Here is a 55,285-nt window from a genome sequence, read left to right as displayed (position 1 = left end):
GCACCGGGTCCGTGTGCGCGGCCGGTGGCGGCGTCTGTGCCCTGAGCGGCGCGGCGGCCAGCAGCAGGAGCAGGAGCAGCGGATGGCGCTTGATCATCATCGTCACGCGGCGCGGGTGGCGAGCGCTCGCTCGATGCGGCTGTCCGGAATCAGCCAGACGAGCGCAACCACCACGTACAGCGCGCCCGCGATGGCCGGCTGCACGAACGCCATTGGAATCGCGATCAGGTAGAGAACGGGAGACAGCTTTCCCTTGAGGTCGCGCGCGGTGGCCCGCGCCAGCAGCGAATCGTGCCCCTCGCGCCGGATGATGACGCGCTGCAGCAGCCAGTACGCGATTGCCGCCATCAGCATCACGAATCCGTAGACGGCCGCGGGCGCGGAGGCGAAGTGGTTTTCGCCCATCCAGCCGGTGACAAAGGGGATCAGCGAGAGCCAGAACAGCAGGTGCAGGTTGGCCCACAGGATCGCGCCATCCACGTGCTCGGTGACGTGAAGCATGTGGTGATGGTTGTTCCAGTAGATGCCCACGTACACAAAGCTCAGCACGTAGCTCAGGAACACGGGGATGAGCGGGGTCAGCCCGGAGAGGCTGGCGTCGTGCGGCACCTTCAGCTGCAGCACCATGATGGTGAGGATGATGGCGAGAACTCCGTCGCTGAACGCTTCGAGCCGTCCGGTACCCATCGTGATCCGTGTGTCGGGTGTATCGGTTGGCGCCACGGGTGGCGCGGCGGCGGGGAACCGCGGGAGGAGCGGGCATCAGCCCGGCGGGCGCGCGATGATGATCATCTCTGGCGCAAACTGCGGGTTCCTATCCCCACGCACCAGAGAAGCGCGTCACGGTTTACGACATCAGCGGCGCTTTCGGGGCGGGGTGGCGAGGCTGGCCTGAAAGCGATCCAGCTTTTCCCACTCTTCACGCAGTTCCCGCGTCAGCAGGGCGAACGCCTCCTGCCCCGTGGTGCCCCTGAACGCGAGGTGTTCCAGGCAGGAAACGCTGAGCGCGTTGCGAAGATGCGCCTCGCCCGTCTGCCAGACACGCTGCGCCAAGTGCACGCAGCGCTTCAGCCGGGGCAGGTCCCGCTCGTTGATCGCGCGCTGCATCAGCCCCGCGAAATCGCCCATCTGCATGTGCAGCAGCCCATCGTTGTCCCGAACGTCTTCCTCGAGTTCGGGAAACTCGTGCAGCAGCACATCCACGAATTCAGGTCCCGTCAACCCTCCCTCCATCGTGGATCACCACTCGGCGCGTCAGGCTTCATTCCGATGTTCCTCGGGGCTGAGGTTAATCGCGGATCGCCGTTGCCGCCACTCGTGGCGCATTGCGGGGAACCACTCGGCCTCGTGTTCGTCGGCGGGCTGGCGGGCGGGGCTGGTGGCGTAAAAGGCATCCACTGCGTCCGCGAACTCCGCGACAGCGCGGGCCCACTCGCGCTCGCTCACCCGGGCCTCCGCGCCGTCCTCCCGCGTGAGCACCACGCCGCCTCCCTCGTGCCGCACCCACCAGTTCGCGCCAGAGAGGCAACCGACGTTCACCACCGCGCCGGACTCGTCATCCACAGCCATGAAGTGCCCGCAGTGCGGAATCAGGTGCTCGGCTCGTGGCGTCTGGGGAGTGTGATCATCCGCGAGCGTGCGCAGCAGGTGCAGCGCTCCCGTGGAGACGGCGAGATCCTTTTCCGCCGAGGTGATGAACGGCTCGCCGTCCACCGTGACCACCACGCCGGCGTGCGCGCACAGGTCGCCGGGGGAATCATCCACCAGCCAGTGCAGGCGGACGGGCTGAATGCGGATCGTGCTGAACCCGTTCATCGGATCGCGATTCGTCTTTGCGGAATCCAGCGTGCGGCCGGGCAGGGCGGGATCGGGGAGGGTGGCGCGGCTGCGTGGAAACCTCGCGGACAGGCGTGCCGCGCACAAGAAAAACCGCCGCGGGCAGGGTGCCCGCGGCGGTTCACGTTCATCCACCGATGCCGCTGGTTGTGTCAGCGGCGTCCGGTAAGGGTGCGGATGAAGTCCACTTCCGACTGCCGGTACGGCGTGCCGTCCGTGCGAAAGATGTCGTGGAACCACACCGGCGGCTCGGCGGCGTAGCGCTTTTCCCACGAATCCCACGGGTAGATGGTCTGCGACTTTCCGCTCACGAAGCCCCAGTTTACGGCGTCGATGCCCTGCTCCTTGAAGTACGGCATGATCGCCTCGAACGTGCTGCCGCGGGGGCGGGCCATGTACTCGGTGCACACGATCGGCCGGTTGTAGCGCTTGAGCGCGTTCACCACGCGCCGCACGCCTTCCAGGTTTTCGTAGCTGTGAAAGCTGATGATGTCGGAATTTTCCAGCATGTACGTGGTGATGGGCGCGGCCTGGCCCGGCTCTACCCAGTCGCCCTTCCACGGCGCGGCGGTCAGCGGCTGGCTGGGGTTGATCTCCCGCGCCCAGCCGAAAGTGCGCCGCAGCAGGGCCAGCACCATCTGGGGCTTGTTGTCCGGCTCAAACGCGCCCCACGAGCCGCCGTTCACGTTGTCGGGCTCGTTGAACAGATCCCACGCCAGCACGCGCGGGTCGTCGCGAAAGCGGCCGATGACGCCTTTTACGTAGGGCTCCATCTCGCCGTGGCGCATGGAATCCCGCACGATCTCCGCGCCCGGCGACTGCACCCATCCGGAATTGTGCAGCCCCGGCACCGGCGCGCGCTGCGGGCCCGCGTGCGGAAACGGATCCCACACGGCGTCGAACAGCACCAGCATGGGGCGGATCCGGTGGCGCTGCGCGATGGTGAGGAACTCGTCCACGCGCTTCAGAAAGCCTTCCGGGTCCTGGCGATACGGAAGGTCGTGCAGAAACACGCGCATGGTGGTGAAGCCGATGCCCTCCGCCAGTCCCAGCTCACGGTCGATGGTGGCCGGGTCCCACGTTTCTGCCTGCCACATCTCCAGCTGGTTGATCGCCGTCGCGGGCGCGTAGTTGCTGCCGGCCATCCACCCCGTCTGCCGCTCCCACGCCGCGGCGCGCTCCACGGACCATCGCCCGCCCGCCTGCTGCGCCGACGCCGTTCCCGCCACCAGCAGCGTCGCGGCGAGCGTGACCGCGCCGCGCAGAAACCGAAGGTGCTTCATTGGATTCCAGGAAAAGAAAGGTGAACCGCTCTCGCGCATGCGGCACCTCCGGCCGTGCCCGTTCCGCGGCCGGCGGATGGTAGGAAAGGTGGGGCGTGCGGCCCGTATCGCGCCAGCAACCAAACGCGACAAAAACCGTGTGACCGCCACCCCTCGCGATCAGCAGCCGTGGGCGAATCCCGCTCGCGGCGTCACGCCGGAGACCGTGCGCGCTGGGCGCGGGCGGGCCGGGCGGGCGTGTGCGAAGTTTTGTCGTGGAGGATCAGTGTAATGCGGAGCATGCGACGGGGCCAGCGGTCCGCGTGCGGCCGTGCTGCTGCCGCTTCGCGGACCGGCGTGGCGCATGATGTAGCGGTGCGGACGATTGGCCCGCGGCTGTCACTTCACGCCTGACGCGTCAAGTTCACCGGACGACAGGATCTCCTTGAGGTGCCGCCGTGCGACGTCGGCCTCCCACCAGAAGGAGACCGACGTCAGCAGGTACATGAACGCCAGCATCGCGATGGGAATGGCCACCCCACTCGCCGGTTCACCCCGCGAGGCGCGCGCAACCATCTGCCGGAGGGCGATCACCGTACCCGTGACCCACACGACCAGAAAGGCGAGCACGAACGGATGCAGGCTCATGGTTCCCGCCAGCCGCGAGCCTTGTTCGTGCACTTCCAGACGCGCGTGTATGCGAGGAACGAACGAGTTCTCGTGGGCGGTTGAACGATGGATGCGCACCTCCGTTCCGTTCACCTCGCCCAGGAACGGAAGCGGCCCGGCGTTGAACTGCAGGTACCGCTCGGGCCCGACGGATTCCCGGAGCCGCGCCTCGGCCTGCCCCACCGGCAGCGGCGAGTGGATCAACAGCTTGTCGTACGGCAGCAGGCGCATCGGAACGGTCGGGGAGAATGGACGCACCGCGCCGCAGACGTGTCCGTCGTCTGGCGCGAAAAGGATCAGCGCGCCGAGTCAGGCCGGCGGTGTTGAGGCGTGCAGGATTTCCGCGAGCCGGCGCCGTGCGATTCCCGCTTCCACCCAGAAGCCGACCGACATCATGGCGTACATGAACACGATCATGCCGACGGGAATGATCGCGAGCGGGTTCTTTTCCCGGATGAGGTTGGGCACCGCCAGGACCGCGATGACCAGCGCGGCGGCCAGCCAGACGGCCGAGAACGCGATGGTGAAGGGGTGCATGCTCATGGTTGCCGCCAGCCGTGAGCCCTGGGCGCGCGGTTCCAGGCGGCCGTGGATGCGGGGCAGATACGAGTTCTTGTAGCGGATCGCGCGGCGGATGCGCACGTCGGTGCCGTTCACCTCTCCCTCAAACGGAAAGGGCGGCCGGCCGAATCTCAGAAACCGCCTGGCCCCGGTCGCCGCACGCAGCCGCGCGTGGGCCTGGGCTAGCGGCAGGGGTGAGTCGATTACCACGTGGTCGAACGGAAGCAGTCCCATGGGGCGCAAAAAGAGAGGACGAAAGACCGCAACCCCGCGGCGCGATCCGGAATGTGACAGACGCAATCGATGAGCGCGAGGTTATCCCGCTGAAGCAGCGGCTGATATACCGCCCGGTATAGAAAGGTTGATGCCTCGCCGGAGAGCGTCCGGGAAGGACCGCGCCATGCGCACGCGATCCACCTCACGTGGCGCGAAACGGATCAGGATACGCGGCGGTAGTCGACGCGCATGAACTCGTTCCAGGCGCCGTTCTCGTCCTGAAAGCGCGAGGTCATCACGCGGTGGTCGTCACCGTCAAACATGATGGTGTCCAGGTACTTGGCCATCGCGCCATCCACCGTGTAGCTGGGCCCCTCGCTGTTGAGTTCCAGGAGCGATCCGGACGCGTTCACCTCGCCGTCGTACAGCCACTGGTGCGCCATCATGGACCCGATGTAGGCGCCGGACACACGGTTTCGGCCAGCGTCGTAGCCCAGCGTCATGAGCGTGGCGCCCATGCTGCCGTCGGGGTTGGCGCCTCGGCCCTCGCACGTAATCCACGGGCCGCCCAGGTGCCGGATGCTTTCCGTTCCGGTGAACTGTGCCGGCGGCTCGCCGGGCCCGCCGCTCGACTGGAATTCGTACGTCCACTCGCCCACCATCCGGGCCAGAAACGGGTGCAGCGCCTGCGTTTCCGTGCTCATGAGCGTATCCTCGCGCGTGAAAGGTGGACTGCGTCGGTGGATGAACAACCGTGCTCGCGAAGCGCGGCACGGGCGGAAAAAGCGTGGCGTGCCCGGCGGATAAAAAGTGTCAAGCCGCCTCGCATCAGCCCCGCGGCCGGCGAGGAAATCTTGACACTGTGCATCTCATGTAACAGAATTAGTTGCGTGAGATCGAGCCCCGATCGTCCGGAGCGCTCCACACGCGTTCACCTGACGGACCGGCGTGCAGTCGGGCGGCCAACGCACCAGCGCGGGCCCGGGCCCCAATGCGGTAACCATCAGCGGGAGTTGTTCTTGTCCGATTTTTCCGATCCCCGGATCGTCGCCGGCTACGCGGAGCGCCCCGTGCGGCAGGTGCCCGGCTTTCACGGCCTGCAGCGGATGGCCGGCCTGCTCATCGCCGAGCGCGTCCCCGACGATGCCCACGTCCTTGTGCTGGGCGCCGGCGGCGGGCTGGAACTCAAGGCCTTTGCCGAAATGCAGCCCGGGTGGCGCTTCTGCGGCGTGGACCCGTCGGCGGAAATGCTGGCGCTGGCCGGGCGCACGCTCGGTCCGCTCGCGCCTCGCGCCAGCCTTCACCACGGCTACATCGACAGCGCGCCCGCGGGCCCGTTCGACGCGGCGACGTGCATTCTGACCCTCCATTTTCTGCCAGAGGAGGAGCGCCGGCGCACGCTGGCCCAGGTGCATGAGCGGCTGCGGCCGGGCGCCCCGTTCGTCGTCGCCCATCACAGCGTTCCCCAGCGGGACGAAGCGGAAAAGGCGAAATGGCTCGCCCGGTACGCTGCGTTCGCCATCGCGTCCGGCGTGCCCATCTCCGACGCGAAAAGCGCGATCGCGGACATCAGCAAGCGGTTGCCGCTCCTTTCTCCGGAGCAGGACGAGGCCATGCTCCGTGAGGCCGGATTCAACGGCGTGGAGCTGTTCTACGCGGGGTTCACGTTCCGCGGATGGGTCGGCTACAAGGGGTGATCATCCGCGTCGCAGGTCACCGGTTCCGGGTGCCGCGCACGGTTGGAGCACGGTGGATGAACAACGTCCGATGATGACGCCGCGCCGTCAGCCCCCGGTTTCCACGGCGCCGGTCCAACGCGGAAAGCTGCCCAGCACGTCCAGCCGCGATGCGTGCCGGCGTGCCTCGGCCAGAGCAGCGGCTGTGTCGCCGCTGGCGGCATCGGCGTCGATCTCGATCAGAAAGCGGTAGCGCCACGGCTCGCCGGTGGGCCGCGATTCGAGCTTGCTCAGGTTGATTCCCCGCGCGGCGAACGGCGCCAGAATGCCCACCAGCGCGCCCGGCGCGTTCTGCGTCTCGGCCACGAGCGCCGACTTCATGGCACCGCCGTGGCGTGGAAGGGCTGCTCCGGTGTGGCCGTCCCTCGCCGCGACCACCAGAAAGCGCGTCTGGTTGTCTGGCCGGTCTTCCACGTCGGCGGCCAGCACGGCCAAGCCGTAGCGATCCGCCGCGCCGCGGCCGGCGATGGCGGCAAGCGTGGGGTCCGCCGCCGCCGCTACGTCCCGCGCCGAGCCCGCGGTGTCGTATGCCGCCACGGCCTGCACGCCGGGGCGCGAGGCCAGCCAGCGCGTGCACTGCGCCAGCGCGACCGGATGCGAGCGCACGCGCGTGATGCCGTCCAGCGAAGCGCCGGGAATTCCCAGCATGCAGTGGTGAATGGGCGTCACCACCTCGCCCACGATGACGAGGGGCCGCGTGGCGAGCACGTCGTACGCGGCCACCACGCTTCCCGCCAGCGTGTTCTCCACCGGCAGCAGGCCGAAATGCACCTCTCCCGCCAGCACCGACGCAGCCACGTCCGCGAACTCGCGGCAGGCCACCGGCTCCGCCGCCCGCCCGAAGAACACGCGCACCGCCCCGTCGCTGAACGCGCCCAGCTCTCCCTGGAACGCCACACGCGTCGTCATCGGCCCGCTTTCCGCCAGCGGTGGGCGCGCGGAGCAGAGTACGTCAGGACCGCGGGGGAGGTACGGAAGGTCATGTGGCGGCGGATCGGGAGGACGCTGGTACGGGCGATGATGCGGCGCGCGGATTCCATCCACCGCCGCGTGGCGACGGAGCTGGGCCGGCCGCACCCATTCTAATGACGGATCGATGGATGAGCGAGATCATCATCGGGCGGGCGCCCGGCATGACGGCGAGGTGGCGCGGCGCGCGGCGCAGGCGTAGTCTGTGGAGATGACGATTCACTCCGCTTCCGCCATTCCCGTCATCCAGACGGCGCGGCTTACACTGCGCGCCCACACGGTTGCCGACTTCGACGAGTGCGCGGCGATGTGGGCCGATCCGCTCGTAACCCGCCACATCGGCGGCCGTCCATCGTCCCCGGAAGAGGTGTGGGCGCGCCTGCTGCGCTACGCCGGGCTGTGGGCGCTGCTGGGCTACGGCTACTGGGCGGTGACGGAAAACGAGACGGGGCGCTACGCGGGCGACGTGGGCCTGGCGGACTTCCGGCGCGAGATCACGCCGCCGCTGGCCGCGCCGGAGGTGGGGTGGGCGTTTGTGCCGTGGTCGCACGGCCGCGGCTTTGCGACGGAGGCCGTGAGCGCCGCGCTGGCGTGGAGCGACGCGCATCTCACGGAACCGCGCACCGTCTGCCTGATCGATCCCGAGAACGCCGCTTCCGTGCGCGTGGCGGAAAAAGTGAGGTTTCGGCCATCCGGCCGCGCGCTGTACAAAGAGCGCGAGACGCTCGTGTTCCAGCGGCCGCGCGGCTGAGCAACGCTCGCCGTCCCCCGAATGCGGGTGGGCGCGCTGATCGCCATCAACAGAAAAGCCCCGGATGCCATGAGTGGTCCGGGGCTCTATGTATTGCTGTTTCGCGACAGCATCGCGCGCTCGCGGTGCGCCTGATGAAAAGATGCGACGCCCACACAAGCCGCCATCGGGCGGAAACGCCTCAACCCGGCGGCACGCGCTCCCAGCGCTCGGCCGGCAGGCGCTGCGGGTCTTCAAAGGCGCCGCCCGGCTCCATGGGGTCCCAGCGAAGGCGGAACGTGCCGGACTGCATCGGCGGCGCCTGAATGAGGAACGCGCTGGGCCCGCGGCGGCGGGAACTGTCCAGCACCATCCCGAAATCAAGGTGCATGGTGCGGGGGCCGCGGTACAGCGTCACGCGATTCAACATCAACCGGCATCCGGAGTTGCCGCGATGAAAGTACCGCGCGGTATCGCCGCGGGCGGGGCGCGGGCCGTACAGCTCGAACGGCACGCGCTCGCGTTTCTCGCCAGACGTTACCACCACGCTGTCCAGCAGGGCCGGATCAATGCGGCGGCCGGCGAGGTCACGCATTTCCACCAGCACGCGGACGGGCCAGCAACTCTGCGCGGCCGCGGCACTTGCCGATGCGAGCAGACCCAGTGAAGCGATGATCCACGCAAACCGCACTGTTCCTCCGGTACGAACGGGTGATGCGCGCCGGCCCCTCCGCCACGCGGGCCTGTGTACCACGCCCGCCGGCACGGAGGTCCAACCCTCCTATTCCGTCACAGCCGCGGCATCACCAACGGATGTCACGGGGCCGGACGAGGCGGATTGACAACCGGATTAACCGTAACTAAAGTTGTTGCGGTATAGCGAACCCAACGGACTGAATGGCAGCCACAACTCGATTTGCGATCGCGGTGCACGCGGCGACGGCACTGGCGCACCGTGCGCAGCGCGAGGGCACCGCGTGGGTGGGATCGCCCGCGCTGGCGGAGAGCATCGGCACCAATCCCGTCGTCGTGCGCAGGATCGTGATGTCGCTCGCGGGGGCGGGGCTGATTGAGTCGCAGCCGGGCCGCGGCGGCGGATCGCGGCTGGCGCGTCCGGCCAAGGCCATCACCCTGGCCGACATCTACCGCGCGGTGGAGGGGGGAAATTCGCCGGTGCTGGCCCACAATCCCAATCCGACCAATCCGGGGTGCGCGGTCAGCTGCTCCATGCACGACGCGCTCGCCCCGGTGTTCACCGAGGTGGACGCGGCGGTGGAATCGGCGCTGGACCGCACCACCCTGGCGGACGTGGTCGCACGCGTGCGGCCACCGCCCGCGCGAGTCTAGCGCGGGCGGCGCAGGTGCGAAGCCGTGTGTTCTAAAAAGTAACCAAAATGGTTACGGTTTGGGAGATGCCGAAGGGTTCGCGGGGCAGGAAACAACACACACCAGGAGGATACGACGATGGCGGGAAGACTGGATGGCAAGATCGCGCTGGTCACGGGCGGCAGCACGGGGATCGGGCTGGGGACGGCCAAGCGCTTCGCCGCGGAGGGGGCGCACGTGTACATCACGGGCCGGCGCCCGGCCGAGCTGCAGGCCGCCGCGGCGGAGATCGGCGGGAACGCGACCGCCGTTCAGGCGGATTCCGGCAGGCTGGACGACCTGGACCGGCTGTACGAGCAGATCCGCGCGGAGCGGGGCCGGCTGGACGTGCTGTTCGTGAACGCGGGCGGCGGATCGATGCTTCCGCTGGGCTCCATCACCGAAGAGCAGTACGAGGACACCTTCAACCGCAACGTGAAAGGCGTGCTGTTCACCGTGCAGAAGGCGTTGCCGCTGCTGGTGGACGGCGCCTCCGTCATCCTGACGTCGTCTACCGCGGGCAGTACGGGAACGCCGGCGTTCAGCGTGTACGGCGCGTCCAAGGCAGCGGTGCGCAGCTTTGTCCGCAGCTGGATTCTGGATGTAAAGCACCGCGGCATCCGCATCAACGCCATCAGCCCCGGTCCTATCGAAACGCCCGGACTGCTGGATCTGGCCGATACGCCGGAAGCCAGGCAGGGATTGCTCGATGCCATGGCGTCGCAGATTCCGCTCGGCCGCGTGGGGCGGCCGGACGAGGTCGCCGGAGCGGCGGTGTTCCTGGCCTCGGATGACGCCAGTTTCGTGAACGGCATCGAACTGTTCGTGGACGGCGGCCTGGCGCAGATCTGATCCGCCGCGGAATCCCGGTTCGGGACGGCGCCCGGGGCCACGCCCGGGGCGCCGTTTCTGTTTTCCCTCGCGTGATCGCCCGCCGGATGACGCCGCCCGCCGCGCAATCTCCCGGCGCGATCAGCCGCGAGCGGGAACGTAGGTGGCGATGATGGCGCCGGTGCTGGTCACCGTGCTGTCGGTGAGCCGCAGCGACCGGAGCGCGCCGTCATCCGCAAAGAGCCGTTTGCCGCCACCGACGACCACGGGATCGATGATCAGCCGGAACTCGTCCACCAGATCGTGCGCCATCAGCGTCTGCACCAGCCGCGTGCTGCCGATGACCAGCAGATCGCCCCCGTCCTCCCGCTTGAGTGCGGCCACCGAATCCGCCACATCCCCGCAAAGCAGCGTCGAGTTCCGCCACGCCAGCGGTTCCGAAAGCGTGGTGGAAGCCACGTACTTGGGACGCGTGTTCAGCGGCTCGGCCAGCATCTGCTCCTGCGGCGAGGCGTTGGGCCAGTGCGCGGCAAAGATGTCGTACGTGCGGCGCCCCAGCAGGTACCCGCCCGCCGCGCCAACGCTCGCCACCACCCACGCCTGAAACACCGCCTCGCCAAACGGCGCGTGCCATCCGCCATGCCGGAAGCCGCCACTGGCGTCCTCGCCCGCGCTCATCGGCGCCTGCACCACGCCGTCCAGCGTCATCCACTCGCTCACGATCACCCTGCGCATCTCATCCCCCCATCCGTGGTGGCGCGGCACCGCATCCGGCACCGCCATTCGTCGCCCGGCAGCCTTGTGCGCTGCATGGGGAAGTCGGAGACGGCCGCGCGTTCTCTACATCACCCCGGTGGACGGATTGATCGGAAGCCGCCACGGCCCGAACGAAGTGGCTCCCGAAGCGCGGTCCCTGGCAACCACTCCCGGCGCAGATCGTTGCACGAGCAACTCCGGCCGCGTGAATGTGCACGGCGAGCCGGTGCCGCTCCGGTCATCAATCATATATATTTTGTCGTAAGGTGATTGTGTTGTTCAACCCAGCGATGAGGAGATCGTGATGAGCAGAATCAACGGAATGGCCAGCCGCGCAGCGCGGGTTCTGGTTCCGGTGCTCGCCGCCGCCGCGATGGCCGCCTGCGGCGACGAGCAGAAGCTCACGGGCGTGGAGGGGCGCACAGCCCGTCCGCCCGCCGGAGCGCTGCAGGCGTTCGACTGCCAGGCCAGCAGGACGGACGGGGTCACCTGCCGGCCGGCCGGCGCCGGCGCGGGCGGCGCGTCGGCGGTGATCCTGGGCCAGGGAGGCAACGGAAGCACGGTTCGCGTCACCTCCAGCAACATCGTGTACGACTCCGTCAGCGAGATCTTTTCGTTCGACGTGACGGTAAAGAACGTCCTGAACGAGGCCATCGGCACGCCCGACGGCGTGGTGCCCGATCCGCAGGGCATCCAGGTGTTCTTCAACAGCGGGCCCACCGTCACCGGCGGCACGGGGACGGCCTCGGTCGCGAACGCGGATGGCACCGGCACCTTTACCGCCGCCAACCAGCCGTTCTTTGCCTACTACGAGATCCTGGAAAAAGACGAGGTCTCGGCGCCCAGAACGTGGCGGCTCAACTACCCGAACACGGCGACCAACGTCAGCTTCACCGTGCTGGTGGAAACCGACGTTCAGTACCTGCTGGTGATCAACGAGGTGCTGACCAACCCCGGCGGCACCATTGCCGACACCAACGGCGAGTGGTTCGAGGTCTACAACGCCGGAACGCTGGCGGTGAACCTTCAGAACCTGGTGATCGCCGATTCCGCCGCGGCGGGCAGGCGTCCGTACCACGTGATCGCATCGTCGGTGTCCGTGGCGCCCGGAGGATACGCGGTGCTGGGGATCTCGGCGGATACGCTCATCAACGGCGGCGTGAAGGTGGATTACGCGTACGGATCGGCGCTCTCGCTGGCCAACAGCCTGGATGCCATCAAGATCGCCCGCGTCTACGGCACCGACACGCTCACGGTGGACCGGGCGGCGTATCTGTCGGCGGCGATTTCCGCGCAGAACGGAATCAGCCGCGAGCTGATCAACCCCGCGCTCGACAACTCCAACATCGACGGCGCCAACTGGGCCGATGCGTCCGTTTCCGCCATCTACGGCCCCGGCGGCCGCGGCACGCCCAAGGCGCAGAACTCCGCCTTCGTGCCGTGATGGCGGGGCGCGGGGAATCCGCCGTTCCGGATTGAGGGCGGCGGACCACAGGGGCACCCACCCACGGGTGCCCCTCACCACAATCAGGAGGACCCATCATGCGCACACCTCAATTGTCCCTCTTCCGCCCGCTGCGGATGGCCGCGGCGCTGCTCGGGATATGCACCTTGGCCGGCTGCGGCGACGGGCAGCCGGTGGCCAGTGAGGCCCCGCGGGCCACCGCGCTCTCGCCACGTGTTCTGCAGGAGTTCGACTGCACGGCGAGTGTCACGGCGGGCGTGCGGTGCGCACCGGCCCGGGGCTCGGCGGGCGGAGCATCGGCGACAATCATCGGCAATTCCGGTGTGTTTGTGCAGCTCGCTTCGAGCAACGTGAGCTACGACACTCTCACCGAAATCCTTCAATTTGACGTGACGGTGAAGAACCTGATGAACGAAGCCCTCGGCTCGCCCAACGGCGTCGTCGCCGATCCGGACGGCATCCGCGTGTTCTTCCACTCAGGACCTACCCCCACCTCTGGGACCGGGGTGGTCAGCGTAGACAACCCCGACGGATACGGCGACTTCACGGCGATGAACCAGCCCTACTTTACGTACCACGAGATCCTCCTCAAGAACGCCGTATCATCCCCCAGGCCATGGCGGTTCCACATTCCGCGCGGGGTAACGGCCACCTTCGGTGTGTACGTGGAAACTGACGTGCAGTACCTGCTGGTGATCAACGAGGTGCTTGCCAACCCTGGCGGCGCCATTACCGACAGCAACGGCGAGTGGTTCGAGATCTACAACGCGGGTTCCTTAGCGGTGAACCTGCAGAATCTGGTGATTGCCGATTCCGCGACTGCGGGTCGGCGACCGTATCACCGGATTCCCTCATCGTTCTGGGTCCGTGCCGGCGGGTACGCGGTTCTGGGTGGTTCGGCGGATACGCTGCTCAACGGTGGTGTGCCGGTGGATTACGCGTACGGTTCCGCGCTCGCGCTGGCCAACAGCCTCGACGCCATCAAGATCGCCCGCGTCTATGGCACCGACACGCTCACGGTGGATCGCGCCGCGTATCTGTCCGCGGCCATCTCCGCGCAGAACGGGATCAGCCGCGAGCTGAAGAATCCCCTGCTCGACAACTCCAACATCGACGGCGCCAACTGGGCGGATGCAGCGATTTCGGCCGTGTACGGCCCCGGCGGCCGCGGCACGCCCAAGGCGCAGAATTCCGCCTTCGTGCCGTAAGCGGATGATGGCGGCGCCGGCGATCCGATTCGATGCCGGTGAGCAGTGGATCGAAAAAGAGCAGGGGCACCCGTCGCGGGTGCCCCTGCTCTCTTATGGCGTCCATGCTTTCGATGACCGGATCAGCGCAGCCAGATGGGCATCCCCGCGGCGGCATTCCAGCCGAAACGCCGGGATCGGTGCCGGGGTGCACTCATGGCGAGCCCCGCGCATCGACGCGGATGGTGCAACCGGACCGCCGCGCCGTGGTTCATGGGCCGCACTTGGGGCAGCGGGCGACAAGCTTGCCGTCCGCGGGCATTTCGCGCGCGACCCAGGCGCGCAGGGCGGACTTGGTTTCGGCGCAGACCTGGCGCGCGCCCTTGGCCTTGAGGCGGCCGGGATGCTCGTCGCGGTCGATCTCGCGGCAGTTGGCGCGGTGCATGAGCGGCGCCGAACGCGTGCGCACGGCCAGCACGAAGCCGTCCGGGTGCGTGTTGAGCCACCAGCCGTACGCCGCGTCGTCCTCGAACTCCGCGGTCCCGCTGAACGTATCGCCCGAATCCGTCATTCGTCTCCGTTGTGCGCCGGCAGAGGAGCGCTGTGATCCCAAATGAGGCGGCGAATGCCAGTTCCGGTCAGCAGCTTGTAACCCAAGCTAAACCCGTGGCCGCGCCCCGCCAAGCAGGACCTGCACCGGACGGACTCCATCCCGGTTCATCAGCCTTTCGGCATCCTTGCCTCCCTCGTGGCTCCGGGGCGCGTGAATGACCCGATGCAGGCGGTCTTTATACGATAACTCACTTGTATTCCAACCTCGCTGCCACCATTTTCAGCCACAGTTGGTCCAATCTGCACCCGTCCTCCACTGGACAGCTTCCCACGCCTGCCGTGTCTCTCCCCACCCGCTCCACCGAGCCCCGCCCCAATGCTCCCACGAAGCGCCTGCTGCTTCCGCTCGCCGCCTTGGCAGTGGTGGTCTGCGGCGGCGTGGCATGCAACGATTCACGGCAGGCGGTGGCGCGCCCACCTGTCATGGAGGAACTCGTCCGCGCCATGCCGGCACGCGTGTTCACGCCGCGTCTCTCCATCCCCACGGCGTACCGGCCCTGCATGCCGGATAAGGTGCACGCGGGGGACATCCCACGCGAACGCTGCGGCGAGGCCGGGGACACGCGCCTGAACCTCCGGAAGCTGGCCGCGGCGGGCGACAGCTTTGATCCGGATTCCGCACGGGCGTCCGGGGTGTCCGGGCTGGTGTGGAGAAACAGCGATGAAGGTGCGCTGGATGACGCAATCCAGGCTCTGGAACGCGCGCTGCGGCTGTCCTCTGATTCCGTTCCGCTGCTGGTTGACCTTTCGGCCGCGCACATGCTGCGGGCGGAGCACAGCCAGAACGCGTTCGACCTTCTGGTGAGCCTGGAGCGCGCGCTGGAAGCCATGTCGCTGGATTCCACCGATGTGGATGCGGCTTTCAACGCGGCACTGGCCATCGAGCGGATCGGCCTCCAGACCGAGGCTGTGAAAGCCTGGGAGGCATACCTGTCCCTGGATTCCGCGTCCCCGTGGGCTGCGGATGCGCGCCGCAGCCTTCGCGTGCTGCGCGCCATCCCACCGCCGCTCCCCGATCCCGTGGCCGGGGCGAGCGCCGCGCAGTTGCGCGCGTTTGTGGCGCGCGATCGGCAGCGCGCGCGGGAGTTCGGCTTTGCAGATGTGTTGGGCGCGTGGGGCGGCGCGGTGCTGCGGGGCGACACCGCCGCAACCACCGCCGCTGCCCAGCTTGCGCTGGCCGAGGGTCTTGCGGCCGCGTTGGACCGCCCGGACGGGCTGGTAGATCACTCGCTGGCAGATGCAGTCGAAGCCATCCACGAAGCCGCGGGAGATACCAGCGCCACGGCAGCACTGGCCCGCGCGCACAAGGCGTTTTTTGCGGGAGTGGAGCACCACCGTAAAGGAGAAATCGAGCAAGCGGGGGCTGCCTTCAAGCTCGTGGTGGACGCTACCCCCCCGTCCCGCGTGCTGAAGCAGTACGCCGAAGCTCATTACGCGGCAATGGCGCAGTTCTTCGAGCGTGACAGACTTGCTAAGCCGCTGCTGGAAAGGGCGCTTGCACACGTGGATACGGCGCAGTACCCGTCACTGGCGGCACGCACCCTGTGGTTTGTGGCCAATCTGAAGCAGAAGCAGATTGATTATGCTCCTGCCCCGGAGCAGTATCTCAAGTCCTCCAGCATGTTCGCGCAACTGGGAGAGACGGAAAACCAGGCCACTACGCTTGGAAATGCAGGCGAGGTCGAGCATGCTCGGGGAGACAGGCTGGTGGCGTACCGGCAGTTGCACCGGGCCGTTACCTTGCTGCGGGGGCACCGCAAGTCCATTCGGTTGCCCAACCTGCTCACGGCGCTCTCGGGGGTCGCCTTGGATGACGGGTTGACGCGGGCAGCATTCGTATTGCAGGAAGAAGGTGCGGGCGTCGCACTGGGACTGAAAACAACTCCATACGCGATGGTCGAGGCACTCACGGCACGGGCGCGGATGCGCATGGAGAACGGCGACGAAACAGGTGCGCGGCGAGATATCGATTCCGCCAAGGTGTTCGCCGCGCAGATCACCGATAGCAGTGTGGTGGAGTGGACCGAGAATCTGGTTCGGTTCGGCCGCCTGGTAGTCGAGCACCCGCCGCTCGGTGCCGTCTACGATTCAGCCGCCGAATTCTTTCGAGGTGAGCCGACCTGGCTTGTACCGACTCTCATTCTCCGATCCGAAGCCCGACACGCGGCACTCGACGACGAAGGCGCTCTGAAGGATCTGGACTTGGCGATGACCTACGTTCGTGATGCGGGGAGCACCGAAGCCGCGTGGCTGCGGGCCGCCGTGCTGGACAAGCAACGGGAGCACGTGGACCGGATGGTGATGCTCGCGGTCAGGCGTGGCTCGCCGAAGGAAGCGCTGGCGGCTCTGGAACGCGGGCGTGTGTCCCTCTTCGCTGCGCGCGGCGCAGCGGCCGGACCTCCGCGATCCCGCCGGGGCGAAACAGCCGTAGAGATCGCGCTCATCGGTGACACGCTCCTGACGTGGACGGTAAGGGGGGATTCAGTCAGCATGGTGTGTGACACGGTGAGCCGGGGCGATCTGCTGCGGCAGATTGAGCGCGTGGGCATCGCCCTGGAGGCATCGGCGTCGGCGGCCACGGTGAACGCGCGGCTGAGCAGTCTCTATGATCTGCTGCTGCGTCCGGTGGCCGGGCACCTAGGAGGGTCGGAAGCGCCGGTGGTGTTCCTGGTGGACGGCGAGATCGCCGCCATTCCGTTTGCCGCCCTGCGCGACTCGGCGAGCGGCCGCTATCTGATTCAGGACCACCCGATTCGCTATGCCGCCACCCTGGCGGACGCTGCCGCTCCGCCGCTGGCGTGGCAGGCGGGTGGACGCGCGCTGCTGGTGGGCAATCCCACGTTCAACGCGCGCTTCTATCCCAGGCTGAACCCCTTGCCCTCAGCGGGCCTGGAGGCAGACTCGCTGGGAGGGGTGTATCCCGACCACACGATCCTCAAGGACTCCCGGGCCACAGTAGAGGCGTTCATGGCGGAGGCGAGACGCGCCCGGATCATCCATTACGCGGGGCACTCCCTGTTTGACGACACACGGCCCGAGCGCTCCTACCTGCTGCTGGCGGGCGCCGATACCACCGGGCGGCTGAGGGCGGTTGAAGTGGAGAAGATGGATCTGCACGGCGTGCGCCTGGTGGTGCTTTCGGCCTGCCGGACGCTGCGGGCACGCCAGGGACGGTCTGGCGGGTTTGCGGGGCTGTCGCGCTCGCTTCTGGTTGCGGGTGCCGGGGGCGTGGTGGGAGCCATGTGGGAGGTGGATGACGGGCTCACGCTGCCGGTGATGGTGGCTTTTCACGAAGTCTACGCCAAGTCCGGAGATCCCGCGGCCGCGCTCCGCGCCGCGCAGGTGGAGATGATCACATCCCCGGACGTGGACCAGACCTCACCCGCCGTCTGGGCCGCCTTCCGCTACGCCGGTCCCTGACGGCAATCCGCTCGGCGAAACAGAAACGGGCCGCTCCACTGAAGCGGCCCGTTTCTGCATTTCAGGGAGCCTTGGCGATCTCTATCATCAAGGCTTTCAGAGAATCCTCGAGAGCCCCCCAGTCGCGGGTGCCCTCCGCAGCCAACGCGGTACGAACGCTGTCCAGGGCAGCCTTTGCCTGCTCGTCGTGCGCGACCAGCGGTTCCAGTGCGCGTGGCGGCGTGCGGGTGGCACGGGCGCGGAAAAACTCTTCATTCCGGCCATGCGCGGCCAGGGTGGCGGCTTCTACCCAGGCCCCCGCCTTCAGCGGATCGCGCCCGAGATCCTCTTCGAGCCGCGCCGTCCCTTCCTTCACCAGCGGCAGGAGCGCTTCGGGAGCGTCCGTCGCACGAGCCTCGATGCGGCCGAACGGACCCGTTCCTAGGGGAAGGGCGAGGTATCGAGAGTTGATCTGTCCGGCGAGCGTCCTGGTATTTTCCACGTCGCGCCCGCGTACGGCTACGGACAGATCCACCAGCATCGCGCCGGCACTCGCGGCATCTCCTGCTCCCCCGAGTTCATCCCCGAAGCCGCGATTCTCATCCCATCCCCGGTTCTTCAGCCATCCAGCAGGAAGCCCGGCCCCTTCCGGCCCGAGCGCCGCGGCGAATTCTACCGGGCTCGCCGAGGCCGGATTCCGGCCGCGGACAAACAGTCCGCTCGCCAGCGCCAGCATCAGAACGGCCGCCCCGGCCATGGAGCGCCGCCGCCACCCTCCCCTGCGTGGGGGGAGGGGATAGCCGCGGTCCGGCCGCGCCTCGGGCGCGTCCGGTTCAGCGGCATCGTCCGGGTCGCCCCGCACCACTTTGGCGCGGGTCGGCACGGAGAACACCCGGGGCGGCGTGGCCTCCGGGGGACGCTGCTCAGGGGCGGCAGGGTCCTGCCCGGTCGCCGCCACAGGGTGCTGCAGGACGCCGGCTTCGCGCGCCAGTTCATCCTCAGCTTCTATCTCGCGCAGCATGGCCGCTGTCTCGGCGAAAACATGGTAGGCCTCACCAGAGATCGCCAACTGTGCCAGCAACTCATCGCGCTCACGATCACTCAGTTGCCCGTCGAGCAGCGCAGAAAGCCGCTCGGCGTCGTTTACGGGCTCCTTCACCGGCCACCTCCCGTCATGGATGCGTTCTCATCCTGTTGGACGGCCGCGCACGTAAAAAGTCCCCAAGCGGGCGTCACGCTCCATCTCCTTCCGGCAGAATCTCGCGTACGCTCTCCTTATCGATGCCTTGAGCCTCCAACTCCGAACGAAGCTGTTTGCGCACGCGGTCCAGTCGACGGTAGAGGGGCTTCTGCTCCAACTTCAGCGTGCGGGCAATGGCGGCGATCGTGAAATCATCCACGTAATGCATCCGGGCGATCACCGCGTCGATCGGATCGAGAGCCGCCATGGCGTGCTGCAGCGCCGTGAGTACACGGACGCGCTGAGCGGCGGTTTCCGCGGCGGCGACATGCTCGTCCGCCTGCTCCGAAGCCGCCGCGCTGCCCAGCGCCATGTCAGACGAGTCATGTTCCGGACGCAATGGCTCCCGGATCCGCAACTCTTTGAACAGGTGAGCCAGTTCGGTGTCCGTTTTTTCAGTGCGTCCCGCAGTGCGCAGGAGTTGACCCGCCTGGGCGATCGTATACCCGTCGCGGTACACCAGCCGTTCCAGCTCAGGGGCGGGCGGTCCCAGTCGCTGCGCGGCCGCGGAAAGCCGCCAGCGGCCTCCGTGCAGCCTCTGGTACTCCACCGATTGGTAGTTGACCACCGTTGTCAGATACGTCGTCAACTTCGCCGTACCCCTGAAATCGCGGATTACGGCGTAATCGTCGTCCATCAGCCTCACCCTGATCCAAGCGGCGAAATCGTCGGCATCGTCGCCGCGTAACCCGGCGCGGCGGCTGGCCATATCGATGAGGCGGTCGATGTAGCCCAGATTGTCCAGAAACAGCTTCTCAGCTTCCAGCCGGTCAGGAGGCATCCGCGGCGGAGTGCATGGGGGAGCGCCAAATGGAATGGAGCAACAAAGATATCGGCGCGGCGCGCCCGCATCAACAAGGCCGCTTCTGGGCGGCCCAATCAACCTTTCACGACACAGGTGAGAAAAGTCTGTGGTGAGGCCGACGAACTGGAAGCGGGACAGACAGAACCGCGGCGGGACAGCGTTCCCGGCCTTCATCCACCGTTACACCACGCAGGGGAGACCCATGGCATTCACGCTTCGCATCACCTTCTCCGGGCTGTGCCTGTTCGTTCCCGAGCCCACCGCCGGGCCGGCCACCGGACGCATGCACGTCCTGCTCCCCGGCATGGGCGGGCATGCCCACCACGGAGCCGACCGGCACGTGCCGGTGCTGTCGTACGACGCGGGCTACCTGGTTCCCGGCGGGCCTTCGCTGGACGTGCCCGCGCTGGCCCTGCTGGAGGGAGGGGCGATGACGGTGGTGGACGGGGACGGCGCCAGTCTGGCGGTGTGCAATCAGGTGGTGGACCTGGGCGAGGTGACCGGCCGCGGGGTGGACCCCGACCATCTGGGCCCCGACAACCGCAAGAAGCTGGTGTCGCGCGTAACGCTGGGCGCGGGCGCCATGACCCGCGTTGCGCCGGGCGCGTGCTGGGAGTGGCGCCCGGGCGAGTTTCGCCCCATCGCGCACCGGGCCGAGTGGGAGATCCCCAACATGCCGGGCGACAGCGTGACCTTTACGACTGTTCCGCTGAGCGGCGGCGGCACGGCCCGCGACCTGGGAACGCTGTACGCCCGCGACGGCCGCATCAACGTGGACCTGTTTCACGAACCCCAGGACGAACTGCCTCCCTCCCCGGCGCCGCTGGACCACGGCAAGATGCCCATGCCGGGCGATCCGGCCGCGCACTTCACCGCCTACTACGGCCTGTTCGGCGCGCCGGTGCCGGTGGTGCTGCCCCGCTACTGGGGACCGCTGTCCGAAGCTCCCCAGCTTCCCGGCGGATGCCCGGCGCTTCCGCCCGAGCAGGGGATGCGCGTGTTCAGCTGCATCATCGGGACGGCGAGCCTGTAGCCCCGCCGTCCTCCGGACACCGACTTCAAGGGAGAAAGATTCATCATGTCCCGAGCCATGTCCATCCACATCGGCGTGAACCGGCCGTGCCACCGCCAGGCGGGCGGCCGCCCCCTTCAGTACAGCGAGATCACCGCGTGGCGAATGGCGGAGCTCGCCAACCAGGCCGGGTACGATTCGCTGCAGGTGCTGCAGGGGCAGGCGGCCACCCGGTCCGCGGTTCTGCAGGCGCTGTCCGGCGCCGCCGGGGTGATGTCTCAGGGTGACACGCTCCTGGTGACCTTTTCCGGCCACGGGGTCCCCCTGCCGGACCAGGACGGAGACGAGCGCGACGGCCTGGACGAGTCGTGGTGCCTGGCCGACAGCACGCTCCGGGACGATGAACTGGCCGAGCACTGGCGCCTGTTCGAGCGCGGCGTGCGCATCGCGGTGGTGGCGGAAAGCTGCTACAGCGGGGGCTCGGGGAGGGATGACAAGGACTACGTCTGCGTGCCGCCGCGGCCGGGCGGGGGACAGCGCTTCCGGGGGACGAGGGGGGCGGGGATGGACGATCAGGAGGCCGGCAACCCCTGCATCGTCGAGGCGGCCAGCGACGACGACGATATCCGCGCCAGCGTTCTGCTGCTGGCGGCGTCGGGGGAAAAACAGAGTGCGCACGACGGCGTTTTCACCCGCTACCTGCTGGATGTATGGCAGGACGGTACGTTCCGGGGCAGCTACTGCAATCTCTTTCGCGAAGTGCACCGGCGGGTCACGGCGGAGTACTCATCCCAGCATCCGCAGTTGAAGATGCTGGGCGCGCCCGATCCGGAGTTTTCCATGGCGCCCGCCTTTCACCGCGACGGCACCACACGGGGCGCCCGCTACCGCGGCGCGATCCGGATGGTCGGCTGACTGACCGTTTTCACTCGATCACACGATGCGGGGCGCGGATCCATCGCGCCCCGCCTTGTCGTTCTGGGGCCCGCGGCTGAGCCTGCCGCCGCGCGCCGTCCAGTCACCGCGGCGTGTTCGCGGTGGATGCCGCGATCAGGAGTGCTCCGCGCATGCGTGCTCCACGCGCGTGGTCAGGCGGTCGAGCGCGTCGAACGGGAACGGCGCGTCCCAGTGCGAGCGGTAGCCCTCCGCCCGCGCGCGGCCGGCCAGGTCCCGCAGCCCGCGCCAGAGCGGCAGCACCATCTCCAGCGGCGTGCCCCACTGCTTCACCGTCACCTCGCCCTTTTCGCCGGGCCGGCGCCCCCACCGGTACGTCACCACCTCAAAGATGACAGCGGATGGATCGAACGATCGGAAGCGCCAGTCGTGCTCGACGGGTTCTTCGCAGATGCGCGCCACGTACTCGCCCGGCCCGCTGAGCACGCCGTGCAGGGCCGCCACCAGTTCGCTCACGAAGTCGTACGGCATGTACGACACGTCGAACGGAAACGGGCCGTCATCCAGCTCCAGCGTGACGGGAAGCCAGCCGTGGTGAGCCCTGCCGAATGTGACCTTCATCGCGCGGCACCGGAATGGAGGGTGGCGATCAACCTCCGCGGCGCGGCGGTGAGAACCGCTCGCGTTCCGCGGACCATCCAACCTGAAGCCGGCCCTGTGCGCCCGCAACGTCGGATAGAATCAGCGTGCACCCAGCCGCGTTCGCCGGGATCACACCGATGGAGCACGATAGAGCCAGCGGTTCTGATGATGGGTTGCGGCGGGACGCCGCCTGGAGGGATGGACTGGAGCGCGCCGGCGCCCGGGCGGACGCCGGCGCGCAACCCGCTCAGCAGCGGATGCAGATGTTGTTCACGAACGTGGCGTACCCCGGCTCAGACGGCTGGTAGCACTCCGCGCGCGTGCAGCGGCAGGTATTCTGGCCAATGCAGGTTCCCGCCGCGGAAATCTGCGCGCCCTGCACGGTGCCGCGCTCCGCGGATTCCGCGTCGGTCACGAAGCTGTCGATCCGCAGTTCATCGAGCTTCAGGCTCAGCTTCTTCATGGGGTTCCCCGTGGGTGCAAGGATGCGGGCGCGCATCATCATCGACGCACAGCCCAAATGTCTTCTATCGTCGTGAAAGGGATGCAAGGAGCGTGCGACGGTACCCACACCGGCGGCGCGATGATCGCGATCACAGGCCTGTGAGCCGGGTTGGAGGGCGTGCGCGGGGACTCGGGTCCGTCATCCACCCAACCCGCGACGTCCCGCTTGGTGCGACGGGTGCCGGCTAGAGCTGCACGGCGATCTTGGCGAGGGCCGCGATCCACAGAACCGCAAGCAGAACAACGCCGCCGCGCCGGCTTTCGCTGCATCCCCACCACAGGCGCCACACCAGGATCGTGGCGGCCGCCGCGAGCGCCAGCACCTGCACAGCCGCGGAAAGGCTCGTGTGCGGAAGCGCCGCCCTGATGGCGAACAGCACGCCGAAGAAGATGGCGAAGCGCACCGGCGGCGGCAGGCGCGACCGCGCGCAACTGGGGCCTGAAATGAAGTACGGGGCGGCGTCGGGAGCGGACGGCATCGGTCGGTCGAGAAGGGGAGGCGGATCACCCGCGGGCGCCGGGCGATCCGCCTCCTCTTACGGACTTCGCGGCGGAAAGGTTCGGTCAGGCGCAGCGGACGCAGGGGCCGCCGTTGTAGGCGGTTCCCCATCCCTGTTCGGTGTACGCGTAGCACTCCCACGGAATGCACGTGGCCTCGTAGACGCGCGTGATCACCATCTCGGCGTGCACGGTTCCGCCGCGTGCCGCCGGCGCATCGGTGCTGAACGTTTCGATCCGCAGGTCGTCGATCTTCAGGCTCAGCTTCTTCATCGATCCTCCAGAGTGCGTGGTGTCGGGCACGCGCACCGGACGGTGACGCGTGCCTCAATCCTCCCCGCCGTGGACGGACCTCGTTCGTCTGCCGCCACGGCGAGAACTACGCGGGTGGTCAGCGGGTCCACACCGCCCAGTCACTTCCCGACGCGGCGAGCGTCCAGCCTGTGCCGGGCGACCAGCTTCCCGGGCCGATCTTCATGGCCACGTTGTTGTTGATGATGGCCGCGTACCGCGTGGCGTCCGCCACCTGCACGGCGATGGTGCTGGTCGCGGTGATCCCCTTCTGCTTCCGGATCCCGATGAGCGTGCGGATCTTGTTCTGCAGGTCCGTTCCCCAGTCGAAATAGTGGGGCCAGTACACCGTGGGCGTGCCGGGGTGGGTGAGGATGTACGCGTATCCCTGCTCCACCTTGGCGCTGGGGAACGGCCAGTGGTTCTGCCCGCCGTCCGGCGAGGGCCCGGTGTCGTGGTTGTCCACGAAGGTCACGCTCATGGCCGGCCACCAGCCGATGGCGCCGGGAACGCACCCCATCCGCCAGTACTCGGTACGGTCCACGGCCAGCTGCAGTTGCCACTTGGTCGTGAAGTCGAACGCGGCGGAGCGGTCGCCCGTCGCGTTGATCCAGTCCATCAGTTTCTGGCGATGGTAGTTGATGCTGGAGCACGAGGCGTAGTAGTCGCCCGTGATGTCCGGCCACAGCTCGCCCACGGAAAAGTACGGCGTGGTCGCCGTGTTGTAGGCGCCCACGTACGACGCGGAAAAGCCCTTCACGTAGTCGTAGCGCCACCCGTCGAAACCCGCGTTGCTGGCGTTCTTCATCCAGGTGAGCCAGCTGGTGATTTCCGTCTGCACCGAGGCGTTGGTGTGGTCCAGGTCGCGGGCGGCCGCGTAGCCGTCACCCGTGTCAAAGGCGCCGGTGCCCAGGCCCCACTCATCGTTCTGCGTCACCGCCTGCGCGTTGCTGGCGAACGCGGGGCTGGTGAAGTCCGCCCAGTTGGTGGTGCCCACGCGGTGGTTGACGACGATGTCGCCGATGACCTTGATGTTGCGGTTGTGCAGGGCGGAGATGGCGGAGCGCAGCTGCGCGCCCGTGCCGTATTTGGACGCATCCAGGTTGCGCCACTCGTTGGGCAGGTACCCCGCCGAGTCCGCCGCGCGCGACGCGGGCGGAAGCCACACCATGGTGAACCCGGCCGTCTGAATGTCGGGTGCCTTGCTCGCGACGATGTTCCACCAGTCCCACCGGTGCGAGTTCCAGTGAAAGCCCTGCAGCAGCACGTCGCTGCCGGTGCCGGCGAACTGTGCGGCCCGTGGCGCGGCGGGTGTGGCCGGAGCCAGCGGCGTGGGCGCGTCCAGCCGGGTGGTGTCGCACCCCGCGGAGAGGGCGGCCCCCAGGGAAAGCGCGACGTACAGGAAGCGGAGCTTCAGAAGTTTCCTGCTCATGGTGGTTCACCGCAGGCTGAAGGGCGAGCGGATCGGTCCCGGAGCGGGGGCTCCGGGCGATCACGGACAGCGTACCTCGCCGCAGATTGCGCGCCGCTCCTAATCAGCCGTACTGATTGGATTTGCGAAAACGGCAGTTCCACCCGCGCACCAGAACGGGGCGCACGGTTGCACACATCTGGTCACATCATTGTGCTTGAACGGCCGTTGCCGAGGTACATTAGCCGCCTCACATCGCACAACATGAACAGCATGCGGTGGCAAAAAAACAGGCCGGGCACCCTGCGGTGCCCGGCCTGTCTGCGCCCGATCAGCCGCCGCACTCGCAGATGATCTGGTGGCCGGTGGCGCAGGTCTGCTCGCGCGTGCAGAGCGCCGTGCCGCCGCCCCCGCATCCGCCGCCGCACGAATTGGCGCAGGTGTCGGGACAGGTGTAGTCGCACGACCCGATGTCGTACGAACACTCGCAGATGATCTGGTTGCCGGTGGTAACGTGGGCCATGACGGTGCCGCGAAGGGGTGCATCCGGCGCGGTCTCGAACGAGTCGACGGCCAGGTCGTCCAGCTTGAGCTTCTTCATGAGAGTTCTCCGGAGATGGAAGTCGGATGCGGCCGGCGGACGCGCCTGGCCGGGGGATCTTCCCTCGAAGTCCACAGGCAGGATTTTCAGGTGAATCTTCCGCGGATGCACAACGTTGTGCGCCGGGAAGATGGGAGTTCAGGCTCCCGGTATGCGGACGGTTGAGGGAACCCGCCACGCAGCAGATTTTGTGCCGTTTATCGGCCTGAAATGTACGATTCTGTGACAATATGATTCCGCCGTGGTGGAGCCGGGTCAACGCCGCGCTGCGCCTTGTCGTCCGGGCTGGCGATCCTTGCCGCTCCGCTTGTCAGCCGCGCTCCGCGCCGTGCCTGGCGGCACCTGCCTGCGCGGGAAGGGATCGAAAGAAAGAACGAATCTCACCCCAGGATGCATGGATTTCACCCCACGGCCCTTGGAGGCGGAGAGAAAGGGATTAGCGTCATCAGACCAGCGGTATTCTTCTCTCCTCAACACGGAGCCGGACCCATGAAGAAGCTTGCCCTCAAGCTCAACGATCTGCAGGTGGAGTCGTTTGAAACGAACCTCGTGGAGGCGGAGCGCGGCACCGTGGAGGCGCACGCGACTGACGGGGTGTGCAGCGGCCTGCAGTGCACCGGAATGCTCAAGACCTGCGCGTTCACCTGCGAAGCGTCCTGCGAAACGCACGTCTGCTCCTGCTGACCAGCCGCGTACCTCCCGGCCGGAGCCGGCGGTCTGCTTCGCGGAGATGATGTGCAAGGGCGGGCGCCGGTCGGCGCCCGCCCTTTTCTGCGTGGCCGTCCGTTCGGCGGCCGCCTCTCATCCACCGGCCTGGCGGCTCTCCCACCCGCGCATCTCGGCGCCCCAGAGCGTGTCCGGCTCGCACGCCCGGGGATCGGCCGCGAACAGAAAATCTCGGAACTCCCGCTGCAGACCGGCGGGGACCGCCGCGTCCCAGTACGCGCCCGGCCCGCCGATGCGCTGCGCTTCCGCGATCAGGTTCCGGAAGCGGAGCAGCGTTTCCGCCAGGACGGGCACGTTGCGGTTGATGTACATCTCCGCCATCCCGTCATCGTGGTTCAGGCAGGCCACCGCGCCGTCCGGCATCACGACGATGGGGTCTCCCGATCCGTTGCCGCCGATGACCGTGTACTTCGCGTATTCGGCCGGCAGTCCCCACATCTCGGGCAGGGTCCGCGCATCCTCCGGCGGCGGGCCGAACGACAGAAATGGCGCCGCGTCCTCGGGAAGCCCCGCTTCGGCCAGGAAGCGCCGGTTCTCCTCGCTGACGGCTGCGTCCCGCAGGTGATCTTCCGGAAAGGCGACCAGCGGAATCAGATCATCACCCCAGGCAAGCTCGAATTCGGCGGGCGTCAGCATCGTTCCCGGTGTGAATGGATCGGCGTCGTTGATCTGCTCGCGGACCCGGGCAGGTCGCAGGCCACAGCGCCGCGGCCTGTCTGCGCCCCGCAACGCCTCATCGCGGTTCGATGATCGGGAGCGCTCGGAGGATGGAGAAACGGGAGTTGCCAGTCCGACAGATGTGCTGCACCAGCAGACTGCGTCCGCGCCTCATCCATCCACCACCGCCGTGTTCGTTCGGACGTGAACCCGCTCACCGGGAGGGGTTCGCGGCCGCGACGGACGGCGGATCGGCGGGCGCTCCATCAACCGGGAGACCCTTCATGCGCGAAAAGATCAGAGTGCTTTTCCTGGCCGCCGACCCGTTCCGGGACGGCGCGCAGCTGGAACTCGAGCAGGAGATGCGCGCGATCCGCCGCGCGCTGCAGCGGGGAAGCGCGCACGACACGCTGGAACTGGAGTCCAACTTCGCCACGCGGACGGGCGACCTGCAGCTGGCCCTGCTGACGTACCGGCCCCACATCGTCCACTTCTCCGGGCACGGCGGCAAGGACGGCGTCATCTACCTGAGCGGTGCGGAAGGCAACCCGGCCGCGGTGGGCAAGGCGGCGCTGGCCAGGCTTTTTTCCCTGCTGGACAGCGGGGTACGGGTGGTGGTGCTGAACGCCTGCCACACGCACTCGGTCGTGGAGGCGCTGCGGGACATGGTGGATTTTGCCATCGGGACCAACCGCGCCATCAGCGACGTGGCCGCCATCGATTTCTCGCGCGCGTTCTACACGGCGCTGGCGTCCGGTGCGGGCGTGCAGCAGGCGTTTGATCTGGGCGTGAACCAGCTGGAGCTGGATGGCAGCTACGACGCGGACGTGCCGGTGCTGCTCAAACAGTTCGGCGCGGACCACAGGCCGCTGCTCGCGACGTCCGCGACGAGCGACGAGAGCGCGCTCAAGACGCGGCAGCACTTGGAATCGGACAAGATCACGGGTACGGACGTGGAGATGGTCGGGCACGACCACAACGGCGCGGGCCGCCCCGCTGGCGGAGAGGTGGACCAGAGAGTTTCCGGAAAAGAGATCAACGGCGGCGCCATCCGGATGATCGGCGTGCGTACAACCCGCTGAGGCACGCCGTTTTCCATGGGAGGCGGATCCGTCGGGGAGCCGGCGCTCTGGCGCCGGTTTCCGTGGAACGCCCGGCGAATGAGCCGCGGCGATCAATACGGCTCCGTTTCGGCCCTCAGCCGTGGATCGCGGCGGAGGGCCGTAACGTGGGAGGATGTCGCTGAGACTGATTGCGGTGGATGGGCCCTTGCTGGCGCACGCTGCCGTGGGCCGCGCTCACGAGGCTTCCGGACCGCAGGGGTAGCGGATCGCCGTAACCGCTCCCGCCTGGTTGGTGGATGGACCGTTGTCCCACTCCTCCATGGCACGGCCACGAAGCGTGTCGCCGTCCAGCCGCCGCGACAGGATCAGTTCGGATCCGCTGAAATTGGTGTGGAATACGACGTGGATGCTGTCCGTCAGAGAGTCCGCGGCCCAGTACTGCGTCCCGCGGTGGCTGCGCGGATCGGCATCATCCCGCCCGTCCCGATCCAGCTTCGCGAGTCTCCACGCGGAATCACCGCGAACAGGGTAGGGCGTCGGATCGAGCCGAACCTTTGGAGGCGCGAAGTACAGGCTTTCCGACGCGGGGCGGCCGCGCTCGTCATACAGCGAGTAACAGCCGGTCATGTCGCCCGGGAGTACAACGGCCCGGTGCCCACCGGGGGCCCCGTACGTCGCACCACCGAGCCCCGCGAGCAGGGTGGCCAGCCCGATGACTCCAATCCGCCGCGATCCGATCACCATGCCTCTCGGTTCAAAATTCCAGTTGCTGACGGAGCGTTCACGCCCAACGGCATCCGCTTCACGACGCCAACTGACAAGACGCCTCCAGGTGACGTTTTATTACAGTGTTGCACTCACGGCGTCCAATGGCGCCGGCCAAACTACCTCACCCAGCCGGTCAGCCGGAGAAAGCAACACCACGGCTTTCGCCGCCAGCAACTGGGCCGATTTCGTTCTGCCAGCCTGAAGCCATCGACGGATCGCCAGTCCGACGTCGGTGCCTACGGATACGTCCAGTGATCGCCCTAGAAGATCAACCCGACGTCCCAGAAATCCTGGTTGGTCAACGGAGGTCCCGAATTTGGGAACGCCGAAGTCAGCCGTTTTATTCCGTTTAGCGTACCAGTCCCGCACTGGATTCCGCGCGAAGAATGTGTACACGTCGAAGTCGTTGATGCCGGCTTCTCCGTGGAGATAGTGACTGGCTGCTCCTTGGCAAAGAGCTGTTCCTAACACCCGGTTCTGATACTGGCCAGCCCATTCCGGGTGGCGGTCGAAGAAGTCGCTCAAATCATCAGCGGCGATTTGCGCGAGCCGTTGAAGGTCCGCCTGGGTAATTTGATGAAAAGAACGGCCTTCTGGTCCAACGTTGCTCATCTTTCCCTCACTTCGCCAAAGCCAGCAGCTCGGGCGTGGACACGGGCTTTCGGCCGTCGCAGAAGTCGGAGATCTGGTGGCGGCAGCTGAAGCCGCTGGCGACCACGTAGTCCGCCGGCGCACTGCTCCGCACCGCCGGAAAAAGCACGCGCTCCCCGCATGCCTTGCTGACGTCCTAGTGCCCATAGGGCAGATCAGCAGAACTCTGCAGAATTATGACACTTATCGGGTAAATCAAAGGTCATGCGTAACTACTCCTTCGGGAAGCCGTCCGATGTAGCTACCCAAACAGCCGTGAGCAAAGCGCACCATAGGCCCCACGTAGTCAGCTAGGCGGCGCATCACGTCAGCTATCTCGTCTGTGCTTACACCCATATACTGGATGAGATAGAGGGTTCTCAACTCGTCGGCGAAGACGCCTCTAGTGCTGGCGGGATTAAGGTCTGCACGAAAGCGCAAGCCGCTTTCAAGGTCGGCCATTTGGCTCAGTACCTCATCCCAGCGTTGGCTGCCCGGTTTGGGGTAATGGAAGAACTCATCACGGATAGGCTTCGCAATCCGCTCAACAAAGGAGCCTGCGAATGGTTCGAAAGCAGGACGAATGAGAGCCAGCATCGACTGGTCCGAAGCGTCCATCGTGTCGATAAACTTCTTGATCTCGGAATCTTCTAAACCTCCCGAAAGAAGCTTTGCCCCTTCTCGAAATTGTGCGCATGTAAGCCAAAAGTAGAATAGTCCTTCCGGCGAATCGGGCCCCTCTGCGAACTCCCGTTGCATCGCATCAAAGGATTGCAGGATGTCGTTGGCCATGAGCGTGAGACCAGCAATCCACTTTCCAAGTGCTGATCCAGCTGGAAACGCATCCCCTATCCTGAATCGTATCCACCGAATCTCGGAATTCATCTTCAACTGCTGCTAAGGGACGAAGAGCCGGACGTTCATTTTTGTAGCGCCTCTTCACTTCGCCAGTGCCAGCAGCTCCGGCGTGGACACGGACTTTCGGCCGTCGCAGAAGTCGGCGATCTGGTGGCGGCAGCTGAAGCCGCTGGCGACCACGTAGTCCGCCGGCGCGCTGTTGCGCACCGCCGGAAAGAGCACGCGCTCCCCGCATGCCTTGCTGACGTCGTAGTGCCCTTCCTCGTACCCGAAGCTGCCGGCCATTCCGCAGCATCCGCTGTCCAGAATCTCGAACTCCAGCCCCTCCACCTTGCTCAGCACCGCGCGCGTGGGCTCCATCCCCACCAGCGACTTCTGATGGCAGTGGCCGTGCACGACGGCGCGCCCCTCCAGCCGCCCGGGCTTCCAGTCCGGCAGCGCGGCCAGAAACTCTTCCAGCGTCACCGACGCCGCGGCCAGCGCCTTGGTGCGGCCGTCGCGCACCAGGTCGGGAAGCTCGTCGCGCAGGGTGAGGATGCAGCTGGGCTCCACGCCCACGATCCACGCTCCGTTTTCCACCTCCGGAACCAGCGTGTTCAGCAGATCCGTCTGCAGATCGCGCGCGTGGTCCAGCAGCCCCTTGCTGATGGCCGCGCGCCCGCAGCACACCTGCCGCTGCGGCAGCTTCACTTGGAACCCGGCGCGCTCCAGCACCGTCACCGTCGCCTTGAGCGGCTCCGTGCCAAAGAACCCGTTGAAGGTGTCATCCAGCAGAATGACGGTCGGCTTTCCGTCTGCCGGCGCCGCCGGTCGGCGCTTGAACCAGCGGCGGAACGGCTCCGGCGCGAAGGACGGCATCTCGCGGCGCGGGTCGATGCCGCCCATCCGCTTGATCATCCCGCTCATCATGCGGTTGCCGAAGTTGGCGAAACCGGGCGCGATGGAGGCCGCCTTCGCCACGTCGTGGATGCGGCCGAAGAACTGCGCCTTGCGGTCCACACCGTGCTCGCGGTGGTGCTGCGCCAGGAACTCGCTCTTGTAGCGCGCCATGTCCACGCCGACGGGGCATTCCGTCTTGCACGCCTTGCACGCCAGGCACAGGTCCAGCGCCTCCAGCACTTCCTTGCTGCGCATTCCCGGAAGGCTGCCCTGCATGGCCTCGCGCAGCAGGTTGGCGCGGCCGCGGGTGCTGTGCTGCTCCTCCAGCGTCACCATGAACGACGGGCACATCGTCCCCGCGTCCACCTTGCGGCACACGCCCATCCCGTTGCACTTCTCCACCGCCACCGCGAAGTCGCCGCCATCGTTCGTGTAGTCGAACCACGTCTGCGGCGGATGGGCGCGATAGTCGTCGCCGAAGCGCAGGTTCTCGCTCATCCGCTGCACCGGGGGGACGATCTTGCCCGGGTTCATGCGGCCTTCCGGATCGAACGCGCGCTTCACCTGCCGGTGCAGGTCCATGATCTCCGGCCCGAACATGATGGGCAGGAACTCCGACCGCGACAGCCCGTCGCCGTGCTCGCCGCTGAGCGATCCGCCGAACTCCACCACCAGTTCCGCCACCTCGTGCGCGATGCGCTGCATGCGCTCCACGTCTTCGCCGCGCTTCAGATTGAGATCGACACGGATGTGCAGGCAGCCCTGCCCCGCGTGCCCGAAGAAGCCGAGGGACGTTCCGTTGCGGCTGACGATCTCCTCGAAGCGCCGCGTGTAGGCGCCCAGCTTTTCCGGCGCGATGCCGGTGTCTTCCACGAACTCCTGCGGCTTGATGTCGCGGTGCGCCGTCGTTCGATACAGAAGCCCGGTCGCGGCCTGCCGCAGCGCCCACGCCGCCGTCTGGTCTCGCGCGGACAGAAAGACGCCCGCCGTGGGATTCCCCGGCAGCCCCGGCGCGCGCCGCGCAAAGTCGTGGGCGCGCTCGGCCACCTCGTCCGCCGTCTGCCCGCTGAACTCGCAGAACAGCACGCCCAGCGCGTCCGGCGAGGCGAGCGCGGCCGTGGCGCGAAAGTCCAGCAGTTCGCGCGCGCCCTGCATCACCCGCGAATCCACGATCTCCAGCGCCGTCAGCCCGGGCTCGTCCAGGATGAACGGCGTGGCGTCCATGGAGGTGAAGCGCTCGCGAAAGCTCAGCAGCACCAGACCGCGGTGCGGCGGCACGGGAACGAGCCCCAGCTCCGCCTGCACCACCGTCGCCAGAGTTCCTTCCGAGCCGACGATCATGTGCGCCAGGTTGACGTCGGGCGCCTCGAGCATGGCGTCGAAGTTGTAGCCCGATACGCGGCGCGGCACCTTGGGATAGCGCGACAGGATGCGCTCCCGCTCCGGCTCCAGGATGCCCAGGACGCGGCGGGCCAGCTCGCCCTCCGTTCCCGCCATGGTCGGCACCGCGTCGCGCGCGACGGAGCCGAAGTGGGCGGCCGCGCCGTCGTGCAGCACGCAGTCCAGCGTGTGCACGTGGTCGCCCGTCTTGCCGTAGACCAGCGAGCGAGCGCCGCACGAATTGTTGCCGATCATTCCGCCCAGGCAGCACTGGCGGATGGTGGCCGGGTCCGGCCCGAACGTGAGCCCGTGCGGCGCCGCGGCGCGGTTCAGCCGGTCCAGGCGCACGCCGGGCTGCACCACGGCGCGGCGCCGGTCCGGGTCGATGTCGATCACCCGGTTCATGTACTTGCCGAAGTCCAGCACCAGCGCGGGGCCCACCGTCTGCCCCGCGAGCGCCGTCCCGCCGCCGCGGGGCAGGACGGGAACGCCGTTTTCCGCCGCCAGCCGCACCGCCGCCATCACGTCCTCCGCGTCGCGGGGGATGACGACGCCCACGGGAAGGAGCTGATAAAGCGAGGCGTCGGTGCTGTACAGCAGGCGCGACTTGGCGTCGAAGCGGGTTTCGCCGCGGATGCGGTCCTTGAGGGCGCGCTCCAGGCGGGCTCCCTTTACGTCGGGCTGGATGACGAGCATCGGGATTCGGCTGCGTTCGATCGGACGGGGACGGGGGCGTACCGGAAAGTACCGCGCCGGGGTGCTGCGGGATACGTGCCGGGGAAGTGAGGAGAAGTGCGTGAGTGCGGGGTGCTGGGTGCGTGAGTGCGAGGGAAACGGATGTGGGTGGATGGATGAGGTGCGGGAGGCGGGATTCGCGGGCGGCCCCCACCCGGGCTCGTACTACTCGCCCACCCTCCCCCAAAAAAGACTGGGGGAGGGTGGGGGCGGGGCGGAAAACTCGGTGCGTGCTGCGGAGCCGAGTGTGGCGGCAGCCTGTCGGGAGCGAATGAATCCGCCGCTCCAACAGCGCAAAGCCCCGACACGACGCCCACAGGCGCCGTTCGGGGCTTCAACTCCATCGGGACCCGCGACAAGGCCGCCGGCCCAGCCCGCGCAGGCGGGCTTCGTGTTGTGCGAGGCGCGGTTTCAACCGCCGGGCGGAACTCCGCCGGCCCGCACCGCACTCCGCCCCCGCGCTGAGGTCTCCCTTCCCCCAAGAGGTTTTGGGGGGAAGGGCCGAGATGGGGCCCTCATACTTTCCGCCCGCACTGAATCGCCCGCTCCACACGGCACTGGGGTGTGCTCCCTCTCCCACATCTGTTCGTGGGAGAGGGTCGTCGTGCGCAGCACGCGGGGTGAGGGCTCAGTTCTGCGATGGACGCGAGATGTGCAGGTCCGGTGCGCCGCGGCTGGGGGTGCGCGGGCGCGCCATTTCCACCGCCGCGTGCTCGCCCTCCTTCCACGCGTGCAGATGCTCGTCCGACAGCGAATCCAGCAGCCGGTCCAGCAGGATCATGGAATCGAACACCCCGTCAAGCCGCCGCTTCTGCTCCGGATCCGCCGTGGCGTCCATGGTCAGCAGCGCCGCCACCTGCCGGTGAATGCCGTCCGCCAGCATCGCCCGCGCCGCGGCCAGTGTGCTGCGCCGCACCTGCCGCTGCCGCGCGCGCACCACCCAGAAGATCACCCCGTGCAGAAGCCCCACGGCCACGGCCGTGCACGCCGCCACCTTCCACCACGCCCCCACCCCGCTCAGCAGCGCCGGCACCAGCAGAATCACCGCCAGCCCCGCCACGCTCAGCCACAGCTCCAGGTACTCCAGAAGGTGCTTCTTCACAGGCGCATCCGGTCACGAAAGGGTCAACGCGATCCTCGTCACCAATCTATCCTTTTGGGCCGGGACACAGTAAGGCGCAGAACGCGCGGGTAACGTGCGAAGATTGGACACGCATAGCTCAATCCGTGCGGACCGTGGATGATGACGATCGGCATCCCCGTCCTCCGCGCCCCTCCGCCACCCCCGCGTCCTCCGCGCGAAACGGTGTTCATCCGCCTCCCCGTACGACGGAGCGGCGGCGCCGCGGGGGTCCGTTGACGGGTGCCGCCGATCCGGACGCACGGTTATCTTCGGGGCTTCGCACAGCCCGGAAAATTCCCATGAGCACGCTGGCTTCCGCTACGACCCTCGACGCGCCGCGGCGCACGCCTCCGGCACACGGACGCCGGCGCCGCGCGCTTCTGTTCGCCCACGAACTGCGCGCGCTCATGCGTGTGGCCGGCCCGCTGATCGTAAGCCAGCTGGGCGGCATCGCCATGAACACCACCGACACCATCATGGTGGGGCCGCTGGGCGCCGACGCGCTGGCCGCGGCGGGGCTGGGCAACGCCATCTTCATCGCCGCCATGATGCTGGCCATGGGCACGCTGATGGGGATGTCGCCGCTCATCAGCCAAGCGTTCGGCGCGGGCGACCACGCGGAGTGCCGGCGCGTCCTCGTCCAGGGGCTGTGGCTGGCCGTGCTCCTGGCCGTGCCCATGACGATCTACTGCATGTTCGGCGGGCAGATGGCGCGCGCGCTGGACCAGCCGGCGGCGGTCACCCGCGACGCGGCCGGCTACCTGTTCGCGCTGGGCTGCGGCGTTCCGCCCATGCTGCTCTTTGTCGCCTTCCGCCAGTACCTGGACGGCATGGGCGACACCAAGCCGGCCATGGCGCTCACCTTCATCGGCGTCGCCGTCAACATCGCGGGCAACATCGGGCTCATCTACGGCTTCACCATCCCGCTGCTCGGCATCCGCGTCCCCGCCGGCGGGCTGATCGGCTCCGGGTGGTCCACGACCATCGTCCGCTGGGCCATGCTCGTGGCGGTGGCCATCTACGTCGCCCGCCGCCGCGACCTGCGCCCGTTCGCCGGCGTGCCGCTCGGGCCGTCCCTCCACCGGCTGAAGGCGATGCTGCGGATCGGCGCGCCCATCGGGGTGCAGCTGGGGGCGGAGATCGGCGTGTTCGCCTACGCCGTCGTCCTCATGGGATGGATCAGCGCGCTTTCCCAGGCGGCGCACCAGGTGGCCATCAACATCGCCTCGGTGACCTTCATGGTGGCCATGGGGACCAGCCTGGCCGGCAGCATCCGCGTGGGCCAGCACGTGGGCGCGGGGAGCCGCCGCGGCGTGCACCGCGCCGTGCTCACCACCTACACGCTGGTCATCCTCTTCATGGCGCTGTGCGCGGTCGCCTTTCTGAGCGTGCCGCGGTGGATGATGGGGCTGTACACCACGGACCCGCGCATCGTGGAGATCGGCGCCGGGCTGCTGGTGATGGCCGCCGCATTCCAGGTGTTCGACGGCATGCAGGTGGCCGGCCTGTGTGCCCTGCGCGGCGCCAGCGACACCCGCGTCCCCATGTGGATGACGGTGCTGGGATACTGGGCCATCGGCGCGCCCGCCGCCTGGCTGCTGGGGCTGCACACCCCGCTGGGCGCCCGCGGCGTGTGGGCCGGCCTGGTGCTGGGCCTGGCATCCGTGGCGATCATGCTCGCCTGGCGCGTGCGCCGGGTGATGTGGGCCGGGCCGCTGATCCACCGCGCCCCGGCGGCCTGAATCCTCCCGCTTCCCCGCGCCGTACGGGGGAGCAAACGGATGGCGCCCCGGCGCCGTCCGTCCCATGTTTGTACGGCCCCGCGCGCCTCCATCCGCGGGGCCTCCGCACTCCCACCGCGGTCTTCCCGATGTTCCCCTCCCGCGCGTTCAAACCTTTTCCGCCCGCCTTCCATCCTATGCATGTTGGAAGCGCGAGGAACCCCTGCCCACGTCGTCATGATGGCCCCCATGCTGGCTGACAACCCTCCCGCGGCCGATGTGCCCGCCGTGGCGGACCTCACGGTCCGCCGCGCCCAGGAGGGCGATGCCGCGGCGTTCGAGCAGCTGTACCGTGACAACGTGGGCCGCGTCCACGCCCTGTGCCTTCGCCTGAGCGGCGACAGCAACCGGGCGGAGGAGCTTACGCAGGACGTGTTCGTCCGGGCGTGGGAGCGGCTGGGGTCCTTTCAGGGCAAGAGCGCCTTCAGCACCTGGCTGCACCGCCTGGCGGTGAACGTGGTGCTGGGCGAGCGGCGGAGCGAAGGGGTGCGCGTGCACCGCATCTTCGGCACCGACACGCCCGAAGCGTACGAGTCGCCCACCCGCGCGCCGGACCCCGGCGTGGCGATGGACCTGGAGCGCGCCATTGCGCTCCTTCCCCCGGGCGCCCGGTCGGTTTTTGTCCTTCACGACGTGGAGGGCTACAAGCACGAGGAAATCGCGAACATGCACGGGTCGGCCGTGGGTACGTGCAAGGCGCAGCTGCACCGCGCCCGACGGCTGCTGCGGGAGGCACTGGGACGATGACACACGAACGTACGCTGGAACTGCTGGACGACTACGTGGGCGGCGAACTGGCCGCCCCCGACGAGCGCGACGTGCGCCGCCACCTGATGCAGTGCGACGACTGCCGCGCCGAAGAGCGCGCGCTGCTGGCGCTGCTGGACGAGGCCGCCGCGCTCCCCACCGCCATCGAGCCCGCGCGGGACCTGTGGTCGCAGATCGCGCCGCGGCTGCAGCCGCGCGACACGGTTTCCGTCCCCGCCGAGGTGCCGGTGATCGGGCCGCGCCACACGCGGCGGGTGCCCTGGTGGATGCAGGCTGCGGCCGCGGTGCTGCTGGTGACCACCTCGTCGCTGGTCACCGTGAGCGTCATGGGCGGCCGCGGGACGACCGATCCCGTCGCCGTCGCCCCCGCCGCGGGCACGCCGGTGGAGAAAGCGCCGGTGACGGCGACGCAGCCGGCCCGGCAGGACGCGGCGCTGGCCTCGTTCCGCCCCGCGGAGCAGGAGTACCAGGTGGCCATCGGCGATCTGCAAAAGCTTCTGCAGACGCAGCGGGGGCGCATGTCTCCCCGCACGGCCGCCACGGTGGAGGCCAACCTGCGCGTGATCGACAAGGCCATTCAGGAATCGAGCGCGGCCCTGGCCGCGGACCCCAACAGCCGGGAGCTCGCACGGATGCTCTCGACCGCCTACGACGCCAAGCTGGACGTGCTGCGCCGCGCGGTGCAGTTGTAGCCGCACGCGTCCATCGAAAGATAAAGACCAATGAACTCGCACATTCGGCTTCTGACGGCCGCGGGGGCGGCCGTGCTCCTGGGCTGGGCCGCCCCGGCGCAGGCGCAGCGGCAGGTGAACGCCCGCCAGTCCACCAGCGGCACGGGAACGACGGAAATCAGCACCAACGGCGGCTCGCTGCGCGTCATCGGGTGGAACCGCAACGAGATCCAGGTGACGGGCACGCTGGCCCGCGAAGGCGACCGCCTGCAGCTGGACGGCGGCGACGTGACCGTGGTGGGAAGCCGCGGGCGCGCGGGGCCGGCCACCCTGGAGGTGCGCGTCCCCGCCGGGCGGTCGGTGCAGGTGCAGGCCGGCGGCGGCGCGGTCACCGTCACGGGGGTGGAGGGGAACGTGGAGGCCGACAACCAGAACGGCCCCGTTTCCATCAACGGCAGCCCGCGCAACGTGGAGGTCAGCACCACCAACGGGCCGGTCACCATCAACTGCACCACCCGCGACGTGAGCGTGCACTCCATGAACGGCCCCATCACCGTTGCCGGAAGCGCCAGCGGGCACATCGAGGCCGACGCGCTCAACGGGGGCGTCACCATCAGCGCCGCCTCGCCGCGCATGGAGGTGAACACGCTCAACGGCCCGGTGCGCATCACCAGCGCCAACGGCCAGGTGGAGGTCAACACCGTCAGCGCGCCTATCACCGTGGCGGGCCGGCGCATCACCGGGAGCATGCAGACGGTGTCCGGCCCGGTGGTCGTGGAGGGGCCGCTGTCGGGCGACCTGAGCGTGGATTCGCACAGCGGCAGCGTGGAGCTGCGCCTCCCGGGCGGCACCGACGCGGACCTCACCGTCACCACGTGGAACGGCCGCTTCACCTCCGCCTTTGGCGAAGGCCGGCGCGACGGCGGAGAGCGCCGGCTGCGCATCGGGTCGGGCGGCACCGACATCACCATCACCACCTTCAGCGGACCGGTGCGGCTCATCCGCCGCTAGCCCTCCGCGCACCTTTCGACCCCGCCGTACCCCTCCATGCTCGCAGCACTCCTCCTGATCGGGGCCACCGTCCTGGCCCCGGCCGATACCACGCGCAAGACGATCGCCGCCCACCGCCTCGCCCCCGGCGAGTCGGTGGCGGTGGACGGCCGCCTGAACGACGCCGTGTGGGCGGCCGTTCCGGTGGCCGGCGACTTTGTGCAGCAGAACCCGGACTGGGGGCAGCCGGCCAGCCAGCGCACGGAAGCCCGCATCGCCTACGACGACCACGCGGTGTACGTGGCCGTGCGGGCGTGGGACACGCGGCCCGACAGCATCGCCAGCCTGCTGGCCCGGCGAGACGCCAGCGGCGTCTACACCGACTGGGTGCAGATCATCTTCGACAGCTACAACGACAAGCGCTCCGGCTACCGCTTCGGCGTCAATCCGCGCGGCGTGAAGAAGGACGTGTTCCACTTCAACGACGGCAACGAGGACCTGAGCTGGGACGCCGTGTGGGACGCGGAGGTGTCGGTGGATGCGGAGGGATGGAGCGCGGAGTTCCGCATCCCCCTGTCGCAGCTGCGGTTCCGCGCGTCGGAGATGGGGCAGACGTGGGGCCTCAACATTCTGCGCGACCTGGCGCGGCGGCAGGAGCGCTCGTACTGGTCGCCCATGTCGCCGGACGCGCCGGGGTACACCTCACGCTTCGGCACGCTCACGGGGCTCACCGGGCTGCGCGCGCCGCGGCGGCTGGAGGTGCTTCCCTACACGGTGGCCAGCGTGACGCGCGCCCCCGCCGCCGGGCATGACGGCGATCCCTTCTTCCGGGGGACGGACCCGTTCGCCAGCGTGGGCGCGGACGTCAAATACGGCTTGTCGTCGGACCTGACGCTGACGGCCACCATCAACCCGGACTTCGGGCAGGTGGAGGCGGACCCGTCGGAGGTGAACCTGAGCGCGTTTGAAAGCTACTTCAGCGACAAGCGCCCGTTCTTCGTGGAGGGCGTGGACATCTTTCAGTTCGGCGTGGGGCTGGGGGACGACAACAGCGAGGGGCTGTTCTACTCCCGCCGCATCGGGCGGGCGCCGCAGCGGCGGATGGGGACGTCGGAGGGGCGGCCGTACGTGGATTCGCCGCAGCAGACGACGATCCTGGGCGCCGCCAAGCTGACGGGAAAGGTGGCGCGCGACTGGAACATCGGCGTGCTGAACGCCATCACCGGGCAGGAGCGCACCCGCTTCTTCGATGCACAGACGGGGGACATCCGCTCCATCGCCAGCGAGCCGCTCACCAGCTACGGCATGGCCCGCGTGCGCCGCGACTTTCACGACGGCCGCAGCGCGGTGGGCGCGGTGCTCACCGCCACCAATCGCGCGCTGGACGACGACGGCCTCCTGTTTCTCCCCAGTTCCGCGTACACGGGCGGGCTGGACTTCCGCAGCCGGTTCGCGGGCGGGGACTGGGAAGTGGCCGGCTGGGCGCTGGGCAGCCTGGTGAAGGGCGACACGCTGGCCATCCAGCGGCTTCAGCTGGCCCCGCAGCGCTACTACCAGCGTGAGGACGCCGGACACCTGCGGTACGACGCCACGCGCGAGTCGCTCAACGGGCGGGGCGCGGGGCTGCAGGTGGGGCGCATTGGCGGATCGCGGTACCGGGGCGGTGTGCTGGGGCTGTACCGCTCGCCGGGGTTCGAGATCAACGAACTGGGCTACCAGCGCTCCGCGGACCAGGTGGAGCTGGCCGGCTACGGGCGCTGGTTCCAGAACACCCCGCAGGGTGGCTTCCGCTCGTGGAACCTGGGATGGAACGCGTACTCGGGGTGGACCACGGGGCGCGAGCGGACGGGCACCGGCGGCAACGTGAACGGCAACTTTCAGCTGTCGAATCTGTGGAGCGGCTACGGCGGCGCGGAGATCGGGCTGGGCGGGCTGGAGACGCGGGAACTGCGTGGCGGGCCGGCGCTGGTGGATGACGGGTTCTGGAGCACCTGGTTCGGCCTCAGCAGCGACACGCGGCGCCGCGTGTCGTTCGGGCTGGACGGCGGCTACGGCGGCAACGCGGGAAGCAACGGCCGCAACGCCAGCTTCAGCCCGTACGTGGACGTGCGCCCGTCCAGCCGCATGCAGCTTTCGCTGAGCCCCGGCGTTTCGTGGAGCCGCGACGGGCTGCAGTACGTGACGGTGCTGGGCGAGGGGGATGACAGCGAGTACCTGTTCGCGCGGCTGGACCAGACCACGGTGTCCATCACCACGCGGCTCAGCTACACCTTTACGCCGGACCTGTCGCTGCAGTTCTACGCGCAGCCCTTTGTGAGCGCGGGCGACTACCGCGACTTCATGACGGTGGCCGATCCGCGCGCGAGCCGCTTTGAGGACCGCTACCAGCCGGCGGACGAGCCGTTCAGCCCGGACTTCAACTTCAAGCAGATGCGCACCAACGCGGTGGTGCGGTGGGAGTACCGGCCGGGGAGCACGCTGTTCGTGGTGTGGAGCCAGGGGCGCGAGAACTTTGGTGACAACGGCGACTTCCGCTTTGGCCGCGACTTCAACCGGCTGTTCGGGTTCGACAACGACGTGCCCGTTCCCGCCACCAACGTGCTCATGCTGAAGCTGAACTACTGGCTGAATCTCTGAAAGAAAAGAGCCTCACACAGAGCCGCAGAGACGCAGAGAAAGAACAACGGATGGGATTGTTTTTCTCTCTGTGTCTCTGTGCCTCTGTGTGAGATGATCGGTTGCCGTTTCTCCTGAAGAAAATCGCCCCGCTCCCGAGCTTCGGGAGAGGGGCGATTACTGTCTGGTGGTGATGAGGATCAGGACCAGCCGGTGCCGCGCTGATAGTCGTCGCTCACCTGGCGCAGCAGGCGCTCGACGGCGTCGCGGCTCTGCGGAAAGAAGAGGGTGTCGGAGAGCGAGTTGAGCGCGGATCGCACGTCGCGGAACTGCTCGGCGGCGCGCAGCAGCACGTCGCCCATCCCGTGGCGCATGGCCAGATCGCTTCCCGCCGCCAGCCGAAAGCCGGTGGATCCCAGTTCATCGTAGTACGAGATGGGCGGGGCGCCGCGCCGCTGCACCCGGTGCGCGATATGGTCGGGAAACACGCCGCTCAGCCAGAGGGCAAAGTTGCCCAGGTGCACCCGCAGCAGAAACTCCCGCTCGCCGCGCGCCTGCTCCAGCGCGGCGACGATGTCCGCCAGGTAGTGAAACGGTTCGCCCGCGCCGCCATCCACCCGGTGCGCCTTTCCCGCCGTGGCGAACTCCAGCAGGATGGCCGCGGTGTAGTCCGCCAGCTGCCGGTCGTGGATCTCGCGCTGCATGAGCGCGTGGCGAACGAGGACGTAGAACACCAGCGGCGCAGGCGCGGTGCTCACCCGCGGGCCGCGCGCCAAACCGCGCAGCACGGCCGCGTCGTCCAGCAGCGCGTCCAGGCCGCCCCGGCGCAGCAGCGCCTCGCCGCCCGGCCCGGCGATGGCGGTCAGGAGTTCCGCCTCGCGCCTGCCGAACGATGCTCGAACATTGGGCTTGATCATGGCTCGTCTCCATCCAGACGGTTTGACTTCACCCTGGGTCATACCGGAGATCCCCGCCCGCGTGTTCCATCCCGCCGGGCGGCGCACGAAGGCGGAAAGCTGCATGCGCGGTGCCCGGCCGGGTGCACGGCGAAGCGTCCGGGGCGGGTCCCGTGATTGCATCGCACCGCCTGATCCGTCTCCTTTGTATCCTTTTGGGTGGAACGATGGACACCAATCTTCCCGAATCATGGCGCCGGCACCTCGCCGCTGAACTCGATGCGCCCTGGTTCCGGCAGCTGAGCGAGTTCGTGGATGCGGAGCGCGCGGCCGGCCCCGTGTATCCGCCCGCGGGCGAGGAGTTCACCGCCCTGCGCCTGACGCCGTACGACAAGGTCAGGGTGCTGATCCTGGGGCAGGACCCGTATCACGGACCGGGGCAGGCGCACGGGCTGGCGTTCTCGGTGCGCCCCGGCGTTCGTCCGCCGCCATCGCTGGCCAACATCTTCAAGGAATTGAAGTCGGAGATAGGATGCACGCCGCCGGGCCACGGCTCGCTGGAGCACTGGGCAAAGCAGGGCGTGCTGCTGCTGAACGCCGTGCTCACCGTGCGCGACGGCGAGCCCAACTCGCACAAGGGCAGGGGGTGGGAGCGCTTCACGGACGCGGTGATCCGCGCCGTGGCGGCAAAGACGGATCCGGTGGTGTTCGTGCTGTGGGGCGGGTACGCGGCCAAGAAGGAGGCGCTGATCGGGCCGCCGCACTTCATCCACAAGAGCGCGCATCCATCTCCGCTTTCCGCCAGCCGCGGGTTTTTCGGGAGCACCCCGTTCACCATCATCAACCGGGAACTGGAGCGGACGGGGAACGCGCCCATCGACTGGTGCCTGCCCAGGCTCTGAGGCGGCCCCCACCCGGGCTCGTACTACTCGCCCACCCTCCCCCAAAACGAACTGCGGAGGTTCCGGCGGGGCGGATGGATCGGCGCGAGCACCTGGGATTTTCGTGTCGAGCGAGGTCTCCTGAGCGAATGAATCCGCCGCTCAAACAGCGCAAAGCCCCGACACCGCGCTATTCGCGCGCGGTTCGGGGCTTCAACTGCGTTCAGAATGCGCACGTCACTGGGGTGTGCTCCCTCTCCCACATCCGTTCGTGGGAGAGGGTCGTCGTGCGCAGCACGCGGGGTGAGGGCCACAGCCGCGGACGAGCACCGCCGGTTGCCCTCGCGCTGAGGTCTCCCTTCCCAAGGGTTTTTGGGAAGGGTCGGGGATGGGGGCCCACCCTCCGCACGCGCCGCTGTCCAAGGCGCCAGATTTCTCAAGCTCAGATGCTCGCGCTTTCCCCGCCGGACCCCGCTCGTCAGAACGGCGAACGATCGTCCGTTGCATAGACGGAAGGGCAGCGGGCAACGGACGGAACTCCCGCCGGTGCAGGGACGTAGGACAGGCCGGCCTGTCCTCGTATCCACCCGCCGCCCTTGCGATCCCACCTCGTTGTCCGCCGTTCACGCAGGAGAGCGCCGCATGTTCAACGTACTCGCCGGGGAAAAGAAGCGCCGGGTCCTGAGCCCCGCCACGGTAATGGCCTCCGTGGCCGCCCACATCCTGCTCGTCGGGGGCGTGATGTTCGCCTCCTCCGGCCCGGAGAAGGAGCCGCAACCTCAGGAACAGCCGGTCGTGGATTGGACCGAACTGGATCCCGCGCCTCCCATCCCCGCGCCCCCCGCGCCGCCGCCCCCGCCCATGCAGACGGCCGTGGTGGACGACGCCATCCCGCCCAAGACCGGCGAGAACGTGGTGCTGCTGCCGCCCCCCGACGTGCCCGACGGCGTAAAGCCCCCCAATCCGAACCAGGCGCCCATCGACCCAGCCACGCTGACGGGAATCGGCGAAGACGGCGACGTGATCGGGCCGCCGATGGGTGAGGACGTCGTAGTGACCGGCAACAACAATCCGCAGCCCGCCGCGCTGCCCGTCGACATGGTGATGACGCCCGATCTGGTGGAAGAACAGCCGTCGCTGGACCGCGGCGGTCTGAGCCGCCTGCTGGAGCGCAACTATCCCCAGCGGATGCGCGATGCGGGAATGACGGGGCGGGTGCTTCTGGAGGTGATCGTGGACGAGGACGGGCGCGTGCGGCCCAACTCGGCCCGCGTGGTGGAAACCTCGCATCCGCAGTTCGGCGAGGCGGCCGTCCGCGCCTCGGAGCGCTTCCGCTTTCGCCCGGCCCGGATCGGCGGCGTGGCGGTGCCGGTGCGCGTCACCATCCCCATCCTGTGGTCTGTCGCGGACTGAAGATCGTCCCCACGCGACGGAACGGCGGGCCCCGGACCTGAGTCCGGGGCCCGCCGTGTTTCATGCATCCACCAAGGCCGTTTGCCCGGAAACCGCTACACCGCGGCGGGCTGCTCGCCTGGCCTGGTGCGCGCGTCCCACCAGGTGCGCAGCAGCGTCGCGCCCAGGATGAGCGCGCCGCCGCCGATGGCCCACGCCCCTGGCCGCTCGCCCTGCGTAAGCCACGACCACACCGGGTTCAGTGCCGGCTCCAGCAGCAGAAGGACGGACGCCTCCAGCGCCGGAACGTGGCGGATTCCGGCGGTGAGCAGCAGGTACGCCGCGCCAATCTGAAAGACGCCCAGGTAGCCCACCGCCACCCAGTCGCCCGTGGTGGCGTGCGCCACGGGGAGCGCCATGGGAAGGCAGGCAAGGAACGCGATCGCGTTCCCCGCCACGACGGTGGGAATGGCGCTGCCGTCGCCGCCCTGGCGGTTGCCCATCCACCGCAGGCCCACCAGCGTGAGCGCCCACGTGAACCCGCTCAGCATGGCCATCACGTTGCCGCGCGCGGGGTTGGGCGCCGTGGCCGCCGGCGCCTCCGCCCCCACGAAGAAGAGCGTGACCCCCACCGCCACCGGAAGCATGAAGAGCAGGTCGCGGCCGCGCACCTTTTCGCGCAGCAGCAGCGGCCCCAGCGCCAGCATGTACAGCGGCGCGGTGGCCTGCAGAAAGATGGCGTTGGCCGACGTCGTGAGCTTGTTGGCGGTGACGAACAGAATGAGCGTGGTGGCGTACGCCGCGCCCACCGGAAGCACGTGCCACGTCCAACCGCGCCGCGCCGCGGGCACCACCAGCAGGATGGCGAGGGCGGCGATGATGGAGCGAAAGCCGGCCACCTGCCACGAGGAAAGCGTGGTGGACTTGATGGCCGCGCCGCCGGTGGAAAACAGAAGCGCGGCGCCCAGCAGCTGCAGGCGGTGCGTGGTGGTAGCGGACACGGTCGGGATGTTCAAGAAGCGGATGCCTGGCGAGCGCGCAAGGTGGGCGCGGGGCCCCGCCGGGGCAAGCGGGCACGCAGTCTGCGAACGGGTGCGGTCCTCCGGGAAACCGTGGACCAACCTTTTGCAGATGAGGGATAGCCAGGATGGGAGACCAGGGAAGCGGACCGCACCAGTCGACGCCCGCGCCGACGGACAAGAAGCTCGACGAACTGTACGGGCTGATCGAGGGGATTGAGGTGGCGATGTTCACCACGCGGCGCGCGGACGGCCACTTGGTGTCGCGGCCCATGCAGGTGCAGGGAAAGCAGAACGGCGCGGACCTGTGGTTCGTCACCAACGGCGAAGACCACAAGATGGACGAGCTGGAATTTGACCGGCACGTGAACGTGTCGTTCTACAAGGACCGCACGCGCGAGTGGGTGTCGGTGAGCGGCACCGCGCGCGTGGTGACGGACCGCGCCAAGGTGCGCGAGCTGTACAAGCCCGACTGGAAGGCGTGGTTCGCCGACGAGGGCGGCAACAAGGATGGCAGCCCGGACGATCCGCGCATCACGCTGCTGGGCGTGGACGCCGACACCGTGGTGTACATGGTGAGCAACACGCCGCGGCCGGTGGTGCTGTACGAGGTGGTCAAGGGAATCATCACCGGAACGCAGCCGGACGTGGGTGAAACGCACGTCGTGAGCGGCAGCGAGCTTCACGGCCGCTGACGGGAATCGCGGGGACGGTGAGTGCCGGGCGTGATCCCGCGCACTCCGTCCCCGCACTCACGCACTCACGCACTTCCCCTGGGCGTGCCCCTCCGCTGCGCTCCGGGTCGGGCTTCGCGCGCCGTAGGCAACGATACAGCTGTTGCCAACGGCGCCGAGCCCCCGGTTCGCGCCACGGCTGGGCTCGTCGCGCGAACCCCGTGCACGCGCGAACCGGGTTCTCGGCCCTGCGGGCGCGAATCCCTCACGCAACCACGTTGAACGAAAAAGGCGGCCCCGGCGATCCAAGCGCCGGGGCCGCTCTCCTTCTGCCCGAAGCTGCGGATTCCGATGCGGCCGATCCGCTATCGCGGCGCGGCGGTTCGGGCAAGGCGGTGCAGGCGCACGCGCTCCACGTTGTCCGCGTCCATCGCGATGCCCAGAACCCAGTCCGCGCCGATCTGCGTGACGTTCAGGTCGCCCGGCATGCTGACCGTTCCGCGCACGCGGCCGTCCGGCGCGATCACCGTCCAGGTTGCCTGGATCTCGTCGCCGGGCCTGCGTGGATGCTGGGCCCAGAGATTCCCTCCGGATCCGAGAGTAGCGCGGTGTACGCGGGCATGGTCCGCGGATACGGCGCCTTGTCCAGGAGCAGCTCCTGCTGCCGCTGGAAGGTCGCGTCCCCTTCCATGCCGAGGGTGACGAGCGATCTGCGGTACGCCGCGATGTCATCCTTCGTCACCGGTACCGGCTGCGCGCCCAGCCGCACGATCCCGCGCGCACCCCGCCCCGGTTCGTACGCGGTCACCTCATCGCGATCCGCCGTGCCTACCACCGCCATTCCGTTCTGGACCGCGACCACGGTCTGCCGCCCGAACGGCAGCGGGCGCATCAGAAACCCGCCGCCCGCCGGTGTCATCGTCAGCATCTCCGTGCCCGGAAACCGGCCGAGCGGGGACGCCTCGCCCGTACGCCCCAGCAGCGTGTACGTCACCGTGTGGCGCCGCACCCGCGGCTCCGGCGATGCCGACGCGGAGGGCGCGCTTCCCCCAGCCACGATCAGGCGGCCGTCCGGAAGCACACCCGCGGCCTGGGCAAACATCCCCAGCGGCTCGCGCGGCGTAACCACCCGAACCACGTCCCCGGCCGGGCTCAGGACGGTAAGCCGTCCCAGCCCCGCATCCCACGCGGCGATGGAGTCCCCCGGAAGCGCCCCGACCCAGAACAGGCTCTCGAACTCACCCGGCCCGCTTCCGCGGCGGCCGGTGCTGCGTACCAGCCGCCCATCCGGAGAATAGATGCGCACCTGGCTGGTGCCGGCGTTCGCGACGATGATCTGCCCGCGCGGCGTACGGACCGCGGCCATCACTTGGTACAGCTCGGTTCCGGGCCCCTGCGCGCCGATGTCGAGGGCCGGTTGCGCGTTCACGCTCCAGCCCAGCGGCGGCGGCGCGCCCCGGTTTTCGACGATGCGGATTCCCGCGCTGTCCCGGACAGTCGTGGTCAGCGCCGCATCCGACGCGCCGCCGCACGCCGCGGCGAACAGCCCCGCCGCGGACAGCCGGGCAAGCCGGCTCGTCACGGCCGCACGCCCGCGCGTTCCGCCGCCCATTTCTGCACGTACAGGCTCCGTTCCGTCACCTCCATCTTCTTGATCGCGCCGCCCCTCTGCATCAGGGATTGCCGGTGGGCGGCAGCTTCGGCGTTTCCTCACCCGGTGGGGGAGGGCAGGGGATCTGTGTGGCGCCGCACACGCTCCCCGTGCACACCATGAGGTAGCACTTAACCTCCTGCGCGTACGCCAGCCGCGCGGAACCGCCCATGCCCGCGAGGACACCGGCCGTCGCAAGCGCGAGCATGAGCGGCCGACAAGTCTTGCTGCGCATCGTTGTCACTGCGCCTCCACGCGTTCAGATGAATGGCGGAAACAAAACGGGATGCGTCGCGCGCCCACGCGCATGATGATAGTCTCAAAAGGATCGCGCAAGAGTCTTCGTGGGTATTAGAAGACAGTGCCGATCTGGTTCAACACAGGCTTTTCATCGGCTGCTCGCCTATCGCGTCGCGACTGAACGACCATCCTCCGGTCCGTATCAATCAAACCACCAGAGCAGATCCCCCGAAAAACGCAAAAGCCGCCCGGAGGCGGCCTGTGCGATCTGTGCGATACTGGACGACCTACCCGTTCCTACGCGCGCTTGCGAAGGTGCTCGTGCGTGAGGACGATGGGGTCGGACGGCGTGCTTTCCAGCACGTGCAGCAGGTCCGTCTGGTAGCGCGCGTCGCGGGGAACGTCATGGCAGCCGCGGCAGCGGGCCTCGTACGCCTCGTGGCCGCCCACCTGAATGGTCGGGCCCTCGTACGGCGCGGGCTCGCCGTTCACCAGGCGCTGGTTGCGCGTGGCCGGGTTGCCGCACAGCACGCAGATGGCGTGCAGCTTGTCCACCGTTTCCGCCACGGTAAGCACCATCGGCATGGGGCCGAACGCTTCCGCGCGAAAGTCCATGTCGATCCCCGCCACGATCACCCGCACGCCGCGGTCCGCCAGCGCGCTGATCACCTCGACGATTCCGTCATCCAGGAACTGCACCTCGTCGATGGCCACCACCTGCGTGCCGGGCACCACCTTCTCCGCCACCTCGCGCGAGGAGCGCACGGGAACGGCCTCCACGTCGCTTCCGGCGTGCGAGCTGATGGTGCGCACGCCGGCGTAGCGGTCGTCCAGCGCGGATTTGAAGACCTGCACGCGGCGCTTGGCGATGAGCGCGCGGCGCACGCGCCGGATCAGCTCTTCGCTCTTGCCGCTGAACATCACCCCGGTGATGACCTCGATCCAGCCGTGGCCGTCGCCGTGGTACAGCGCGATGTCTCTCAAGTGACTGCCGTGTGGGGGCTTGCGATGCGGAAGACCCGCCGTGGGGGCGCCCTGCGGGCGCGGCGGAAACGGCAACGTAGCCCGCCGCCCGCCCGCACACAAGCCGCCTCAGCGGGGCTTGTTGCGCCGCTCGAACACCACCTCGTCGGCCACCACCATGTAGCGGATCATGCGGTCGTACGCGTCGGGAAAGGCGGCGGCGCGGTCACGGAAGCGGTCGTTGCTGACGATGTACGAATCCAGTTCGCGCGCAAAGCTCAGGATGAAGTAGTCGGCGTCCGTTCCGGCGGGCGCCTGGTGAACCTTGCCCTGCTCGATCCGGAGTTCGTACTCGTCGCGCTGGTCGATCTGGTGGCGCAGCGCCGCGTCGGCCACCACGATGGGCTCGTAGCCCTCTTCCATCAGCTTGCGGACCACCAGCACGATATTCTGAAAGCGGGCCTGCTGCCCCTCGCTGAAATGCGCCACGTTGCTGGCGTCCACCAGCGCCTTTACCCGCCTGGTTCCCTCGTCTCTGTTCTGCTCTTCCGGCATTATCCGCCCTGTCCCGTGTGACATCCGGCCCCTTCCGGAGCCCCGTGTTCGCCCTGTAATCCGCACACGCGGTGCCATGATAGGCCCTCGCGCGTTCCACCGCGAGCCGTTCCCGCGCGTTGCTCCGCTCCCGCAAACGCGCCGCTTTCCGGCCCCGTCCGGGATGAAGATGACGGATGACGACAGGAATGCGGATAACGTCATCCGCCACCGTCGCCGGCCGGAAAAGGCGAGGGCGGTGGATGGGCATCCGGGGATCAGCGCGTGGGCGAAGCGGAGGCCGCCCGGCGTTCGGCCGTTCCTCATCCGCCATCCGCCGTCCATGTGCCGGCACGGCGCGATGACCGTGCGTTCACGCTGGATCGGTTTCTGCGAGCCGTCGCCGCGCGCGTGAATGCGCGCGCCGCATTCCTCCGGATGGCCGATTCATGATTTCGCTCCGCTTCGCCGCGGCCGTGCTGGCCGCGGCGTTTCCGTCGCTGGCGCTGGCGCAGGCCGACACCGCGCGCGTGCAGCCGCTGGACACGGTGACCGTGCAGGCGCTGGGCTCGCCGATTCCCGCGCTGCGGGCGCCCTTTCCCGTCTCCGTGGTGCGCGGCGCGGAGATCCGGCAGGCACGCGCCGGGCTGGCGCTGAGCGACGCGCTTTCCGCCATCCCCGGCGTGCAGGTGGACAACCGCTTCAACTACGCCGTGGGCGAGCGCATCAGCATTCGCGGCTTCGGCGCGCGGGCGCAGTTCGGCGTGCGCGGCGTGCGCGTGCTGGTGGACGGAATTCCCGCCACGCTGCCGGACGGGCAGACGACGCTGAACCACGTGGACCCCGCCGCGCTGGAACGCGCGGAGGTCATCCGCGGGCCGGCCTCGGCGCTGTACGGAAACGCCTCCGGTGGCGTAATCCGGTTGACGAGCATCCCCGCGCCGGACGCGCCGCTGGCGACGGAGCACCGCGTGGTGGGCGGCAGCGACGGGCTGCTGCGGCTGGAAAGCAGCGCGGGCGGACGCTCCGGATCGGCCACGTACCGCGCGTGGGCGTCGCGGCTGCGCTACGACGGCTACCGCCGCCACGCGGACGCCGACAACCTGCTGGGCGGCGGCAGCGTGGGATGGACGCGCGGCGCGGACGAGCTAGGAGCGACGGTGAACTTCGTCCGCTACGAAGCGCGCAATCCCGGCTCGCTGTCCGATTCTCTCCTGCGGGTGGACCGCTCGCAGGCGTTCGCGCGCAACGTGGAGCAGCGGACGGGGGAGGAAGGACGGCAGGCGCAGCTGGGCCTGTCGTGGCGCAGAACGATGGGAGCGGGCGCGCTGGACGTGTCTGCCTACGGCGTGGGCCGCTCGCTGGACAATCCCATCCCCACCAACATCATCGACCTGAGCCGCCGGGTGCTGGGCGGACGCGCGGCGTGGACGGGCGGCGCGGGGCCGCTGCGGTGGACGGCGGGGGCGGAGGGGGCGCGGCAGGCGGACGAACGACGTACTTTCGGCAACCAGGCCGGCGAGCGCGGCGCGGCGGCGCTGGACCAGCGCGAGCGGGTGGGCTTCGCGAGCGCGTTCGCGCAGGGCACGGCGGCGCTGGGACGGCTGCAGCTGCTGGGCGCGCTGCGGTACGACCGCTTCCGCTTTTCGGTGGATGACCGGCTGGTCGCCGCGGACAATCCGAACGACTCCGGCGGGCGCACGCTCTCCGCGCTCAGCCCGGCCCTGGGCGTGTCCGTGGCGGTGATGCGGGACGTGTCGCTGTACGCCAACGTGGCGACCGCGTTCGAAACGCCGACCACGACGGAGCTGGCCAACCGGCCCAGCGGCGCCGGGGGGTTCAACCCGGAGCTGGACGCGCAGCGCACGACCTCGTTGGAGGTGGGCGGCAAGGCGCGGCTGGCGGCGTGGGCGTGGGTGGAGGCCGCCGCCTACCATGCGCGGGTGCGGGACGCGCTGATCCCGTTCGAGGTGGAGGGCGCGCCGGGCCGCGTGTTCTACCGCAACGCCGGGCGGGCGCGGCACCGCGGCGTGGAAAGCAGCCTGATCCTGTCGCCGCGGCCGGGGTGGACCGCGCGGGCGGCCTACACCTGGACGGACGCGCGCTTCGGCCGCTACGTGGTGGGCGACGCGGACCGCGCCGGAACCCGCGTGCCCGGAATCGCGCCGCACCGGGTGGAGGCGTCGCTGCTGGCCTCCCCGGCGCGCGGGCCGTTCGCGGGGATCGACGCGCGCTACGTTTCCGCCACGCCAGTGGCCGACGCGGACCGCGAGGGGCGTCTGGCGTCGCCCGCCTACGCGCTGCTGGACGCGCGGGTGGGATGGGAGGGCGCGGCACGCGGCCGCGTGTCGCCGTTCATCGGCGTGACCAACCTGCTGGACCGCGAATACAACACGTCGGTGGTGGTGAACGCGTTCGGCGGGCGTTATTACGAGCCCGGCCCCGGCCGCGCGCTCATCACCGGCCTGCGCCTGTCGTTCCGCCGCTGACCGCAACCGATCGTCATCGACACTGATGATGATCGGTGGGATGATAACCGGCTGCTGACGGCAATCGATCGTATTCTCATCGGATACGAGTATGATCTGCGGATGGTGATCCGACGATGGTGATCCAGGGAGGATGAACGGAATCCGTCCGCTGACCGACCACGATTTCTGTCGATAGACGAGAGAAGGGCTCCGAAGGCACGCCGGCCTGCGGAGGCGAATCCATCAACCAAAAAGGAACGGGCGGATGCCCCGCGCCCCCAAGAACGCCGAACCCAAGGCCAGCCCGGAAGAGGCGCTGAAGCTGGCGGAAGAAGCGTACGAAAAGCTGGATGCCGCCATGCGCGCGTCCCACGACCTGGACACCACCGAGCGCAATGCATTCCGCGAGCGGCTGTACCCGCTGCGCATGCGCATGCGCGACGAACTGCACAGCCTGCGCGGCGAGATCACGTCGGCGGGGGCGCGCCGCTCGCAGCCGCGCGGCACCGGAATCCGCGGCTCCGAAGGCTGAGCCGCGGGAGACCCGTCATCGCGCAACGGCATCGCCGTCCGAAGCGGATCGCGGATGGCGGCGCGTCCGCTGCCCGGACCGGTTTCATCCAGCGGAACGGCGCTTTTCATCTATCCCGATCCACCTGAACCACTTGCGTGCAGAGGGCGGATCGCGCAACGTGGAACGGCGGAAATCGGCATGCGAAATGCCTGCTCCGCATCCCGGCCGGGAGTGCCGCAAGGCGCCGTCCGGCGGGACCATACGACGCGCTCAGGCGGCCACTGGGGTGCTGGTTGCGCGCGCGGAAACGCGGGAGGCACGCATGCGCTTCACCACCGGCCGCAGGTTGCTCGCCACGCTCCTGATCGCGACTCCGCTGGCGTGCGCGCCCGCGGCCCAGTCCGCCGCTCCGGCGAAGGAAATCACCTCCCTGGGCAAGCCCGGGTGGGTGCGCGTCCTGAACGACGGCAACGCCGACTTCACGCTGTACTTCGTGGCCGACGGCGTAGGATACCGCCTGGGCAAGGTGGCCCGGATGGAACACGCCCGCTTTCGCCTGCCGCACCCGCACGCGCGGTGGTACAGCGTGTCGCTGGTGGCGCAGTCGCCGGGACACACGCCGCTGGCCAGTTCGCCGGCCGTGTGGGAGCCCGGGCAGAACCTGGCCGCGCGCATGAGCCGCGACTACGTGCGAGAGAACTTCGACATGTGGATCGCGCGCTGAAGCCGGGCGCCAATACACGCGGGGCCGCTGGCACAACCGGGCGGCCCCGCTCGCTTTCCCCGCGGCCGCGGGGCGTATGAATCCTGCTCACCTTGCATGCGGCGGAACGGGGTGCTAGTCTTGCCGTTTCCCCCCGGACCCGCGGCATCCGCCGCGCACCGGGCCGCACGACCCAGTTTCGAGAGCGACGATGGCCACGACCTTGACCCCCGAGGCGACGGTGCCCGCCCAGGCGCGCGAAAGCCGGTACGGGTTGGAGAACCACGGGATCCGGAACCCCGGAACCGTTTTCTGGAATCTGAATCCCGTCGAGCTGGTGGAGCACGCGGTCCGGCGCGGCGAAGGCAGGCTGGCGGACGGCGGACCCTTCAACGCCGTGACCTCGCCGCACACCGGCCGCTCGCCCAACGACCGCTTCGTGGTGCGTGAGCCGGGGAGCGAAGAGAACATCTGGTGGGGCAAGGTGAACCAGCCCATTTCGCCCGAGCACTACGACGCGCTGCGCGCCGACGTGATGGAGCACCTGGGCGGGCAGGACCTGTTCGTGCGCGACATGATCGCCGGCGCCGACCCGCGCTATGCGCTCAACGTTCGGGTGATTACGCCCAACGCGTGGCACAACCTGTTCGCGTTCAACATGTTCCGCCGCCCTGAAGAGAGCGCGCTGGCGGACATGGTGCCGGGCTTCACCATCCTGCACGCCCCCGAGTACGAGGCCGATCCGGCCCGCCACGGCACCCGCACCAGCACCTTCATCCTCATCAACTTCGGGAAGAAGGAAGTGCTCATCGGCGGCACCCGCTACGCCGGCGAGATCAAGAAGTCGGTGTTCGGGGTGATGAACTACGTGCTTCCGCTGCAGGGCGTGCTCAGCATGCACTGCTCGGCCAACGTGGGCCCCGAGGGCGATTCGGCGCTGTTCTTCGGTCTGTCGGGCACGGGCAAGACCACGCTCTCCGCCGATCCGGAGCGCGGCCTCATCGGCGACGACGAGCACGGCTGGAGCGACGAGGGGATCTTCAACTTCGAGGGCGGCTGCTACGCCAAGGCCGTGAAGCTGAGCCCCGAGGGCGAGCCGGAGATCTACGCCACCACGCGCATGTTCGGTACGGTGCTGGAAAACTGCGTGCTGGACGACGAGCGCCGAGTGGACTTCGACGACATCAGCATCACCGAAAACACGCGCATCTCGTACCCGCTGCCGTACATCGACAACTTCGTCCCCGACGCGCGCGCCGGGCACCCGAAGACGATCGTGTTCCTGACGGCGGATGCGTACGGCGTGCTGCCTCCCATCAGCCGGCTGACGCCGGAGCAGGCGATGTTCTACTTCCTCTCGGGGTACACGGCCAAGGTGGCCGGCACCGAGCGGGGGGTGAAGGAGCCGCAGCCCACGTTCTCGGCCTGCTTTGGCCAGGTGTTCCTGCCGCTGCACCCGGGTGTGTACGCGGACCTGCTGGGCAAGCGCATCGAGGAGCACGGCAGCAGCGTGTGGCTGGTGAACACGGGGTGGACCGGCGGCCCGTACGGCACCGGCAGCCGCATGAAGCTGAGCTACACGCGCGCCATGGTGCGCGCGGCGCTGGCGGGCGAGCTGGATGGCGGGGCGATGGCCACGGCGCCGTTCTTCAACCTGTCGATCCCCACGGAGATCGCGGGCGTGCCCAGCGAGGTGCTGAACCCGCGCGACACCTGGGCCGACAAGGACGCGTACGACGCCAAGGCCAAGGAACTGGCGAATGCGTTCTGCAGCAACTTCGAGCAGTTTGCCGACCGCGTGCCTGAGGCCGTGAAGAACGCCGGCCCCACGGGCGCCTGATTCGATCGACTGATGGAAACGGGGCGGAGCCGAGGAATCGGCTCCGCCCCGTTTTCGTTTTGGTCGGGGACGGTTCGGCGCGTGGAGCGTAGATCTTCGCGTGCGCGGATTTGCCTGAGCGAATGAATCCGCCGCTCAAACAGCGGTAACCCCCGACACCGGCCGCTGGCGCGTCCGGTTCGGGGCTTCAACAGCATCGGCACCGCGCGCAGCATGCCGAATCCGGCGCTCACGTGTAGGTCTCCCTTTCTTCCGCGGAGCGGGGGAGAGGGCCCAGGGCTGTTTCATACAGGGAGAATGGGTTACTACGCAGGCATGACTCTTTATGAAGTGTTCGGGGAACTGCCCGATGTGCGGCGCGCTCAGGCG

The 55,285-nt window shown here is 68.4% G+C and carries 56 protein-coding genes and 1 pseudogene (1 of these 57 cut by a window edge); 24 read left to right on the top strand and 33 right to left on the bottom strand.

The features are described 5' to 3' along the window. The 8 genes from HNQ61_RS13525 to HNQ61_RS13490 all read right to left on the bottom strand — a co-directional run. Positions 1-97, bottom strand: partial view of a serine hydrolase gene (locus HNQ61_RS13525; RefSeq protein WP_221305265.1) — the start only. The gene continues 824 nt to the left of window position 1, outside the view; the window shows 97 of its 921 coding nt (coding positions 1-97); the start codon lies at positions 95-97; its stop codon lies beyond the left edge, outside the window. 5 nt (positions 98-102) lie between these two features. Further along, a complete protein-coding gene (locus tag HNQ61_RS13520; protein WP_170033772.1) occupies positions 103-687 on the bottom strand; it encodes a TMEM175 family protein in 585 nt (194 codons plus the stop codon). Between the two features lie 168 nt (positions 688-855). Next, a complete protein-coding gene (locus HNQ61_RS13515) occupies positions 856-1,221 on the bottom strand; it encodes a DUF7674 family protein (protein ID WP_170033770.1) in 366 nt (121 codons plus the stop codon). A 33-nt stretch (positions 1,222-1,254) separates the two neighbouring features. Beyond that, on the bottom strand, positions 1,255-1,815 hold the full coding sequence (locus tag HNQ61_RS13510; RefSeq protein ID WP_170033768.1) for a hypothetical protein: 561 nt from the start codon (positions 1,813-1,815) through the stop codon (positions 1,255-1,257). A gap of 173 nt (positions 1,816-1,988) precedes the next feature. After that, positions 1,989-3,119 (bottom strand): cellulase family glycosylhydrolase, encoded by a 1,131-nt coding sequence (locus HNQ61_RS13505; RefSeq protein WP_170033766.1) that lies wholly within the window; start codon positions 3,117-3,119, stop codon positions 1,989-1,991. 378 nt (positions 3,120-3,497) lie between these two features. After that, positions 3,498-3,998: a hypothetical protein gene (locus tag HNQ61_RS13500; RefSeq protein WP_170033764.1), complete on the bottom strand. Its 501-nt coding sequence runs from the start codon at positions 3,996-3,998 to the stop codon at positions 3,498-3,500. A gap of 78 nt (positions 3,999-4,076) precedes the next feature. Beyond that, complete coding sequence (locus HNQ61_RS13495; protein ID WP_170033762.1) at positions 4,077-4,424, bottom strand: hypothetical protein; 348 nt, start codon at positions 4,422-4,424, stop codon at positions 4,077-4,079. Between the two features lie 341 nt (positions 4,425-4,765). Continuing rightward, a complete protein-coding gene (locus HNQ61_RS13490) occupies positions 4,766-5,248 on the bottom strand; it encodes a DUF1579 domain-containing protein (RefSeq protein WP_170033760.1) in 483 nt (160 codons plus the stop codon). 315 nt (positions 5,249-5,563) lie between these two features. On the opposite strand from HNQ61_RS13490, the gene HNQ61_RS13485 reads away from it, so the two are divergent. After that, on the top strand, positions 5,564-6,241 hold the full coding sequence (locus HNQ61_RS13485; protein WP_170033758.1) for a class I SAM-dependent methyltransferase: 678 nt from the start codon (positions 5,564-5,566) through the stop codon (positions 6,239-6,241). 87 nt (positions 6,242-6,328) lie between these two features. Here HNQ61_RS13485 and HNQ61_RS13480 read toward each other — a convergent pair whose 3' ends face one another. Beyond that, complete coding sequence (locus HNQ61_RS13480) at positions 6,329-7,189, bottom strand: prephenate dehydratase (protein ID WP_170033756.1); 861 nt, start codon at positions 7,187-7,189, stop codon at positions 6,329-6,331. Positions 7,190-7,460: 271 nt separating this feature from the next. On the opposite strand from HNQ61_RS13480, the gene HNQ61_RS13475 reads away from it, so the two are divergent. Continuing rightward, positions 7,461-8,000 carry a GNAT family N-acetyltransferase gene (locus tag HNQ61_RS13475; RefSeq protein WP_170033754.1) on the top strand — a complete coding sequence of 180 codons (540 nt, stop codon included), beginning with the start codon at positions 7,461-7,463 and terminating at the stop codon, positions 7,998-8,000. 181 nt (positions 8,001-8,181) lie between these two features. On the opposite strand, the gene HNQ61_RS13470 is transcribed toward HNQ61_RS13475, so the two are convergent. Next, entirely contained in the window at positions 8,182-8,574 is a 393-nt protein-coding gene (locus tag HNQ61_RS13470; RefSeq protein WP_170033752.1) for a hypothetical protein, read from the bottom strand. A gap of 302 nt (positions 8,575-8,876) precedes the next feature. On the opposite strand from HNQ61_RS13470, the gene HNQ61_RS13465 reads away from it, so the two are divergent. Together HNQ61_RS13465 and HNQ61_RS13460 are read left to right on the top strand one after the other, a co-directional pair. Further along, complete coding sequence (locus HNQ61_RS13465; protein ID WP_170033750.1) at positions 8,877-9,326, top strand: Rrf2 family transcriptional regulator; 450 nt, start codon at positions 8,877-8,879, stop codon at positions 9,324-9,326. Between the two features lie 117 nt (positions 9,327-9,443). Continuing rightward, positions 9,444-10,196, top strand: coding sequence for an SDR family NAD(P)-dependent oxidoreductase (locus HNQ61_RS13460; protein WP_170033748.1), 753 nt, complete (start codon positions 9,444-9,446; stop codon positions 10,194-10,196). 120 nt (positions 10,197-10,316) lie between these two features. Here the strand turns inward: HNQ61_RS13460 and HNQ61_RS13455 are convergent, their stop codons facing one another. Beyond that, entirely contained in the window at positions 10,317-10,910 is a 594-nt protein-coding gene (locus tag HNQ61_RS13455) for a dihydrofolate reductase family protein (RefSeq protein ID WP_170033746.1), read from the bottom strand. Positions 10,911-11,235: 325 nt separating this feature from the next. On the opposite strand from HNQ61_RS13455, the gene HNQ61_RS13450 reads away from it, so the two are divergent. Both HNQ61_RS13450 and HNQ61_RS13445 read left to right on the top strand, forming a co-directional pair. Beyond that, positions 11,236-12,375, top strand: coding sequence for a lamin tail domain-containing protein (locus HNQ61_RS13450; protein WP_170033744.1), 1,140 nt, complete (start codon positions 11,236-11,238; stop codon positions 12,373-12,375). A gap of 98 nt (positions 12,376-12,473) precedes the next feature. Further along, positions 12,474-13,604, top strand: coding sequence for a lamin tail domain-containing protein (locus HNQ61_RS13445; RefSeq protein ID WP_170033742.1), 1,131 nt, complete (start codon positions 12,474-12,476; stop codon positions 13,602-13,604). A gap of 250 nt (positions 13,605-13,854) precedes the next feature. Here HNQ61_RS13445 and HNQ61_RS13440 read toward each other — a convergent pair whose 3' ends face one another. After that, on the bottom strand, positions 13,855-14,154 hold the full coding sequence (locus tag HNQ61_RS13440) for a hypothetical protein (RefSeq protein ID WP_170033740.1): 300 nt from the start codon (positions 14,152-14,154) through the stop codon (positions 13,855-13,857). 233 nt (positions 14,155-14,387) lie between these two features. Between HNQ61_RS13440 and HNQ61_RS13435 the strand changes: the two genes are divergently transcribed. Beyond that, entirely contained in the window at positions 14,388-17,615 is a 3,228-nt protein-coding gene (locus HNQ61_RS13435) for a CHAT domain-containing protein (RefSeq protein ID WP_170033738.1), read from the top strand. 61 nt (positions 17,616-17,676) lie between these two features. On the opposite strand, the gene HNQ61_RS13430 is transcribed toward HNQ61_RS13435, so the two are convergent. Together HNQ61_RS13430 and HNQ61_RS13425 are read right to left on the bottom strand one after the other, a co-directional pair. Continuing rightward, positions 17,677-18,753 (bottom strand): hypothetical protein, encoded by a 1,077-nt coding sequence (locus HNQ61_RS13430; RefSeq protein WP_183685683.1) that lies wholly within the window; start codon positions 18,751-18,753, stop codon positions 17,677-17,679. A gap of 73 nt (positions 18,754-18,826) precedes the next feature. Beyond that, positions 18,827-19,615, bottom strand: a complete 789-nt coding sequence (locus tag HNQ61_RS13425) for an RNA polymerase sigma factor (protein WP_170033734.1) — start codon at positions 19,613-19,615, stop codon at positions 18,827-18,829. A gap of 226 nt (positions 19,616-19,841) precedes the next feature. On the opposite strand from HNQ61_RS13425, the gene HNQ61_RS13420 reads away from it, so the two are divergent. Together HNQ61_RS13420 and HNQ61_RS13415 are read left to right on the top strand one after the other, a co-directional pair. Then, positions 19,842-20,672: a hypothetical protein gene (locus HNQ61_RS13420; protein ID WP_170033732.1), complete on the top strand. Its 831-nt coding sequence runs from the start codon at positions 19,842-19,844 to the stop codon at positions 20,670-20,672. A gap of 45 nt (positions 20,673-20,717) precedes the next feature. Next, the gene (locus tag HNQ61_RS13415; protein WP_170033730.1) at positions 20,718-21,566 is read left to right on the top strand and encodes a caspase family protein; all 849 of its coding nucleotides are present in this window, start codon (positions 20,718-20,720) and stop codon (positions 21,564-21,566) included. A 135-nt stretch (positions 21,567-21,701) separates the two neighbouring features. Here HNQ61_RS13415 and HNQ61_RS13410 read toward each other — a convergent pair whose 3' ends face one another. From HNQ61_RS13410 to HNQ61_RS13385, 6 genes are all read right to left on the bottom strand, one after another. Continuing rightward, positions 21,702-22,166 (bottom strand): hypothetical protein, encoded by a 465-nt coding sequence (locus HNQ61_RS13410; RefSeq protein ID WP_170033728.1) that lies wholly within the window; start codon positions 22,164-22,166, stop codon positions 21,702-21,704. Between the two features lie 268 nt (positions 22,167-22,434). Then, positions 22,435-22,650, bottom strand: a complete 216-nt coding sequence (locus tag HNQ61_RS13405) for a pinensin family lanthipeptide (protein WP_170033727.1) — start codon at positions 22,648-22,650, stop codon at positions 22,435-22,437. A 226-nt stretch (positions 22,651-22,876) separates the two neighbouring features. Then, a complete protein-coding gene (locus tag HNQ61_RS13400) occupies positions 22,877-23,170 on the bottom strand; it encodes a hypothetical protein (RefSeq protein ID WP_170033725.1) in 294 nt (97 codons plus the stop codon). Positions 23,171-23,255: 85 nt separating this feature from the next. Continuing rightward, complete coding sequence (locus HNQ61_RS13395; RefSeq protein WP_170033723.1) at positions 23,256-23,462, bottom strand: hypothetical protein; 207 nt, start codon at positions 23,460-23,462, stop codon at positions 23,256-23,258. Positions 23,463-23,580: 118 nt separating this feature from the next. After that, positions 23,581-24,912, bottom strand: a complete 1,332-nt coding sequence (locus HNQ61_RS13390) for an alpha-amylase C-terminal beta-sheet domain-containing protein (protein WP_170033722.1) — start codon at positions 24,910-24,912, stop codon at positions 23,581-23,583. Positions 24,913-25,222: 310 nt separating this feature from the next. After that, on the bottom strand, positions 25,223-25,492 hold the full coding sequence (locus tag HNQ61_RS13385; RefSeq protein WP_170033720.1) for a pinensin family lanthipeptide: 270 nt from the start codon (positions 25,490-25,492) through the stop codon (positions 25,223-25,225). Between the two features lie 489 nt (positions 25,493-25,981). On the opposite strand from HNQ61_RS13385, the gene HNQ61_RS13380 reads away from it, so the two are divergent. After that, a complete protein-coding gene (locus tag HNQ61_RS13380; protein ID WP_170033718.1) occupies positions 25,982-26,176 on the top strand; it encodes a pinensin family lanthipeptide in 195 nt (64 codons plus the stop codon). Positions 26,177-26,293: 117 nt separating this feature from the next. Here HNQ61_RS13380 and HNQ61_RS13375 read toward each other — a convergent pair whose 3' ends face one another. Beyond that, positions 26,294-26,854 (bottom strand): SUKH-4 family immunity protein, encoded by a 561-nt coding sequence (locus tag HNQ61_RS13375; protein WP_170033716.1) that lies wholly within the window; start codon positions 26,852-26,854, stop codon positions 26,294-26,296. Positions 26,855-27,159: 305 nt separating this feature from the next. Between HNQ61_RS13375 and HNQ61_RS13370 the strand changes: the two genes are divergently transcribed. Next, positions 27,160-27,957 carry a CHAT domain-containing protein gene (locus HNQ61_RS13370; protein WP_170033714.1) on the top strand — a complete coding sequence of 266 codons (798 nt, stop codon included), beginning with the start codon at positions 27,160-27,162 and terminating at the stop codon, positions 27,955-27,957. Between the two features lie 216 nt (positions 27,958-28,173). Here the strand turns inward: HNQ61_RS13370 and HNQ61_RS13365 are convergent, their stop codons facing one another. The 6 genes from HNQ61_RS13365 to HNQ61_RS13340 all read right to left on the bottom strand — a co-directional run bounded on the left by HNQ61_RS13365 (position 28,174) and on the right by HNQ61_RS13340 (position 34,291). After that, on the bottom strand, positions 28,174-28,683 hold the full coding sequence (locus HNQ61_RS13365) for a hypothetical protein (protein ID WP_170033712.1): 510 nt from the start codon (positions 28,681-28,683) through the stop codon (positions 28,174-28,176). A 99-nt stretch (positions 28,684-28,782) separates the two neighbouring features. After that, positions 28,783-29,319 carry a hypothetical protein gene (locus tag HNQ61_RS13360; RefSeq protein ID WP_170033710.1) on the bottom strand — a complete coding sequence of 179 codons (537 nt, stop codon included), beginning with the start codon at positions 29,317-29,319 and terminating at the stop codon, positions 28,783-28,785. Between the two features lie 7 nt (positions 29,320-29,326). Beyond that, on the bottom strand, positions 29,327-29,467 hold the full coding sequence (locus tag HNQ61_RS13355; protein ID WP_170033708.1) for a hypothetical protein: 141 nt from the start codon (positions 29,465-29,467) through the stop codon (positions 29,327-29,329). Between the two features lie 86 nt (positions 29,468-29,553). Continuing rightward, on the bottom strand, positions 29,554-30,129 hold the full coding sequence (locus HNQ61_RS13350; RefSeq protein WP_170033706.1) for a hypothetical protein: 576 nt from the start codon (positions 30,127-30,129) through the stop codon (positions 29,554-29,556). A gap of 147 nt (positions 30,130-30,276) precedes the next feature. Continuing rightward, positions 30,277-33,150, bottom strand: a complete 2,874-nt coding sequence (locus HNQ61_RS13345; RefSeq protein WP_170033704.1) for an FAD-binding and (Fe-S)-binding domain-containing protein — start codon at positions 33,148-33,150, stop codon at positions 30,277-30,279. 667 nt (positions 33,151-33,817) lie between these two features. Next, the gene (locus HNQ61_RS13340; RefSeq protein ID WP_170033702.1) at positions 33,818-34,291 is read right to left on the bottom strand and encodes a hypothetical protein; all 474 of its coding nucleotides are present in this window, start codon (positions 34,289-34,291) and stop codon (positions 33,818-33,820) included. A gap of 320 nt (positions 34,292-34,611) precedes the next feature. On the opposite strand from HNQ61_RS13340, the gene HNQ61_RS13335 reads away from it, so the two are divergent. The 5 genes from HNQ61_RS13335 (at position 34,612) to HNQ61_RS13315 (ending at position 41,159) form a co-directional block, all read left to right on the top strand. Further along, positions 34,612-36,054: an MATE family efflux transporter gene (locus HNQ61_RS13335; protein ID WP_170033700.1), complete on the top strand. Its 1,443-nt coding sequence runs from the start codon at positions 34,612-34,614 to the stop codon at positions 36,052-36,054. Between the two features lie 228 nt (positions 36,055-36,282). Then, positions 36,283-36,840, top strand: coding sequence for an RNA polymerase sigma factor (locus HNQ61_RS13330; protein ID WP_170033698.1), 558 nt, complete (start codon positions 36,283-36,285; stop codon positions 36,838-36,840). Next, the gene (locus HNQ61_RS13325) at positions 36,837-37,553 is read left to right on the top strand and encodes an anti-sigma factor family protein (RefSeq protein WP_170033696.1); all 717 of its coding nucleotides are present in this window, start codon (positions 36,837-36,839) and stop codon (positions 37,551-37,553) included. The genes HNQ61_RS13330 and HNQ61_RS13325 overlap by 4 nt, the downstream gene beginning before the upstream one ends. Before the next feature lie 30 nt (positions 37,554-37,583). Then, positions 37,584-38,543: a DUF4097 family beta strand repeat-containing protein gene (locus HNQ61_RS13320; RefSeq protein WP_170033694.1), complete on the top strand. Its 960-nt coding sequence runs from the start codon at positions 37,584-37,586 to the stop codon at positions 38,541-38,543. A gap of 36 nt (positions 38,544-38,579) precedes the next feature. Then, positions 38,580-41,159, top strand: a complete 2,580-nt coding sequence (locus HNQ61_RS13315) for a DUF5916 domain-containing protein (protein ID WP_170033692.1) — start codon at positions 38,580-38,582, stop codon at positions 41,157-41,159. A 179-nt stretch (positions 41,160-41,338) separates the two neighbouring features. Here HNQ61_RS13315 and HNQ61_RS13310 read toward each other — a convergent pair whose 3' ends face one another. Then, complete coding sequence (locus tag HNQ61_RS13310; RefSeq protein WP_170033690.1) at positions 41,339-42,055, bottom strand: hypothetical protein; 717 nt, start codon at positions 42,053-42,055, stop codon at positions 41,339-41,341. Positions 42,056-42,261: 206 nt separating this feature from the next. On the opposite strand from HNQ61_RS13310, the gene HNQ61_RS13305 reads away from it, so the two are divergent. Then, complete coding sequence (locus HNQ61_RS13305; RefSeq protein ID WP_170033688.1) at positions 42,262-42,936, top strand: uracil-DNA glycosylase; 675 nt, start codon at positions 42,262-42,264, stop codon at positions 42,934-42,936. Between the two features lie 621 nt (positions 42,937-43,557). Further along, positions 43,558-44,328, top strand: coding sequence for an energy transducer TonB (locus HNQ61_RS13300; protein ID WP_183685685.1), 771 nt, complete (start codon positions 43,558-43,560; stop codon positions 44,326-44,328). A 95-nt stretch (positions 44,329-44,423) separates the two neighbouring features. On the opposite strand, the gene HNQ61_RS13295 is transcribed toward HNQ61_RS13300, so the two are convergent. After that, a complete protein-coding gene (locus HNQ61_RS13295; protein ID WP_170033684.1) occupies positions 44,424-45,308 on the bottom strand; it encodes an EamA family transporter in 885 nt (294 codons plus the stop codon). Positions 45,309-45,454: 146 nt separating this feature from the next. On the opposite strand from HNQ61_RS13295, the gene HNQ61_RS13290 reads away from it, so the two are divergent. After that, positions 45,455-46,021 carry a pyridoxamine 5'-phosphate oxidase family protein gene (locus HNQ61_RS13290; RefSeq protein WP_170033682.1) on the top strand — a complete coding sequence of 189 codons (567 nt, stop codon included), beginning with the start codon at positions 45,455-45,457 and terminating at the stop codon, positions 46,019-46,021. A 344-nt stretch (positions 46,022-46,365) separates the two neighbouring features. On the opposite strand, the gene HNQ61_RS13285 is transcribed toward HNQ61_RS13290, so the two are convergent. From HNQ61_RS13285 to HNQ61_RS13270, 4 genes and pseudogenes are all read right to left on the bottom strand, one after another. Beyond that, the gene (locus HNQ61_RS13285) at positions 46,366-46,527 is read right to left on the bottom strand and encodes a hypothetical protein (protein ID WP_170033680.1); all 162 of its coding nucleotides are present in this window, start codon (positions 46,525-46,527) and stop codon (positions 46,366-46,368) included. Next, on the bottom strand, positions 46,524-47,582 hold the full coding sequence (locus HNQ61_RS13280; protein ID WP_170033678.1) for an NHL repeat-containing protein: 1,059 nt from the start codon (positions 47,580-47,582) through the stop codon (positions 46,524-46,526). The genes HNQ61_RS13285 and HNQ61_RS13280 overlap by 4 nt, the downstream gene beginning before the upstream one ends. A 702-nt stretch (positions 47,583-48,284) precedes the next feature. Then, a pseudogene (locus HNQ61_RS13275) lies at positions 48,285-48,860 on the bottom strand (thymidine kinase); the annotation flags it as partial. A 123-nt stretch (positions 48,861-48,983) separates the two neighbouring features. Beyond that, positions 48,984-49,409, bottom strand: coding sequence for an NYN domain-containing protein (locus HNQ61_RS13270; RefSeq protein ID WP_170033676.1), 426 nt, complete (start codon positions 49,407-49,409; stop codon positions 48,984-48,986). A 169-nt stretch (positions 49,410-49,578) separates the two neighbouring features. On the opposite strand from HNQ61_RS13270, the gene HNQ61_RS13265 reads away from it, so the two are divergent. From HNQ61_RS13265 to pckA, 5 genes are all read left to right on the top strand, one after another. Continuing rightward, complete coding sequence (locus HNQ61_RS13265; protein ID WP_170033674.1) at positions 49,579-49,803, top strand: hypothetical protein; 225 nt, start codon at positions 49,579-49,581, stop codon at positions 49,801-49,803. A gap of 34 nt (positions 49,804-49,837) precedes the next feature. Then, positions 49,838-51,877 (top strand): TonB-dependent receptor family protein, encoded by a 2,040-nt coding sequence (locus HNQ61_RS13260; protein WP_170033672.1) that lies wholly within the window; start codon positions 49,838-49,840, stop codon positions 51,875-51,877. Positions 51,878-52,124: 247 nt separating this feature from the next. Then, entirely contained in the window at positions 52,125-52,391 is a 267-nt protein-coding gene (locus HNQ61_RS13255; RefSeq protein WP_170033670.1) for a hypothetical protein, read from the top strand. Positions 52,392-52,695: 304 nt separating this feature from the next. Further along, on the top strand, positions 52,696-53,097 hold the full coding sequence (locus HNQ61_RS13250; RefSeq protein ID WP_170033668.1) for a hypothetical protein: 402 nt from the start codon (positions 52,696-52,698) through the stop codon (positions 53,095-53,097). Positions 53,098-53,287: 190 nt separating this feature from the next. Then, entirely contained in the window at positions 53,288-54,916 is a 1,629-nt protein-coding gene (gene pckA, locus HNQ61_RS13245; protein WP_170033666.1) for a phosphoenolpyruvate carboxykinase (ATP), read from the top strand. Positions 54,917-55,285: the final 369 nt, after the last annotated feature.

The sequence above is a fragment of the Longimicrobium terrae genome (assembly GCF_014202995.1).
GTDB classification, from domain to species: domain Bacteria; phylum Gemmatimonadota; class Gemmatimonadetes; order Longimicrobiales; family Longimicrobiaceae; genus Longimicrobium; species Longimicrobium terrae.
The sequence above is the reverse complement of the archived record's forward strand: the minus strand, read 5'-3'. Positions and strand labels throughout refer to the sequence as shown.

Bases quoted from the DNA above. Each gene is read 5' to 3' on its own strand.
- HNQ61_RS13520 (WP_170033772.1), bottom strand. From the start codon at position 687: ATGGGTACCGGACGGCTCGAAGCGTTCAGCGACGGAGTTCTCGCCATC.
- HNQ61_RS13510 (WP_170033768.1), bottom strand. From the start codon at position 1,815: ATGAACGGGTTCAGCACGATCCGCATTCAGCCCGTCCGCCTGCACTGG.
- HNQ61_RS13505 (WP_170033766.1), bottom strand. From the start codon at position 3,119: ATGAAGCACCTTCGGTTTCTGCGCGGCGCGGTCACGCTCGCCGCGACG.
- HNQ61_RS13500 (WP_170033764.1), bottom strand. From the start codon at position 3,998: ATGCGCCTGCTGCCGTACGACAAGCTGTTGATCCACTCGCCGCTGCCG.
- HNQ61_RS13490 (WP_170033760.1), bottom strand. From the start codon at position 5,248: ATGAGCACGGAAACGCAGGCGCTGCACCCGTTTCTGGCCCGGATGGTG.
- HNQ61_RS13480 (WP_170033756.1), bottom strand. From the start codon at position 7,189: ATGACGACGCGTGTGGCGTTCCAGGGAGAGCTGGGCGCGTTCAGCGAC.
- HNQ61_RS13475 (WP_170033754.1), top strand. From the start codon at position 7,461: ATGACGATTCACTCCGCTTCCGCCATTCCCGTCATCCAGACGGCGCGG.
- HNQ61_RS13470 (WP_170033752.1), bottom strand. From the start codon at position 8,574: ATGCGTGACCTCGCCGGCCGCCGCATTGATCCGGCCCTGCTGGACAGC.
- HNQ61_RS13465 (WP_170033750.1), top strand. From the start codon at position 8,877: ATGGCAGCCACAACTCGATTTGCGATCGCGGTGCACGCGGCGACGGCA.
- HNQ61_RS13460 (WP_170033748.1), top strand. From the start codon at position 9,444: ATGGCGGGAAGACTGGATGGCAAGATCGCGCTGGTCACGGGCGGCAGC.
- HNQ61_RS13455 (WP_170033746.1), bottom strand. From the start codon at position 10,910: ATGCGCAGGGTGATCGTGAGCGAGTGGATGACGCTGGACGGCGTGGTG.
- HNQ61_RS13450 (WP_170033744.1), top strand. From the start codon at position 11,236: ATGAGCAGAATCAACGGAATGGCCAGCCGCGCAGCGCGGGTTCTGGTT.
- HNQ61_RS13445 (WP_170033742.1), top strand. From the start codon at position 12,474: ATGCGCACACCTCAATTGTCCCTCTTCCGCCCGCTGCGGATGGCCGCG.
- HNQ61_RS13440 (WP_170033740.1), bottom strand. From the start codon at position 14,154: ATGACGGATTCGGGCGATACGTTCAGCGGGACCGCGGAGTTCGAGGAC.
- HNQ61_RS13425 (WP_170033734.1), bottom strand. From the start codon at position 19,615: ATGCCTCCTGACCGGCTGGAAGCTGAGAAGCTGTTTCTGGACAATCTG.
- HNQ61_RS13420 (WP_170033732.1), top strand. From the start codon at position 19,842: ATGGCATTCACGCTTCGCATCACCTTCTCCGGGCTGTGCCTGTTCGTT.
- HNQ61_RS13415 (WP_170033730.1), top strand. From the start codon at position 20,718: ATGTCCCGAGCCATGTCCATCCACATCGGCGTGAACCGGCCGTGCCAC.
- HNQ61_RS13410 (WP_170033728.1), bottom strand. From the start codon at position 22,166: ATGAAGGTCACATTCGGCAGGGCTCACCACGGCTGGCTTCCCGTCACG.
- HNQ61_RS13405 (WP_170033727.1), bottom strand. From the start codon at position 22,650: ATGAAGAAGCTGAGCCTGAAGCTCGATGAACTGCGGATCGACAGCTTC.
- HNQ61_RS13400 (WP_170033725.1), bottom strand. From the start codon at position 23,170: ATGCCGTCCGCTCCCGACGCCGCCCCGTACTTCATTTCAGGCCCCAGT.
- HNQ61_RS13395 (WP_170033723.1), bottom strand. From the start codon at position 23,462: ATGAAGAAGCTGAGCCTGAAGATCGACGACCTGCGGATCGAAACGTTC.
- HNQ61_RS13390 (WP_170033722.1), bottom strand. From the start codon at position 24,912: ATGAGCAGGAAACTTCTGAAGCTCCGCTTCCTGTACGTCGCGCTTTCC.
- HNQ61_RS13385 (WP_170033720.1), bottom strand. From the start codon at position 25,492: ATGAAGAAGCTCAAGCTGGACGACCTGGCCGTCGACTCGTTCGAGACC.
- HNQ61_RS13380 (WP_170033718.1), top strand. From the start codon at position 25,982: ATGAAGAAGCTTGCCCTCAAGCTCAACGATCTGCAGGTGGAGTCGTTT.
- HNQ61_RS13375 (WP_170033716.1), bottom strand. From the start codon at position 26,854: ATGCTGACGCCCGCCGAATTCGAGCTTGCCTGGGGTGATGATCTGATT.
- HNQ61_RS13370 (WP_170033714.1), top strand. From the start codon at position 27,160: ATGCGCGAAAAGATCAGAGTGCTTTTCCTGGCCGCCGACCCGTTCCGG.
- HNQ61_RS13365 (WP_170033712.1), bottom strand. From the start codon at position 28,683: ATGGTGATCGGATCGCGGCGGATTGGAGTCATCGGGCTGGCCACCCTG.
- HNQ61_RS13360 (WP_170033710.1), bottom strand. From the start codon at position 29,319: ATGAGCAACGTTGGACCAGAAGGCCGTTCTTTTCATCAAATTACCCAG.
- HNQ61_RS13350 (WP_170033706.1), bottom strand. From the start codon at position 30,129: ATGGCCAACGACATCCTGCAATCCTTTGATGCGATGCAACGGGAGTTC.
- HNQ61_RS13345 (WP_170033704.1), bottom strand. From the start codon at position 33,150: ATGCTCGTCATCCAGCCCGACGTAAAGGGAGCCCGCCTGGAGCGCGCC.
- HNQ61_RS13335 (WP_170033700.1), top strand. From the start codon at position 34,612: ATGAGCACGCTGGCTTCCGCTACGACCCTCGACGCGCCGCGGCGCACG.
- HNQ61_RS13330 (WP_170033698.1), top strand. From the start codon at position 36,283: ATGCTGGCTGACAACCCTCCCGCGGCCGATGTGCCCGCCGTGGCGGAC.
- HNQ61_RS13325 (WP_170033696.1), top strand. From the start codon at position 36,837: ATGACACACGAACGTACGCTGGAACTGCTGGACGACTACGTGGGCGGC.
- HNQ61_RS13320 (WP_170033694.1), top strand. From the start codon at position 37,584: ATGAACTCGCACATTCGGCTTCTGACGGCCGCGGGGGCGGCCGTGCTC.
- HNQ61_RS13315 (WP_170033692.1), top strand. From the start codon at position 38,580: ATGCTCGCAGCACTCCTCCTGATCGGGGCCACCGTCCTGGCCCCGGCC.
- HNQ61_RS13310 (WP_170033690.1), bottom strand. From the start codon at position 42,055: ATGATCAAGCCCAATGTTCGAGCATCGTTCGGCAGGCGCGAGGCGGAA.
- HNQ61_RS13305 (WP_170033688.1), top strand. From the start codon at position 42,262: ATGGACACCAATCTTCCCGAATCATGGCGCCGGCACCTCGCCGCTGAA.
- HNQ61_RS13300 (WP_183685685.1), top strand. From the start codon at position 43,558: ATGTTCAACGTACTCGCCGGGGAAAAGAAGCGCCGGGTCCTGAGCCCC.
- HNQ61_RS13290 (WP_170033682.1), top strand. From the start codon at position 45,455: ATGGGAGACCAGGGAAGCGGACCGCACCAGTCGACGCCCGCGCCGACG.
- HNQ61_RS13270 (WP_170033676.1), bottom strand. From the start codon at position 49,409: ATGCCGGAAGAGCAGAACAGAGACGAGGGAACCAGGCGGGTAAAGGCG.
- HNQ61_RS13265 (WP_170033674.1), top strand. From the start codon at position 49,579: ATGACGGATGACGACAGGAATGCGGATAACGTCATCCGCCACCGTCGC.
- HNQ61_RS13260 (WP_170033672.1), top strand. From the start codon at position 49,838: ATGATTTCGCTCCGCTTCGCCGCGGCCGTGCTGGCCGCGGCGTTTCCG.
- HNQ61_RS13255 (WP_170033670.1), top strand. From the start codon at position 52,125: ATGCCCCGCGCCCCCAAGAACGCCGAACCCAAGGCCAGCCCGGAAGAG.
- HNQ61_RS13250 (WP_170033668.1), top strand. From the start codon at position 52,696: ATGCGCTTCACCACCGGCCGCAGGTTGCTCGCCACGCTCCTGATCGCG.
- pckA (WP_170033666.1), top strand. From the start codon at position 53,288: ATGGCCACGACCTTGACCCCCGAGGCGACGGTGCCCGCCCAGGCGCGC.